Below are 57,671 nucleotides of genomic sequence, written 5' to 3' on the forward strand. Positions count from 1 at the left end.
GTCTATTTGCTACTAAATTAAATGGCATACATAAATATGGGATGATGGCAACTACAGTTAATGGCCGTACGGCAGATCAGGTAAATCCAACTGACATAAGTAATGCAGCTGCATATACATTGCTGCCGGAGAATTTTGGTTATACAGTTACAGAATTAATAACTTCAGGACCTACTACAATGGTGGTACCTGATACTTATTATTTCTTCCCAATTCCTTTAGATTACATTAATCAAAATCCTAATCTAAAGCAGAACATTGCTTGGGGCGGTACATTTAATCCAGAATTATAAAAAGAACACATTTATTAATATTTAGTTGCAAACGAGGTAATTCACATTACCTCGTTTTTTTGGTTTAATAACCATTAGTTAATGGTTAACTAAAAGGCAACTTGAATGATTTTCGAATATTTGCCAAATTCGCTTAATGTTTTGATGAAAATTCTTAATAAGTATGTTCGGGTAATCTATAATTTCGTTTAATAGCTCTCCCATGTTTATGAAATTGCAAAGGTCAAATGATTATATTTATATATGGCATTTAACTATAAATTATTAATTTAATAAAAATCTTTTGGGACAAGTTTTTTACTAAGTAGTAGTCAGATCGAGGGTTAATTATATGAAAGCGTATCCTGATTTTACTGATTCTGAGTTGATCACATTGATTTGTGAGGGCAATGAGAATGCATTTACTGAAATTTATAACCGCTATTGGAAGCAGGTATTGTATTACGCTGTCCAAAAAACGGGTGATATGACAGCGGCAGAAGATATTGTTCAGGATGTATTTGTATCCTTATGGAAAAGAAGAGAACAGTTAGAGATCAAGTCGGAGTTTAAGAATTACTTAATCGTCTCTATAAAATATAGAGTATTGAAGTTTTTAAACAGAGAAAGAATTAAAAGATTAGCGGAAGAGAGTAATGGTTTGACGTATGATTTGCTTGATGATTCCACTCAGCAATATCTTGATTTTGATGAGCTTCGTTCTGCTCTGGAGGACATGATTTGCAAGCTTCCGGAAAAGAGTGCTTTGATCTATCGTATGAATAAGGACGAAGGACGAAGCCATAGGGAAATCGCTTATGAGATGGGGATGTCTGAAAAGGCAGTTAATTCTAATCTGGTCAGAACAAAAAAAATACTTCGTGCAGGACTGCACACCTTCCTATTTGGTTTCCTACTCTAAAATGCATATTTTTTGTATCATTTGGTTGAGTTGGGGTACTTATTAATATATATCTACGTAGAAAGATGACAAAGACAAAGGATAAGATCAGGCTTCAAGAGCTTGCCCATAAGTATCTTCAGGGTAATCTTACCAAAAAAGAAAAGAATGAGGTTGACAAATGGTTTAGCCAAACTAACGAGGAACCTTTAGAAGTCTCTGATTTGTATGCAAGAGATGAAGAAGAACACAAACAGATTATTTTTAATAGGATAAAGGAAGAAATAGGTACTAAACGCTCGCGGGTATTTGCTTTATGGAAAGGTATTGCTGCTGCGGTCTTTGTTATTTTTGCTATTGGTCTGGGGATGTGGTATTTCAAAGGAAATAACGAGCCTGTTATACAGATGGCTAAGGTTAGTGGAAATGATATTGCTCCAGGCAACAATCAGGCTACATTAACACTTGCTAATGGAAAAACAATTCTTCTCTCTTCAGTTGTTAATGAAAAGTTATTGAAAGAAGCGGGGGCTGAGGTACAGAAAAATTCAAAAGGCGAACTGGTCTATAAGCAACTAGTTCCTGCTGAATCCTCAGAGTTGGAATACCATACGCTAACTACTTCTAGAGGGGAACAATATCAGGTGATTTTACCTGACGACTCCCATGTGTGGCTAAATTCGGCTTCTTCTATTAAATTCCCCGTTAATTTTGCTTCATCAAAAGAGCGTAGAGTATTCATTACCGGAGAAGCTTATTTTGAAGTTGCAAAAGATAAAATAAAACCTTTCAGAGTAGTGTCAGATAGTCAATTGGTCACTGTATATGGAACTCATTTTAACATTAACAGCTATAAAGATGAAGCTGGCACAAGAACTACTCTTCTTGAAGGAAGTGTGGATGTGAATGGTACTCTTTTAAAGCCAAAACAACAAGCAATAAATGAAGATGGGGGTATAAAAGTTATACCAGTTAATGTAGAAGATGTTGTAGCTTGGAAGAACGGTTATTTTAGATTTAAGGCCGAAACACTTGAAAGCATTATGCGCAAGGTTTCTAGGTGGTATAATGTAGATGTGGAATTTCAGTCTGAATCACTTAAAAGTATTGAGTTTGGAGGAATCATGACAAAGTATATGAATGTCTCTATGGTATTGAAAAAGCTAGAACTCACGGGCGAGGCATCATTTGAACTTAAGGGGAAAACTATAATTGTTAAGAATAGAAAATAAAAATATCTTGGCTATATGCTTAAATTCCGTTGACGATGAAATTAACCGTTGTTCTTTTGGTTGCTGGTATGTTGCTGGTTTCTGCAGCGGGATTTGCACAACGTGTTACTTATGTAAAGAAAAATGTCTCATTGTCCGAGCTCTTCGACGAAATTAATAAACAAACAGGATATGGCATTATCTGGTCAGAGAAAAAGATAAAGAATAAGACCACTTTTGACGCAGATTTTCAAGATACTCCTCTTGAAACGGTGCTTAAAATCAGTTTAAAAAATCAACCGTTAACATATACGATTCAAGATAAGACGATTGTTATCCGGGAACCAGATCCATTATCAATTAGTCCTGTTATTTTGGCTAGGACTATAGATGTTACAGGAAGGGTTCTCGATGAGAAAGGGAAGCCCTTAGCCGGAGCAACGATTAAGGTAAAAGGCACCTCAAATGAAATCATTACTGATACAATTGGCAGTTTTTTTTTAAAGGGGATTAACGAGCATGCAGAACTTATTGTCTCATTTTTGGGCTATAATGTGAAGCAAGTCACAGCAGTTTCTGAAAATATGGTTATTAGTATGTCCCTTAGGTTAATTGATCTTGAGGCTGTGGTGATCTCCGTTGGCTATGGAAGTTTGAAAAAGACTAGTGTTACTGGTGCCGTGTCAACAGTAAATGCAAAAGATATTCAATCAACTCCAACTTCCAATCTATCCAACTTGCTGGCAGGTCGTTTAGCAGGAGCACAAATTGTAAATAATTCAGGATTTGTAGGGGCAAACTCGAACATATTGGTCCGTGGAGTTGGTTCAGGTACTGGGGGAACATATCCTTTGGTAGTGATTGATAATGTAGTCGCTTCCAGAACCGATTTTGATGTGTTAGATCCAAATGAGGTAGAATCAATTACTTTATTGAAAGATGCGGGAACAGCCGCAATCTATGGTTCAAGAGCCGCAAATGGTGTATTGTTAGTCAAAACAAGATCTGGAGAAACTAACCAAAAGGCTGAATTTGCATTTAAAGCTTATTTATCTACAGATCGTACAACTCAACCTATTCCATCATATACGGCAACAGATGAATTGATATATAAAAATAATCAGTACAAGCATAAGCAAGAAATAGCGGGACAACCAATTGGTACGTTGCCTTATGGACAAGCAGCTTTTGACTATTACAAAGACAGATCGTACGAATTGATGGATTATATATGGCAGAATCCAATCGCTCACCAATATAGTTTAACCGTTTCTGGGGGAAGTAAAGATGTCAAGTATTTTATGCTTGCAGGTTTTAACAAAGCAAATGGTTCCTTTAAAAATACCGATTATAATAGATATAATTTTAGAAGTAAAGTAGAAACAAACATTTCTAAGAATTTAAAAATAGGATTGAATCTGAGCGGTTACAAACGTGCCCTTGATCGCTTTTATTGGCCTTATGATTCTGAAGAAAGTCAAACCGTTCAAGATTTTTATAGAACCACTTTCAATTGGTCGAGACTTTTTCCATTTTATACTAAGCTAGACGGGACCCCCACTGATAGATTGGATTCGGAAGGATTCCCCGCAATCGGGAGCGGTGGTTGGAATCCAGTAGAAACTATCTATAATACCGGCTATCGCAAAATAGTTTACAATACGCTGAATGGCATTTTAAATGTTGATCTAAAAATTCCGTTTATTGAGGGTTTAAGTACAAGTGTTATGGCTAATTATAGTATTAACACTAAAAATAGTAAGTCTTTTATCAAATTTAATACTTCATATCCTATTAAATTTAAAAGCGATGGGGTAAGTACCAGGGGTTATTTGCCTATAGGTCTAGATCTTGCCAATCCCAATATTCATAATTTGAGTCAGGATTTAGAAAAAATTAGCGAAGATGTAAATTTTGTAAATTCATATCAATTAAACTGGTTTTTGAATTACAATAGATCCTTCGGAGAGAATGATATCTCGGCTAATTTGATATACGAGCAAAGCGAGGGTAATTCAAAAGTATTAACTGGTTCAGCGGGGAGGCTCTTGTCAAGTAGTATAGATCAGATATTTAACACTTCGCAGGATGCTTCTGATAGGTATTTTAGTGGCAGTGAAGGCGCTAATGCAAGGCTGGGGTGGATTGGAAGAATACATTATGAATATGATTCAAGGTATATTGCCGAATTTTCTTTTAGAGAAGATGGATCTTACATATTTGAGCCTGGTAATCGTTTCGGTTTTTTTCCATCAGCATCAGCAGCATGGCGCATCTCAAAAGAAAAGTTCTTTAACATAGATTTTATTAATGAACTAAAATTAAGGGGGTCTTACGGTACAACAGGTAATGACGGTACTACCGATGGTAGCATTCCTGCTTATCAATGGCAAAATAATTACGATCCAGCGGGTTCATATATGTTTGGAGACAATTACCAACTTGGGATAACTCCCGGAACATTTCCTAACCCAGACATTACCTGGGAAAAAGCAAGTTCTTATGATTTAGGACTTGACTTTGGTTTGTTTAATGGGAAGTTAAATGGTGAATTTGATTATTTTAAACGTAGAATATCAGATATTTTTCAAAAAAAAACACAAACATTACCAGGTACTTTTGGCGCTATTTTACCACAAGTCAACTATGCTAAAAAAGATGTGAGCGGTTTAGAATTCAGTTTGCAATATCACAATAAGGTTGGAGAGATCTCTTATTCAATGGGTGCAAACATAGGTTATGCTAAGGATAAATGGGTGACTTTTGATGAGCCTGCGGGTATAAAGGGAACATGGCGAAGCTGGATTGGACAGCCAACTAATAGAGTGAAAGGTTATATTTCTGAAGGAATTATTAGAGATCAAAATGTTGTTGATGAACTTAAAGCCAGAGGTTTTAAACAATTTGGCAGAGACCCTATGATTGGTGCATTGTTATTTAAAGACATCCGCGGGGCGAATTATGTTGAAGGACCTGATGGTAAAATTGATGTGAACGATGAAGCCTATCTCTCAACTAATCAAATCCCCCGTATCAATTATGGAATAAATTTATCGGTTGACTGGAAAGCAATTAAAGTTGATATCCTATTGCAGGGTGTGAGCACTTATGATAAAATAGTTTCTACTTTAAATACTGTTGAAGGCGGAGTATTTCAGTTTGATAGGCCATATTTTGGTCTCTGGGTAGATGCTTGGTCAACAGAAAACCCAAATGGTAAATACCCTAAAATTGTTGATTGGGGATATGAAGAATTAGGTTATGCTCCTTCATCTTTTTGGATTAGAAATGGTGCTTATCTGAGGTTGAAAAATGTTAATATTTCTTACGGTCTTCCTGAAAAATGGATCAACAAAATTGGAATTAAGCAGGCCCAAGTATTTTTTACAGGAACGAACCTACTTACATTAAGTGCCTTTAAAGAATATGATCCGGAGCAATTGGCCCTTGACTCATATCCAATTATGAAAACATTTACAGGAGGATTAAATATTGTCTTTTAATACACTGAGCATGAAAAAAATAAGCTATAAAGGGTGTTTTCTAATTTTTCTAATATCCTTGTTGGGATGTAAGAGAATTCTTGATATAGAAAATGTTTCAGCGTTTGATCCAAAAAAAGTATGGAATGATCCACAATTGGCACAGGCCTATTTAACAAATGTATATATCAAAGTATTTGTTGGATGGCCAGTTAACAATGGTAGCAATGCTGATGAATTATTTGGTAATCTTGGCGTTGATGCTGTGACTACGAATAGTGATTTATTTAAAATCTGGCCCTATGTAACAATAAGGAATGTAAATATTTTGCTGAGTGAAATAGATAAGGGGGGCTTAACAGCCCCCGTCAAGGATCCTATTAAAGGCCAAGCGTACTTTATGAGAGCATTTTTGTACTTTAATACAATTATTTATCATGGTGGGGTGCCAATTATAGATAAGCCACAGGAGATAAATGATGATCTTATGGTTAAAAGAAATTCAACCAAAGAGTGTTTTGATTTTATAGAATCAGATCTTCAAAAAGCTGCAGCATTGTTGCCTGATAAATATACTGGAAGTAATAGAGGCAAAATAGATAAAGCTACTGTAATGGCTTACTTAGGTAGGGTTTTACTTTATAAGGCAAGTCCGCAGTTCCATCCGGCTAACCCATATGGCAATACAGATTGGGCAAAAGCCTATGAGGCAAATAAACAGGCAAAGGATCAGTTAGCAGCCCTAGGGTATGACTTAAATCCAGATTATGCAGGGATTTGGAGTAAAAATAACAAAGGAAATAAGGAAGCTATCTTCAGTGTAATATATAAAAAGCCCAATAAAACTAACGGAAGGCAAGAAGATAATTGTAGGCCATTAAGTGAATCTAAAAATTCGACAGGTGGAGATCAGCCGATATGGGAAATGATTGAAGCATATCCAATGAAGGATGGCTTTCCGCCTGGATTTTCCCCAACTTATACTTACAATTTGCAAACTTATTGGGAAAATCGTGATCCAAGATTTTATGCTTCTGTTGTATACAATGGGGCTACATATGAATTAAGTGGTAAGGCTGGCCGCAAACAATACACCGCTGCGGGTATCGCTCATCAGGATGATATATTTGGCCCCGGACAAAATTACCCAAGGACTGGGTTTTATCCTCTAAAAGGAATGGATCCAACTTTATCACAAACTGAGGTAACCAATAATGAAACAGATTGGATAGAACTTCGCTATGCAGAGGTTTTATTAAATTTTGCAGAAGCAGCAAATGAAACAGGAAACACTAATGAAGCATTAGATGTATTGGTTCGTATTCGTAAACGGGCGGGTATTGATTCTGGAGTTGATAACCGTTATGGCCTAGGAGCTAGCTTAAGTAGAGATGATATGAGAAAGGCAATATACAGAGAGCGTAGAATTGAATTTATTTTTGAGGGTAAGCGCTTTAATGATTTGCGGAGGACAAGAAGCTTAAACGAAATAAATGGAATGAGTAAGAATGGTTTACTAGCAACCTTGAAAGAAGGCAAAAACCCAACTGATGGTGGGGTGTATCTGCTTAAACCAGAAGATTTTACTTACAAAGTGTTGCCTCTTTTGGGTAATGGTACCAATATAATGTCAACCCCAAATACCTATTATTTCTTTCCAATTGATAAAGGTGAGATTGATAAGAACCCCAATCTGCTTCAGAATATCGGCTGGGATGGTGGAACTTTCAATCCAACATTAGAATAATCGCTAGTCAAGGATCAAACTTTTATTTAAAGTAAATATCTCTCTATCAGAGCTTAGAAGATAGATGGTCTTGGTGTTGATATAAATTATCAAATTTTTTGAGTCATTGTTATAGGATAGGGTACTTGTTAACAGAGCGCATCATTTAGGTTGTGATAATAAGCGCATTGGTTAGTTGCGGGCGCACGGTATAGTGCGCCTGTTTTTAAAAATTATTTAAGAATAGATGAAACACTTAATTATTGTTGGAATTTTTATTTTAAGTATCTGGTTTCCTGTTTTGGGACAAAACATGCAAAAATCGGACTGGTTGTTGAATTCTGCTGCCTACAAAGCAAAGATTAGTAAATCTAGCGAAGATATTGTGCTTAACAATGGCCTGGTACGTAGGGTATTTAAAATTAAACCGAATGTAGCCTGCATAGACTACGTTAATCTAGCTAATGGCCAGCAATTATTAAGATCAATAAAACCCGAGGCACGATTAACGATTAATGGAAAAGATTATAACGTTGGAGGCTTGTATGGGCAAAAAGAGAATGCATATTTAAGAACTGAATGGCTTAACAAGTTGACAATTGATAAGAATGATTTCCAATTTGAAAAATTTGAATTGGACACTATAAAGCCTCTGATCAAATGGGAAAATAAGTTTTGGACAAGCAATGGGAAGAGTCCGAGTGGGAAAAAACTTTCTTTTTATTACCATGCTGGGGCTACCGAGTTGTCGGGGCTAGAAGTTGTAGTGAACTATGAGCTGTACGATGGCGTTCCATTGATTGTAAAATCGTTAACTATTAAAAATACCGGGAAAAATGTATTTAAGATTGATCGTGTGATAAGCGAGATTTTGGGAATGGTAGAAGAGCAGAGTGCGGTTGTTGGAAAACCTGAACAAATGGCAAAACCGCAAGGAATATATTTTGAAACAAACTATGCTTTTAACAATGCAATGCGCTATGATCTTAGTGATCAAACAACACACTGGAAAGTAGATGCTGCATATACATCTCAAGTTAATTATGATTACCAAACACCCTGTTTATTGGAGATTTATCCCGATAAAGCTCCGGGTATAGAGATAAAGCCAGGTGAAAGCTTCAATTCTGTAAGAACTCATGAACTACTTATGGATAGTTATGATCGTGAAAGAAGGGGATTAACGATCCGCAAAATGTATCAGACAGTTGCACCATGGACTAACAGCAACCCTATTTTTATGCACTTGGTAAGCCGCAACGATGAACAGGTTAAAACGGCAATAGATCAATGTGCAGCAACGGGTTACGAAGCACTTATTCTGAGTTTTGGAAGTCATTGTAATACAGAAGATACCACCAAAGCCAATATCGAAAAATGGAGGAAGATAGCTGATTATGCTCACCAAAAGAAGGTCTCTATTGGTAGCTATACTCTTTTTAGTTCCAGAAAGATTAGCGATGAAGATGATGTAATTGATCCAAAGACTGGAAAACCCGGTGGTGCTTTTTTTGGCAATGCCCCATGTTTTGGAAGTAAATGGGGACTTGGGTTCAGAGATAAAATCAAGACATTTTATGCTAAGACCGGTTTTGATATATGGGAAAACGATGGGCCATATCCAGGTGATGTTTGTGCATCAACAACGCATCCTGGTCATAAAGGATTGGAAGATTCACAATGGAGACAGATGGAGATTCAAAAAGAGCTATATCACTGGCTAAGTGAAAGAGGAGTCTATATTAATGCTCCAGACTGGTATTTTTTGGATGGAACCAATAAGATTGGTATAGGATATAGAGAAGTAAACTTCTCACTGCCAAGAGAAAACCAAATGATCCTTAACCGTCAAAATATTTTTGATGGCACCTGGGAGAAAACGGGTTCTATGAGCTGGGGCTTTGTTCCGTTAACGGTTTATCAAGGCGGAGGCCCAGAAGCTGTGCTTGAGCCACTAAATCAACATTTGAAAGATTATGAACAGTTAATGATGCAGTATTATGGAGCAGGTGTTCAGGCTTGTTATCGCGGGCCGAGATTGTATGATACAGAGGCTACCAGACAAACAGTAATAGGCGTAATAAATTGGTATAAAGAATTCCGTAACATACTGAATTCGGATATGATTCATCTTCGTAGAGCCGATGGAAGAGATTGGGATGGTTTATTGCATGTTAACCCAAAGCTAAAAACAAAAGGTATGCTGATGCTTTATAATCCACTGGAAGAGAAAATTACAAGATCAATTAAAATCCCTTTATACTATACCGGACTTACAAATGTTGCAAGACTAAAGGAGAAATACGGACCAGCAAAAATCTACAAGCTTGATCGGAATTACGAGATCAACTATACAATAACACTAAACCCCAAAAGCTATACATGGGTGCAGGTAGAATAAGTAGGACTTCATAAAAGAAAATATATGATTAAAAAAATCACTTGTATCATCGCAGTATTGATGTGGTGTTGTAGCCTTTCTACTCGAGCAATTTCTGCTTTGCATAAAAAAACGCTAAAGCCAATAGAAGCTACAAGAGCATTGATAAAAAGGGTGTTGCCAAATCATTACAACCAAATCCATATTAGTTTTATTCAAACCGATAAAAGAAATGATGTTTTCGAATTGGAGAGTATACAAGGGAAAATCATATTAAGAGGGAACAATCCGGTGTCCATAGGATCAGCTCTCAATTGGTACATGAAATACTATTGTCATGTACAACAAAGCTGGTGTGGAGATAACATGGATCTACCGATAAAACTACCTTTAATACAAAAGAAGGTAAGGGTTTCATCTCCATATAGAGATAGAGCCTACCTGAACTATTGCACATTTAATTATTCTATGGTTTGGTGGGATTGGAAACGCTGGGAAAAGGAAATCGATTGGATGGCCTTGCATGGAGTGAATATGCCATTGGCAATTACTGGTCAGGAGGCCGTATGGCAGCAGACTTTGAGACAGTACGGAATGAATGATGATGAAATTCGCTCTTTTTTAGTTGGACCTGCTTATCAGGCCTGGCAGTGGATGACAAATATAGAAGGAATTTATGGCCCGTTGCCTCAGAAATGGATTGAGCGTAGTATTGTATTGGGCAAGAAGATCTTACAACGGGAACGCGAACTTGGAATGAAACCAATTTTACAAGGCTTCACAGGTTACGTTCCTATTAAACTAATAGAAAAACAGCCAACTGCAAAAATTCTTAAAAAACCGGTATGGTTTTTTGTTGGAGAAGAAACAGCACAACTAGATCCTCTAGATCCTTTATTTGCCCGGATGTCCAAAACTTTTCTTGAAGAACAAACTAAGCTTTTTGGTACCGACCATATTTATGCTGCGGATCCCTTTCATGAGGGAGAGCCACCTGTAAAAGGTGATGATTATCTTTCTTCAGTAGGTCAGGCTATTTACAAGGCTACAGCTTCAGTAGATCCAAAAGCTGTTATTGCTATGCAAACCTGGAGTATGCGTAAGCCAATAGTTGAGGCAATACCTCAAGACAAAATTTTGATGTTGGATCTTAATACACAAAGATGGAAAGGAAGTGATGCATTTTGGGGTAGACCATGGGTTGCAGGAATTATCCACAACTTTGGAGGTAATACAGCCATGGGAGGAGATCTTGATGCCGTATTGGCCCGTTATCCTGCATTACTTAATAAACCTGAACAAAGTAAATCTTTTAAAGGGATTGGTATGTTCCCTGAAGCTATAGAACATAACCCTGTGATCTATGAAGCAGTAAGTGAAATGGCTTGGCATAGAGAGAAGCCCAATACAAAAGTCTGGCTATATGATTACCTGAAATCCAGATATGGAAAACTAGATCAGGCTACAATAGTGGTATGGGATACCTTATTAAATACCGTATATGGCAAACATGGAGTCGAAACTTTTATGGAATCGGCAATATGTGCAAGGCCGGCTTTAAAAATCAATGGAGCATCTCCGAATGGGGCACTTAATAGTGAAAAGAATTATCGTTTTGCAAGTCTGTGGCAGGCTTCTGCTATGTTGTTGAAGGCATCTCCCGATATTCAACAAAAAGAGACCTATAAGTATGACCTTGTAGATTTGATGCGCCAATGTTTGGCTGACCTTGCAATTCCACTTCAAAAAAGGATGGCTAGGGCTTATGAGATAAGTAATGTTAATGATTTTAATCAATCGAGTGCATTATTCCTGAATTTAATGCAAGATTTTGATAAGCTGTTGGGAACCCGAAAGGAATTTTTATTAGGTAAATGGATTGCCGACGCCAGGGCAATTGGGAGTAACAATGAAGAAAAGAATCTATATGAGAAAAATGCCAGAGGCCTTGTTACCATTTGGGGACCGTATGATCCTAACGCTATCCAATATGATTACTCTGCTCGCCAATGGAATGGATTGGTAAGCGGTTTCTATCAACCCAGATGGGAAATGTTTATTGATTTTTTGGGTAAAGAAATAAAAAAAGATTCAGCATCCAGATATAAGGAAGTCAATATTAATCATCGATTTAATAGACCTGCAAACGAAGTAAATGAATTTTATAAAATGATTTCTAAATGGGAAGCTGATTGGGCAAATACCCCGGGGGAGCTATCTGCGGTTAAGCCGTTTGGGAGCGAACTAATAATAGTTAAGTCCCTATATCAGAAATGGCAACCTATTGCGGAGGGGTTCTATGGAGAAAAATAGGGCCTGATTCGATTGTGCAATTTATACCACACATATAGAATAAGGAAATTATTACATTTATCTATAGCTCTAATGCTTCTTGAGGCATGTTATTTAACTCTTTAAGTTTCGCCATATTTTTACCGGTAGTTTTTCTACTGTATTGGTTTGCAACAAAAGGCAACCTCAAACTTCAAAATAGATTATTGTTAGCTTCCAGCTATTTCTTTTATGGCTGTTGGGACTACAGGTTCTTATTTCTATTGATTTTCTCAACCTTATTAGACTATTATTCTGGAATAAAAATAAGTGAAGCCAGCAGCAAAAAGGTGAGGCTTTTTTGGCTCTGGTTAAGTATAAGTATAAACCTAGGCTTTTTGGCGGTCTTTAAATATTTCAATTTTTTTGTAGCTTCTTTCGCTGATGGCATTTCCTTATTGGGTTTTAAGCCAAGTTTTCTCACTTTAAATGTATTGCTGCCAGTCGGAATTTCCTTCTATACTTTTCACGGCCTATCTTACATCATAGATATTTATAAAAATAGGATAAAGGAAGAACGCAACTTTATAGATTATTCACTCTTTGTAAGTTTCTTTCCATTACTTGTTGCCGGGCCGATAGAAAGGGCTACACATCTTTTGCCGCAAATAAAAAGAGAAAGGACTTTTGATGTTTCAAAAGCGGTAGATGGATTAAGGCAAATTTTATGGGGGCTGTTTAAAAAGATTGTTATTGCAGATAGTTGTGCAGAATATGCCAATATGATATTTAACAATTCATCTGAATACAATGGAAGCACTTTAATATTGGGTGCTTTATTTTTTACCTTCCAGATTTATTGCGACTTTTCCGGTTACTCTGATATTGCATTAGGAACAGCTCGTCTTTTTGGTATTGATCTGCTGAAAAACTTTGCTTTCCCTTATTTTTCAAGAGACATTGCGGAGTTCTGGCGTCGATGGCATATCTCTCTATCGAGCTGGTTCAGGGATTACTTATACATTCCTTTGGGTGGAAGTACGGGGAGTATCTTGAAAAAGGTAAGAAATACATTTATCATATTTTTGGTTAGTGGTTTCTGGCATGGAGCTAACTGGACTTTTATTGTCTGGGGACTTTTAAATGCCTTATACATAATGCCCTCGATTTTCTTTGAAACAAATAGGAGAAACCTTGACGTTGTAGCTCAGGGAAGGGTTTTTCCGAATTTAAGGGAGATTATATCTATGGGTGTAACCTTTAGCCTAACTGTGATTGCCTGGGTGTTTTTTAGAGCAAAAGACCTTCATCATGCCTTTGAATATCTTGGAGGTATGTTTTCTACTTCGGCCTTCAGCAAACCTCAAATATTTCCCAGAACTATCATATTGCTGATTGCAGTATTTATACTGATAGAATGGAGGGGTAGGACACAGGAGTATGCTATTGCTAATTTAGGGTTTAACTTTCCTAAACCGGTTAGGTGGGCCTTTTATTATACTTTGGTGCTGGCAATTGTTTGGTTTGCCGGCGAAAAACAACAATTCATTTATTTCCAGTTTTAATATGAAACAGTTCCTGAAATCCACCTTTCTATTTCTGCTTCCAATACTGGTTCTTGGAATCTCTGCAGAACTTCTCCTTCGTCATATTCCAAATGATTATGAACTTAAGAGTAACTATTTAAAAGTGCACACAAGTGAGATAGCTGTTTTATTTCTAGGGAGTTCTCATGCTTTTTATGGAATTAACCCAGCCGTTGTTAAAGAGAAATCTTTCAATGCAGCTTATGTTTCGCAATCACTTGATATAGATGATGACATCCTCGAAAAATACGATACAAACTGGAAGAATTTAAAATTCATTGTTGTACCTATTTCTTATTTTAGTTTATACAGCTCCTTGAGGCATAATGATGAAAGCTGGAGATTAAAAAATTATGAAATCTATTGCGGAATTAAGGCAACAGATGATGTTTTTAGTCACTTTGAAATATTCAGCCGGTTTGAGCAGAATATGGACAAATTGTATTTGTACTATATTAAGAGAAATAGCCTCCTTACTTCTTCTTATTTGGGATGGGGAGAACACAAAACGGTGATGGCTAAAACTGATTTCCTTAATAGCGGAACTATTGCTGCCAAAAGACATACAGGAATAAATGAAGAATATTTTACAAAGAATAAAGCTGTTTTAGAACGCATTATTAGTTTCGCCAAACAAAGAAAGATACAAGTGCTGTTTTATACTCCGCCCGCTTATAAAACATATTTTGAACACCTTGATGCAAAGCAACTGAACCAAACAACCCATCTGATGGCAGATTTAGCTGCCCATCGTAATAACGTGACTTATGTAAACTTATTAAAAGATAACTCGTTTGGTATTTCAGATTTCCATGATGCTGATCATTTAAATAGGTTTGGTGCTAAAAAGCTATCCGTTATGCTTGATGGAGTAATTCAACACATAAATCCCCCAAAATAAATCCCATTTTTTGGAGATTACCATATTAAAATAGATAATTTTACTACTGGTATTAAGCATAGTAGAAATGGTAATAACTATCGATCAAAATCTCAGACTGGAGCTAACAGCTGAAAAACATGCAGAAGGTTTATTTCAAGCTTTAAATAGTAGTAGACAGCAACTGTCTGAGTTTTTGCCCTGGGTGCCTAATATGCAGTCTGTACAGGATTTTATAGCTTATATCAAAAACTGCGAGCTGTTTTATCAACAGCGAATGGAGGTGAGTTTCGTTGTCATATTTAATGAACAAGCCGTTGGCAGGATTGGGCTGCACTATTTGAATTTTTTTAATGAAAATGCTGCAATAGGTTACTGGCTTACAGAAAGCGCCCAGGGTAATGGGATTATGATACGCTCTTGTAAAGCATTGATTAATTATGGTTTTAAGGAGTTGGGATTGCATCGCATCGAAATCAAAGCAGCAACTCTGAATTTGAAAAGCCAGGCAATACCCAAAAAACTAGGGTTCCAAGTCGAAGGTGTTCTAAGGCAAGCTGAGAAAGTGAATGGAAAATTCTTAGATCTGGTTTTATATTCGATGATCGACGGGGAATGGGAGTCTGGTACAAGAGATTAAATATGTTTATGACCTAGTTTATTGACTTTATTTAGCCATGATGATCTTTTTATCGGACTAGCTGTTTTGATGATGCCTATTGTGATAACTTTTACTGGTTTTATTCCGCAGAATTCCAGTGTGCTTTTTTTTAGTTGATTGATACTTGGGTTCCCGTAAATCCATCTGTAATACCAGGCGGGCTGGTCAATAGTGGTAATAATTCTCGCTGTTTTTCCAGTCAATAGCTTATCCCACCACAGTGAATTCTCTTTGTATTTATAGGTTAGCCCAGGAAGGAATAATCGGTCAATGAAACCTTTCATAATAGCAGGATAGCCTCCCCACCAAACAGGATGTACCCATACCAGGTGGTCAGCCTGCTTTATTTTTCCCAGACTATACAGCAGATCCGGTTCCAATTCCATACGATTCGAATATCCATATTGTAGGTTAGGGTTAAAATTTAGATCGACAATATTAATTTCTGTTACCAATGCGCCGGATTTTATGGCGGCTTCTTTGTAAGCATTAGCCAGGGCATAATTAAAGCTATCCTTGTTAGGATGCCCATTAATAATTAATATATTTTTCTTGTTTATAAGAGTCTCCATAATTGTCCTGATTTGCTTATCAGCGCAAAGGTATAATCAGCTTATCACTGACTACAGGACATTTGTCTATAAATGGATTTCTCTTCTTAAGCGACTTAGGTGACGAGGAGTAATGCCGAGGTAGGAGGCAAGGAACTGTAGAGGGATTTGTTGGATGTAATTAGGCTGATTTTCCAGCAAGTCTATGTATCTCTTTTTTGCTTTCTCTTTTTGGAACAAGAAGAGCCTTTTTTCCAGCTCAAGATACTGTTGTTCTGCTATGATTTTAAAGAAATGAACCCAATTATGGCTGGTTTCCTGCAGTCTATCTATATCGTGTTTCTGAATGATGAGTAACTCTACGTCTGCTACAACCTGTATGTTCTCCATTGTTGGCATTCCGGTAATTAATGCAGAATAAGCTGCCATCAGCGCTTTAGGAAAGGTGATGCAGTAGGTGATTTCTTCTCCAGATTCAGGAGTGAAAAATGATCTTAGTATTCCTGAATTAATGAAGGCTACTTCTTTACTGTACTTTCCTTCGCTGATGAAAAAGCTCCCTTTTTTAAGATGCCTAATGGTCAGGAGTTTTTCAAACTGCTCGATCTCCGCAGGTGTTAATATCTGAAAGGAGTTTAGGAATGCTTTGATCATTGGTTAAGGGCTATTCTTTTTACGCTATAAACGCTGTCGAAAGTAAGACATTCTTCTGTTTTTATTCTATTTTTGGAAAGCATATTAATTAATTAACCTTTTTAAGTAGATAATCACCTAACTCAATTTATATTGAAAACGCTAGTATTAGGAGCATCCGGCCAACTGGGACAATGTTTAAAAGCAGTTGCCTCAAAGAGAAATATCAATACATTAGACTTTCCCGACGAAAGCACCGCAAACATCCTTGATGTTGACAAACTAAGGGCTTTATTCGCTGCGAAAAAACCTGCATATGTAATTAATTGTGCTGCTTATACTGCTGTCGACAAAGCTGAAGATGATGTTGATCTTTGCAGATTGATTAACAAGCAAGGGGCTTTAAATATCGCTTTACTATGCAAAGAATTTGACGCTAAACTAGTTCATGTTTCTACAGACTTTGTTTTTGAAGGAGCTATTCCTGAATTATTAAAAGAAGATGATGTAGCTAAACCAATAAATATATATGGTTTAACTAAGCTCGAAGGTGAAATGGATATTATTGAGAACCTTAATGAGCATTACATCATTCGCACAAGTTGGTTGTATTCAGAATACGCTAATAACTTCGTAAAAACCATGTTGAAACTTGGAGCAGATCGTGATGAATTGAGCATCATAGCTGATCAGATTGGTTCACCAACTTATGCTATCGATTTGGCAGGTGCAATTCTTGATGTTATTGCTTCGGGTAAAACAGAATATGGGGCATATCATTACAGCAATGAAGGATCTATCTCGTGGTTTGATTTTGCAAAAGGTATCTTCGATATCAGTAATACACAGGTAAAAGTTAATCCAATTCCTACTTCTGCATATCCAACAAAAGCTACCCGACCTAAGTTCTCCGTAATGGATAAAACTAAAATCAAAACAACTTTCGGAATTGAAGTTCCTTACTGGAGAGACAGTTTAGTGAAGTGTATTGAGCAATTATCTGTAGTAGATAAAGTATAAAACACATTGTAACTAAATCATGATATAAAAAAAGAACGGAATTATATAAATGTTTTTCCGTTCTTTTTTCAATCTTTGACCCATAATGAAAAGAACACTGCTTACCATACTTGCCATTTTCTATCTGGGTGTATCCAGTGGGGCAGCTGTGCACTTTCATTATTGCATGGACAAGCTGGTAAGCTGGAGCATGGCAAAAAAATCTGGCAAGCTATGTGACTTCTGTAAAATGCCTATGGCAGAATCTAAAAAGAAATCATGCTGTAAAGATGTTAAGCAACAAGTAAAGGTCGAGAGTTCTCAGAAAGTAAACCAAACGGTTTATAAATTCGATCAGCCATCTACGGCAATTATATTACCAGAATTATTCGTTAATTATCAGGCGCCAGTGCCTGTAAAAATAGTAAGGGAAGCATTAAGCAATGCTCCACCCGATGGACAAGCATTGCCTGTCTACCTAAAAAACTGTACCTACAGAATATAATACCCTCTTTCTTTTCCAATGCCTGGCACATTCGTGCCCTGGTTACAACATTGCTGTAACCCCAAATTTTATTTATTCCATTTTCTTTAAAACTTATTAAGATGAACTCATTAAGATCTCTTTTGGTAGTCGGCTTGACTTTCCTTGGTAGTGCTGTATTTGCACAATCTAAAACTGAAAAAATCAACGTATCAGGAAACTGTGGAATGTGTAAAAAACGCATCGAAACTGCTCTAAAAGTTGAAGGTGTTAAAACTGCTGTATGGGATGTGAAATCGAAAGTATTAACAGTAAACTATGATAGTAAAAAGATCTCAAACGAAACTATTCAACAAAAAATTGCCGCTGTAGGGCACGATACCCAAAAGGTAAAAGCCAAAGACGAAAACTATAGCAAACTACCTTCATGCTGCCAATACGATAAAAGCAGTATAGACAAAAAATAACTAAAAGAAAGAGGGTTATTATAAATGGTACATAAAATTATAGAATGGTCGATGCGCAATAGATTTATTGTGCTGGTACTTTCTGCCGGGTTATTTATATGGGGAGTTTTCTCCGTACAAAAGAATCCCATAGATGCAATCCCTGATCTTTCAGAAAATCAGGTGATTGTATTTACAGAATGGATGGGCAGATCGCCACAATTGATAGAAGATCAGGTAACTTATCCGCTGGTAACCAACCTGCAAGGTATCCCTAAAATTAAGTATGTAAGAGGTTCTTCCATGTTTGGGATGAGTTTTATTTACGTAATTTTTGAAGATGATGTAGATGTATATTGGGCCAGAGAACGTGTTTTGGAGCGCATAAGTACCATATCCAGAACCCTGCCTGAAGGGGTATCTCCGCAACTAGGTCCAGATGGAACAGGAGTAGGCCACGTATTGTGGTATACACTAGATGCTCCTGAAATGGACTTGGGAGAGCAACGGGCAATACAGGATTGGTATGTAAAGTTTGCCTTGCAAACAGTTCCCGGAGTGAGTGAGATCGCTTCATTTGGCGGATTTCAGAAACAATACCAAATCTCAATAGATCCAAACAAGTTGTTGTATTATAAACTTAGTGTGCCACAGGTGATTGCTGCGGTTAGGAGTAACAATAACGAATCGGGCGGGCGAAAGTTCGAGATGAGCGACATGGGGTATATCATTAAAACCTCAGGCTATCTAAAATCAATAGAAGAAATTTCTAACATCCCTGTAAAGAATCAGAATGGTACACCGATAAAGGTATCCGATCTGGCCACTGTTCAAATGACAGGAGAAACCAGGCTGGGCATATTCGATCAGGATGGTAAGGGAGAACGCGCTGGTGGTATCGTGGTTATGCGCTACGGAGAAAACGCGGCAGAAGTAATCGATCGTGTAAAAGAAAAGATGAAGGAAGTATCAAAAGGACTGCCTAAAGGTGTAAAATTTGATATTGTTTACGATAGAGGAGAACTGATTAAAGAATCTGTCGACTCTATAAAAAACACCCTGATTGAGGAGATGATCGTAGTCTCCCTAATTGTATTCGTGTTCCTATTTCACTGGCGCAGCGCATTAAGTATCATTATACAAATCCCTATTACCATTGCAGCAAGTTTTATCCTGCTCAATGCCTTCGATATTTCATCAAACATTATGTCGCTAACCGGTATTGCGCTGGCCATCGGGGTAATTGTAGACAATGGAATTATCATGAGTGAGAATGCTTACAAGCATTTGGCAGAGCGATATGAGGAATGGGAAAAGGATCAAAATAAAACGACAACATCATGATGAACTGGTTTAAAAATATATTTCGCAAATCTCCGGATTGGATTAGCGAAGAAGATCGCCTAGCGGTGATCACTAAATCCAGCAAACAGGTATCAAGAGGCGTGTTCTTTGCAACGGTAATTATCATTACCTCTTTTTTACCGGTATTTATGTTAACCGGGCAAGAGGGTAAATTGTTTCACCCACTGGCTTACACCAAAACATTCATTATGATTGTTGATGCTTTGTTGGTGATTACACTAGCCCCGGTACTTATCTCTTTCTTTATGAAAGGGAAATTCAGACCTGATAATGCAAATCCTGTAAACAGGATACTAGAAAAGGTGTATGAACCAATCATAAGAACGGTATTGAAATGGAGAAAAACAACAATCGCCATTAACATCATCGCGTTGTTAATAACCATACCCTTGCTTAAAAACCTAGGTACAGAGTTTATACCTCCATTAGATGAGCAGAGCATTCTGTTTATGCCTGTAACCTTGCCCGATGTTTCTAATGCAGAAGCAAAAAGGATATTACAGGTGCAGGACAAGATTATTAAATCGGTACCCGAGGTAGATAAGGTGTTAGGAAAAGCAGGTAGAGCAAATACCGCTACAGATAACTCGCCGATCAGTATGATCGAAACCATCATTACCCTGAAGCCGAAAAGCGAATGGAGAAAAGGGATCACCAAAAAAGACATTGTAACAGAGCTTGATGCCAAGCTTCAAATTCCGGGTGTAGTAAACGGGTGGACACAACCGATCATCAACAGAATTAACATGTTGGCCACAGGTATTCGTACCGATGTAGGGATAAAAGTTTTCGGACAAAACCTGGATACCATTGCCTCAGTATCAGAAAAAGTAAAAGCAGCACTAGAAGGCACACCTGGCGTAAGTGATCTATTTGTAGAGCCTATTACAGGTGGTAAATACCTATCTATTGATGTAAAAAGAGAAGAATTAGCCAGGTATGGTTTAAATGTAGACGATGTTAATCAGGTTGTAGAAAGCGCCTTAGGCGGTGCAACCATTGGCAATACCATTGAGGGTAGACAGCGCTTTTCTATAAGCGTACGTTTGGCTCAGGAATACCGCAACAGTGTAGAGCGTATTCAAAGAATCCCTATTCAATCGGCTTCATTTGGTGAGGTTCCTTTATCAGTAGTTGCTGATGTAAAGTTTGAAGACGGACCGCCAATGATTAGCTCTGACAATGCGATTCTACGTGGCGCTGTAATGTTTAACGTGCGCGATAGAGATTTGGGAAGCACGGTTAAGGATGCAATGGAGAAATTGAATAAAGAGAAAGGCGTACTTCCTGAAGGGTATTTCCTGGAATGGAGTGGTCAGTACGAAAACCTGATTAGAGGTAAGCAAACCCTAATGTGGATTGCTCCGGTGGTTTTAGTAATCATATTTTTCTCATTATACTTTGCATTTCGCTCTATCAGAGAGGCTTTTTTAAGTCTCATCACTGTTCCTTTTGCCTTAATAGGTGGAGCTTACATGATTTATTTCTGGGGAGTTAACCTCTCAGTCGGAGTAGCCGTAGGTTTCATTGCCTTGTTCGGGATTGCTGTAGAAACCGGAATTGTGATGGTCATCTACCTCAATGATGGTATGCAGCAACTGATCAAACTAAAAGGGAATTCAAGCGAAACAATTACTAAAGAAGACCTTAGGGAGTATGTAATTCACGGAGCAGCAAAAAGGTTAAGACCAAAACTGATGACAGTTTGTGTGTCGCTATTCGGACTGGTGCCGGTACTATGGGCCAGTGGAGTAGGAGTTGATGTAATGCAGCCAATAGTGTTGCCTATGATAGGCGGGGTATTAACCTCATCTACACACATCTTGCTGGTTACGCCACTCATCTTTTTAATGTCCAAAGAATATGAATTGAGGAAATATGGAAAATTGGAGGTTCACGATGTACATCATTAAGAAATTAACATGGATATTGTTGTTGCTGCCATTTTATGCAACAGCACAACAAAAAGAGGTGCTATCGTTAGATACGATTTTGCACCGTATAGATAAAAACAACCTGCTATTGCAATCGTATGGTTTAAAGGCCGAGAGCTATAAACATACTGCAAAAGCAGCAACAGCATGGATGGCACCAATGGTTGGTGTGGGTACGTTTATGACCCCATATCCGGGACAGATGCTTATGGACGATAGGGATAAAGGATCTGTAATGATCCAGTTGGAGCAGGATATTCCAAACATGGCTAAGCTAAATGCCAACAAACGCTATATCGAATCGAAAGGTAAGGCCGAGAACGAAACTCGCGGTGTTACCTTAAACGAATACAAAACACAAGCAAAGCGCCTGTATTTTGGCTGGTTGGTTGCAACGCAAAAAATAGAGGTATTGCAGAAGAACGAGAAGATTATGGAAACCATGAAAAAGATCGAAGAGATCAGGTATCCATTCAATCAATCCAAATTGGGTAGCGTATACAAAACCACTGCAAAACTGGAAGAAAACAAAAATATGATCCGTATGCAGGAAGGCGATATCGCTAAATCCAGAGCCTGGCTAAACAGTTTAATGAATCAACCCGGTAATGCCGACATCACCATTGATACCACGTATCAGCCAAAATTTGTACAAGCCACCGCTATTGATACCGGTAGTTTGGCAATGGCCAGAAACGACATCAAGAAAATGGATTACAACATCCAGTCGATGCAACTGAACATTGAGGCGATGAAAAAACAAAGCAGACCTGATTTTAAGTTGCGGTTCGATCACATGTCGCCTTTAACTAAGATGATGCCGAAGGCCTTCAGTGTAATGGGCATGATAAGTATTCCAATTGCTCCCTGGTCTTCAAAAATGTACAAATCAGAAGTAAAAGGGATGGAGTACGAAGTGCAGGCCATGGGCAAAGAGAAAGCGGCAATGTTGCAGGAAACTCAAGGAATGCTTTACGGTATGCAATTCGAAATTCAATCGATGCAAAAGCGTATAGATGCCATGGAAAGCAAGATTATTCCAACACTTCAAAAAACGCTTGACGTTAACTTTCTGAATTACCGTGAAAATAAAATGGAACTCCCAGAAGTAATTGATTCATGGGAAGCATTGACCATGATGCAAACCAGTGTTCTGGACGAGAAATTGAAACTTTATTTAATGATAGCTGATTATGAGAAAGAACTATATCGCTAAGCTGCAGACCTACGCATTGGTAGCTCTGGTACTGATCGGCGTATTGGTATTTAGCTCTTGTAACAGAGAAAAGGACAATAAACACACCAATCACGATGATCCGGGTGTTGTAAATATTGACAGCAATCTTTCGCATTTGTTAAAGCCCTCAAATGAGCAGGTGGTATCTACATTGCCTGTAATTAAGGCAGAATATGGCACAAAAATATTCACAGAAGAGGCGCAAGGGATCATCAATTACGATACAAGGAATCAGAATAGTGTGGCCAGCAGAGTAAGTGGAAGAATAGAGCGCTTGCTCATCAAATACAATTATCAACCTGTTAAAAAAGGACAGCTGATCATGGAGGTTTATTCTCCAGATCTGGCCGCTGCACAACAGGAATTACTATTCCTTAAAGGCACCGGAACAGACCAAAATATGCTTCAGGGAGCTAAGCAACGACTAATGTTGTTGGGAATGAGCGCTTCAGATGTCAGCAAGCTATTAAGAACCGGAAAAATAAACTACCGCATTCCGGTATATAGCAATGCCGATGGGTATATCCTCGAGAAATCTGCTGTCGCCGCACCTGTTGCCACAGCAACACCTGCACCATCATCTGGTGGAGATGGAATGAGTAGTATGGGAGGTGGCGGAAGCTCGTCTTCAGCCGCACCGGTGAGTGCTGTACCTGTTAATTCACCAGTATTGCTAAGGCCAGGACAATACGTAAGCGCCGGACAATCGCTTTTCACCATCTACAATGCAAGCCAGCTAATTGCCGAGTTCTCTTTAAAACCCGCTTTGGCCTCGCTTATAGCGCAGGGCGATAAGTTTGCATTCTATAAAACTGCCGATAAAACCACCATTCAATCGGCCAGTATTGGTATGATACAGCCTGTTTTTAAAGATGGAGTAAACTTTACCATTGCGCGTATTTACCTGAACAAACCGAATTTTAGAGTAGGTGAGCTGCTTACTGCCAGAATTCCGGTATTGCTATCCGCTTCATGGTGGTTGCCAGAATCGGCTGCGGTATCTCTGGGTAATAAAACGGTGGTTTTTAAAAAAGAAGGCAATGTTGTGATCCCTAAAATAGTAAAATCGGGTATTACCATTGCCGGAATGATCCAGATTAAAGAAGACATCAGCAGCTGGGAGGTAAGTAAAAATGCAGCCTATCTGGTGGATAGCGAAAGCTTCATAAAAATGACTGAAAACAAAGGAAATTAAGTTATGGAACGGAAATTATTTATAAAGAAGATGGCCTTACTGGCTTTGGTTCCGTCGGTATTTATTGCTGCCTGCAGTAATCAAGAAAAATCAAATAGCGATGCTGCAAAAGGAAAACCACAAACCTATACTTGCCCTATGCACCCTCAGGTGATAAAAAATGAGATGGGTACTTGCCCTATCTGCGGAATGGACCTGGTTCCATTTGAAAAAAACAGCAATGATAAGGCATTAAAAATAGACGAGAAACGTCAGGCACTGGCAAATATTACTACCGTAATGATTGGTACAGGTAACCTCTCGGGAGCTAAACAGCTTAACGGCCGACTAGTAGTTAACCCCGAGCAAAGCAGTTACATCTCTAGCAGAATTGCCGGTAGAATAGAGGAATTGTACATCAGAGAAACAGGTGTAAAAGTGGCCAAAGGGCAACCTTTATACAAACTGTATTCTGAACAATTGGCTACACTACAACAAGAATACCTGATGGCAGTGGCTCAAGAAAAACAATTTCAGGGTGATAAAATAGAGCAACAGATTGTAGCTTCTGCAAAACAAAAACTGTTGTTATATGGACAATCTGAAAATCAGATAAAGCAGATCGTTAAAACTCAAAAGAAAGACCCTTATGTGGTTTTTTATGCACCTGAAGGTGGGGTAGTGGCTGAGTTATCCGTAACTCAGGGCCAGTACGTAACAGAGGGTAACCCGATTTTAAGATTAGAGGGGTACGGACAGCTATGGGTTGAGGCAGATGTTTATCCAAATGAGGCAAAAAACATTAAGATGGGTCAGGAAGTTAAGGTAGTTATTGCCGGCTGGGAAGATCAGCCTCAGGAAATGACCATTAGCTTTATCACTCCGGCGCTTCAATCGGGCACGCAGCTTACTCAAATCAGAGGCAGTATTCCTAACCCTCAACAACAGTGGCAGCCGGGTTTACAGGCAAACGTTTTTCTTCCATCAGAAAGTAAAAGCAATGTATTAACCCTTCCGGTTGATGCCGTAGTAAGAGACGGGAAAGGTATGCATGTATGGATTAAAGCTGGTAAAGACAGCTTTGAACCTAGATTGGTAAAAACTGGTCAGGAGAATAACAATGAGGTAGAGATTTCCGAAGGATTAAAAAATGGAGATCAGGTGGTAGTAACCGGAGCTTACCTTTTATACAGCGAGTACATCCTTAAAAAGGGCAAAAACCCTGTCGAAGGACTTAAAATAAAATAACAATAAACACACAACCATTAAAAAAAGAAAAGATGAAAACAGTAATTAATTTCGTTATTACTTTGGCCGCAGTAACCTTATTTGCTGCATGTGGTAACCCACAAAAAACAGAGAGTGCTGATGCTCACGAAGGTCACAATCATGCCGCAGGCGAAGGACATGGTGCAGCTACAGAAGCGAGTGCTTCTACAGTAAGTTTAAAGGACGATAAGTTGAACGCGGTTTATCAACATTATGTTCACTTAACCAATGCACTTGTTAAAGGTGATGTTGCTGAAGCAAAGGTTGCAGCCAATGCAATTGAGTTAGGATCAAAAGAGTTAACTAATGGCGCATCTTTAGCAACATTGGTAACTAAAATAGGATCAGCAGCTGATATTGATGCGCAGAGAGTTGTATTTGCAGATTTAAGCACAGACTTTATTGAACGCGTAAAAGCCTCTGGTTTAAACTCAGGCGAGGTATATGTAGAGTATTGCCCAATGGCTTTAAATGATAAAGGAGCATCGTGGTTAAGTAACCAAAAAGAAATAAAGAATCCTTATTTTGGTGAAAGTATGCTTACCTGTGGTGATATAAAAGAAACCATAAGTAAGTAGCTTTTAGTAAACAACAAAAAAGAGGGCGTCCAAAAAGGAAGTATCGTCATTCTGGATTTATTTCAGAATCTCTCAAATACTATTCAAAACCTGCTTAAACGAGGTTCTGAAATAAATTCAGAATGACGATGAGCAGAATCAAATTGTAATTAAACCTCTTTGGATACCCTTTTTTTTGTTATTTATTAAGTTCTAAAATTTTCTATATTTATAGGAAACGCATTGAAATGAAAAAAGCCAAAGCCTTATGAAATCATTTCCTTTTATCTCATTAAATCAAAGCCTGACTCTCTTAAGAATATTCACTTCTTTACTATTCCTTGCCCATGCCATTGTTCGCATTACCGGCGGAACTATTGATCGTTTTGGGGGCTTTTTAAAGGGCAAAGGCTTTGTTTATGGAACCGCTTTTGTTTGGGGAATTACGGCTTTTGAAATCGTCGGTGGCTTATTACTCATCGCCGGATATTTCAAGAAATGGATTTCAATAGGATTCATTGTAATGCTGCTAATTGGAATTATAATTATACATGCTGAAAATGGCTGGTTTGTAGGTGAACATGGATCAGGCGGGATTGAATACAGCGCAATATTGATTGTATGCTTTATTGTAATCGCAGCAGATGATTCTAAAAACAAACTAATCTCCTAAAGATTTTTTCCTGAGCATATTTAGCCTTACATAGGCAATGGCACTGTAAAAGCACCAAAGCAACATCAGGTGTATTAATGCGCCGGGGTTAGCCCATAAACTAGCGCCAGACTGTACAATCGAAGTGTAGATTTGTATAAACGGTGTAGTAGGTAGTAGTTTTGAAAGCCATTGAATAGCTACAGGAAGCGATTCAAACGGCCATGAATATCCTGTAATCAGAAAAATGGGATAGGTAGAAAAGGCCATCATTTGCAAACAAAGCAGTTGCGATTTAAACAACGACCCTATAAATTGGGCCATAGGGATAAGGGTAAGAATAAGGAGCACCAATAAAAGACTCAGCTCGAAGCCATTGCCCCGCATTGGTAAATGGAGTAAGCTGTAATTTACATTCAGAAAGAAAAAGGCATAAGCCGAAAACAAGAACAGGTAAAATAAGCCCTTACCCCAAATACCTGTTGATACTCCTCCTTTTAGCCATTCTTTAATGCCTGAGTGTTGTCGCTCTCCTGCAACACTTTCTGATAAGCCTATCAGTAAGGTTTGTTGTAAAATCAAAGCCAACAAACTGGGAAGCAGGAACGCACCATAGCTAGATCTTTCATTAAACAGCGGTCTGTAATCTAAATTTACAGGCATTACATTTTGCATGGCAATTGTTGAGCTCATGCCTTCGCTTTTCTGATAATATTGCAACCGTACGCCAGCTCCAATTGTAAGGCATATTTGCTGTACGCTCATCAGGATATCGCTTGATGGCAAAAAACGAGCGGCATTAACTGCCAGTACCACATTGCTTTGTTTTAGGCTTAACAGGTTCGATTCGGTGCCTTTTGGGATATAAAAATAACCCTGACAATTTCCACGATACATGTGTTCTTTGGCTTCTTCCAGATTTGGAAAGTGTATTAATTCAACCGTAGGTGAGTTGTCGATGTTTTGCTGTAACAAGCGCGATAATCTGGAATGGTCATCATCAACAACGGCAAGTTTTACATTCTGTTCTTCTTTGTTAATGTAAATACTTCCATAGAAAAAAGCATAAAGCAGGGGTGCAATCAGTAGGGTAAGGAGCAAACTATGATCCTTTGCCACCAAAGAGGCTTCTCTTAATAAGAGTTTAGTTATGGACTGCCCTGATTGCTTTTTCATTTGTGCTGGTATTAAACTGACGTTGAAATAAAAGGATCGCTGTAGGGAACATCACTGCGCAAAACAATAAGAGTTTATTGATGTCTGCCTGTGCGTAATGCAAGGGCAGATTCATGTAGTAAACTTTAAAAAAAACATCCAGAAATGGGGTGTAAGGCATAATGGTTGCATAATATTGATCGTACCATGGCATGGCCCATCTGGGGAAGGTAAAACCGCTAAAAACGAAGGCAGGAGAAGTGTAAAACAATGCGGTATCACCAGCAAGCATTACATCCTTAAATAAGGCCGAAATAAACATTCCAATGCCAATACAGGCCAGAGAGAGTAGGGTGTAAACAACAAAGAACTTCCCGGTTGCGGAGGGGACCCCGATGTCGAAAAAGGGGAACACCACAAAAGCAATAAGTATAAAGTTAACCCAGCTAACTACAAGGTGTGCAATGGTTTTTGCTGTAATTACGGTGAGGGCAGATCCATTTGAGAGTTGATGTAGCTCTTGCATCGTCTCAGTTTTCCATTCATAATTTAAGGCCAGCATACTGCTGATGATCAGTATCATTTGCATGCCTACCGTTATTAAGCCCGGCACCAGATATTCCTGATAATTGTAACTGGCATTGTAAAGCTGGTAGGAGTTTAGCTTGATGGGGTTGGCTAGCGCCATTGCCTGATCTGGTTTCATCCCTGTTTTTACCAGTTTCTTTAAAATAACTCCGGCACTACCTGTTATTACCACTTCGGCCACGGCTTTGTATACCATTTTTGCGGCTACTAAGGAGGCGGCATTGGTATAGAGTGTTACATGAACGGGATGTCGGCTGTAAATGTCCTTCTGCATGTTTGCAGGGAAATGTACAGCGCCTAATATTTTGCCTTCCTGTATTAGTTTTTCTACTTCAGCTTCGCTGTTTACCCTTCTGGTGATGTGTAGGGCTTCTCTTTGTTCCAGTAAAAAGATAAGCTGTCGGCTAACCGGACTTTGGTCGTCATCCCAGATGGCAAATGATAAATGTTTGGCTTCTTCCTTTTGGTAAATTACGGCATAAAATGAAAACAGAAGGATGGGCACAACCAGCATAACGAGGTAAAATACCTTTAAGCTGAGAATGCGTTTCCATTCTCTAATGATGATATGACCAAAGTGATTCATTAAGGCAGAATTAATGATGCCGTCATGCCAGAGCGTAATCCTTTTATCTGCGATTGGTTTTCGGGCTTAAGCTCTATGGTAAAGGTTCTTAATTCAAACTGGCCTTTGTCTTTTGAAGGTACCCAATTGGCAAACTCTAAGGTTGGCGATATGGAGGTTACTTTTACGTTAAAGGTTTCAGGATCGCATCCCGGTACTTTTACGGATGCTACTGCGCCTAATTTGAGTAAGTTAGCTTTGTCTTGTCGGATATTGAATCTTAAGAGAGTTGAGTTTTTCTTTTCGATGGTCATCATTGGGTAGCCTATGGAAACAATCTCACCCTGATGGGTAACTAAGCTCGAAATAACGCCGTCTGCAGGCGCATGGACCTTGGTGTTGTCGCCCAGGGATTTGGTTAATTCATAGGCTTGTTCTGCTTGTTTTACAATGGCATTTGCTGTTTTAAGTAATTCTGGTCTTGTGCCATTTTTTAGCATTTTTAAGTTCAGTTCTGCAGTCTCCATTTCTTTTTTTGCCGCCTGATACCTGAAATAGAAAACGTCTTTTTCCTGCCCGGATATTACATCGGCATTGTACAAACGTTCCATACGCTGATAGGTGGTGTTGAAAAGGTTGTACTGCTCCTGACTTATCTGATAAAGTTTTGAAGTAGCTTCAATTAGTTCTGGTCTGGCGCCATTGGTTAATAATTCTTGCTGACCTTTGGCGGCATCTATTGCAGAAAGTGCCTGGTTTTTAATGGCATCTATTTCATTTGAGCGAAGTATTGCTACCAATTGTCCGGCTTTTACGGTGTCGCCTTGCTCAACAAAGAGCGAATCCAATCTGCCGGGGAACTCTGCTGCTACGTCAACGCTAGATGCGTCTACCATTCCAACAAAGTTGTTTTCATCATCCTTATTTCCTGATAAGAAGAAAAACAAAGCAATAATTACTACCAATATTGGAATGAGCAGTGCCCAATAGTTTTTTAGAAGATCTTTCATTACTTAATGTATTGAGTTATTTGCTGTGGTTTACCTAAACTGTTGAAATATTCTGCTGCGGCTAAATAGTAACCAAACACGGCGGTGTGGTAGCCTTTTTCAATCTCTGTTTCTATGACTAAAGCATCATTTACATCTTTTGGTGAGGAGAGCTGGTTTTTCATCCGCTCGGTAATGAGACGGCTTGTGGTATGGGCTTCCTTTCGTGCATTGTCTAATGAGCCTACTTCGTTTTGGAGGGATTTCATCTTGTTTCTGGCAACTGTGGATAAAACTTTTATCCCTAGGCTTGCATTATCCTCCGAAAGTTTAGCTTCTTCTACTAATTGTCGGGCGGCGAGGGTTCTTTTTCTTGTTTGCCCGTTAAAAAGAGTCCATTGTAGTTCTACACCAACAAACCAGTCTGGAATAAGAACAGGTAAGTCGCGTTGGTATAAGTTATAGTTTCCAATGGCAAAAATATTAGGTAAGGCAAATGATTTGCTGATCTTTTCGGCTGTTTTGGCATAGTTGATTTTACTGCCAGCTAGCTTGTACACAGGGTTGGCCTCCCAAAAATCACCTTCTGGTTTAAAAGGCTCAATTGCTGTGTACTTTAAGGTATCTGTGATTACTATGGCAGAATCCAGTGGAACTCCCATTAGTTTGTTAAGCTCCAAGTAGGCGTTTTGCTGTTCTAGTTTGATGTTGTTAAAGTGGCTTTCGGCCTGCATCAGCACTACATTAGTCCAGCTTTTTTGGTAGGGTGCCAGTATTTGGTTTTTCACTAACTCCTGAGCGTAGTTCTTGTTTTTGGTTAAGGCTTCTACCATCACCTGCTGCTTGTTAAATAGGGTGTTTAAGTATAAAATGCGGAGGTATTGGGCGGCAATTAGAAAGTCTATTTCTTTGTTTACCAGCTCTACATTTATACCGGCTGAGGTTACAAGGGATTGTGCCAGATTGCCTGCCGCATCTAGCTTATTTCCAAGAAATATGGGTTGCCTTACACCCAGGCCTGCTACGAAGTAAGATTGTTTGCTCAGTGTAGGATTGTAGTCGGGGTAAATGCCCCCGATAATGTTTTTTGATGCATTGTATATACGATCCTGAGCGGCTTGTGACAAGTCGGTACCTGTAACTTCTTTGAAAGCCTCATTTGCGGCATTTACACTTTGCCTTGATGACCCTTCAACAACGCCATCTTTTACAGTTTGCAGGTTTACAGTTAGTGGACTGCTGAGGTAGGTGTAACTAGATAATAGATCTACTTTGGGCAGATAACTCTTTTTCTCCGCCTGCAAATTATACTGACTGGATAGCAGTGCAGATTTTGCTTGCCTAAGCGTCATGTTATGTTCCCTGGCGAGATTAAAGCATGTTTCAAGAGATGTTGTCTGGCTGTTCGCTTGGAGCGCAGAAATAGACAGTATCCCAAATATTAAAGACAGCTTAAGATGGTTTGTTGGTTTGTTTCTCATCTGTTCAAATTAACCGGCATTATTTTTAAAACTCTAGTCTATACTTTTAGTATTTATATTTATGGTGTAGTCAATTTAAGTTAAGGGTACTCTGGAGCGATAACTGTTTCCGGTTAATCTGAGTATCTAAATACTCAACCTTTTCAGAGTTAATAAAGTTTTGAAAATTTTAATTAATTTTTTAATCAATAAGGCAAGACAAATCAGGGGCTCCTGTTTATCCCAAAAAACTTAAAGAAATATTAAGAAGAGAAGCTTAACCCTGAGGGCAAACTTTTATACGAAAAGCATTAGCCGGATTGGCAACTGTGATCATTTTAAATTCGTCTCGGGTAATGCCCAATGCTGTTAGAGAAGGTTTTAATACTTCGAATATGGTTTTGTAAGGTGTTGTGTTACCATTTTGAAAAGCATTAAAGGCGGCTTTGCCACCTTCTTCGGTAACGGCAAAACCATCATCATGAGAAATTAATAGTTTATGTAGTAACCCTTCACCTTTCATCCTGTAAATATGGTTTCGATATTGAACTAATGAGCTTGGTTGTTCGTTAATGCCGTCTAAGCTAATCCAACAGCCTTTTTTTGCCAGTTCAATATGGGTAAAACCGTTAGGGTCATTTTGAGCATGTACCCATATTAAAGCTTCAGGACTTACACCTGATTTGATAAGAAGCTCAACTTCTTCTCGTGCAGCGGCAGCATTGCCCGTGTGGATAGCTATTTTTAAACCACTTTTTAAATGAACAATTGCTGCGGCTTTAATTAGTGTTATTTCAACGGGCTTTAAAGGAGCATTGTCTACGCCAAGTTTTATAAATCCCGGTCGGATATCGGTTCCATCAATCCCACTTTCCCATTCCTTTAGCCATCTGGCAGCTAACTCTTCGCTGGTTTCGGTAAAGGCATGTTTAGGCAGGTATTTTTGGCCTACGGCGGCATAATAACCGGTATTTGTTATAATGTTAAGGGCACTCGCTTTTGAAAGTAACTGTAGCAATTTTACATTTCTGCCGATATGTGCCGGAGTACATTCAATAATTGTATCAATACCGGATTTCTTAGCTGCCTTTAAATAGGGGAGTAGTAGGCTTGCGGTCGCTTCATTGTCATACTCTGGGCGACTGGAAGGTTCTGCTCCTTTAAAATCGGTAACAATATGTTCATGTGGTAAGGTTAGGCCCATTGCACTGATGTCAATTTTACCATTTACAGTCATGATAAAACCTTTTTCAGCTCCGGATTTTTCTGCCGCAATAGCTAAAATATTAGGGTATAAACCAATAAGTCCTGCAAAACAGGAAAGAGATATAAACTGACGACGCTCCATACACAAAAATAATTTAATTAAGCACAATACAAATTTTATTGCATCTTTATTAAGCTGTTAGGCATCCTTTTTAAATACTAAATATTTGTTTTAATGTATAAACTAATGACGAATTCAGGTTCTCTAGTAAAATCAATAGCTGGTTTTATAGGAATAGCTTTACTTGTTCCTTTGTTAAGTGCAAAAGTACCTTTGAATTCAAAACCGATAGGCAATGAAACGGCAGTTAAAGCAGCTGATTTTCTGAATAGTATTGGTGTAAATTCTGCAATCTCTAAACGTGGTGAATCTTTAGATAAGACTATAGAATTGATGAAATATACTGGGATCAGGTGGATTCGTGCAGGTTATGAGGGGGATATTCCGGATGCAGATTTTATTACGCTTCATAAAGAAACAGGCGTTCGGTTTAGTTACGGATTATTGAGTGGCGGAACCGATATTAAAAGGTTATTAGCAGGGGCAAGAAAACTGGATGCTGTTGGTGCGCTACTGGCATTTGAAGGATCTAATGAACCAAACAACTGGGGATTTAAGTACAAAGGTGTTGAAGGTGGGAAAAACTTAACCTGGCTGCCTATAGCTCAATTGCAAAGGGATTTGTACCACGCTGTTAAAAGTGATGCCACATTAAAAAAGTATCCGGTATGGGATCTTTGTGAAAATGGTGCTCAAACTGATAATGTAGGATTGCAATTTCTTGAGATACCAAAGGGAGCAGGTACATTAATGCCTGATGGAACAAAGTATGCTGATTTTGCAACATGTCATAATTATTTCTCTCATCCTTCTCATCCTGGCTTGTATGATAATCAGACCTGGAATGCTGCCGATCCGGGGCCTCTTTGTAAGGTTGATGGTCTTTATGGTAATTATGGAAAAACCTGGCGAGGGAAACATCAGGGATATACAGAAAAGGAGCTTTTAACATTACCAAGGGTTACAACCGAAACCGGTGTTACGCTTACAGACGAAATAAATGAAGAAAAACAAGCAAGGCTATATTTGAATCTCTACCTTTCTCAATTTAAAAGAAACTGGAGTTATACTGCTGTTTATCTACTGCGAGATAGGGTTGATGAGGCCGGGAATCAAACTTTCGGGTTTTATAAACCGGATTATAGTCCCCGCAAAGCAGCAATATATCTTCATAATTTAACTACAATTCTTGCTGATAAACCATCAAAGTTTAAAACAGAAGAACTAAGTTTCGAAATCGTTGATCAGCCTGAAACCGTGCATCATCTGTTGCTTCAGAAAAGCAATGGGAAATTTGAATTGGTAATTTGGGGTGAGAAGGTAAAAGGAACCGAAGAGATAGAAGTTAAACTAGGCAAAGTACATCCTTTGATAAAAGTTTACGACCCGACTAAAGGTACAGGTGCTAGCCAAACCTTAAGTAAGGTGAGCTCCGTTAAGCTTGCAATCAGTGATCATCCCTTTATAATTGAGATTTAAAGGGACCTTGTCAGTACTTTAGACGTACCTCCTGCACAGCTTCTGCGGAAAAAGTACTCTTTTTACGCACTTGCTGCGCAGGAGCTCCGCAGAAGGTGTGCAGAAACCCGTAGGAAATTGCGATTAATTAGATAATGTTTTTCCTATATTTATAAGGTAAAAAAACTTTCTTTACTACCCTAATTATCCCAATTAATGAAGCGCTTCAAGTTTTTTGTGCCTTTTGTCCGTGAGAATGGAAAGATCATTTCCAGTTATATTTTTACTCTTTTCTTTATCGGCCTTGCCATATGGTTCATTAAGCAGGAACGAGGCGAAATACATCATGTAAAGCATTTAATTGTAACCGCCAAGTGGAGCTGGTTAAGTATTGGTATGCTACTGAGTGTAGTTTATGTATTTATTCATGGAATGATGTACCGGTCTTCGTTTGCAGCCGTTTCCAGTAAAATATCTTTGGTCGATGGTACCGTTCTTTTCTTAAAACGCAATTTTGTGAGCGTCTTTTTGCCAGCTGGTGGCGTATCCTCATTGGCCTTTTTTAGTACACCCATAGAAAGGAAAGGAGTAAGCAGATCGCAAATTAACTTTGCATCTTCCATATATGGTTTTGTTGGTATCTTATCGGTATTGGTAATTGCCATTCCGGTATTTGTGTATGGTGTTTTAGAGGGAACTTTGGGGCAGAGCGAATGGTATGGGTTGTTAGCTGCATTGCTATTAATTGGCTGTATTTATTTGTTATACAGATCGGTTGTTAAAAAAAGAACAGCGTATAAATTCATTGTTAAGTATATTCCTGCAGTTGAGGTGTTTGCTGAAGAATTTAGAGCAAACAAGATTGAGCGTAAACACTTTCTTTCAACTTTTATGTATAGCATGTTGATTGAAATCGTTGGGATTATCCATATATACATTGCTATGGTTGCACTGAACATGAATCCATCCTTGATTTTTGCTACCATTAGCTATATAGTTGCAGTTGTTTTTCTAATCATTTCTCCTTTTTTAAGGGGGTTAGGCGCTGTAGAGGCTTCCATGACATTCATTTTGATTAGGTTAGGTTATTCTAATGCTGCGGCAGTTTCAATTACATTGTTGTACAGGTTTATGGAGTTTTGGATTCCTATGGTTTTGGGTGCTTTCAGCTTTTTATTTAAAATCAATAAGTTGCTAATGAGGATTGTGCCGGCATTGCTCCTACTGTTATTGGGCATCATCAATATTGTTTCGGTACTTACCCCTGCAATCCATTCAAGGCTTGCATTTTTAGAAGATTTTCTTCCAATGGCAGCCATTACGGCTTCCAATTATTTTGTGCTTGTGGCTGGATTGTTTCTTTTGGTTACAGCTGCATTTATGCTTAAGGGTCTGCGAATGGCATGGTATTTTGCAGTTGCCTTGTGTATGCTCTCGTTAGTGGGCCATTTAACTAAGGCTATTGATTATGAGGAGGCTGTGTTCTCTATAGTTGTGCTTGTTATTTTATTAGGATCAAGAAAGGAGTATTACATTAAGCACAATTCCAGATTGAGGTTTATAGGGATTCAGACGACTTTATTGAGTATTATGGGAGTGCTGCTTTATGGGATTATTGGTTTCTATTTTCTTGATGAAAAGCATTTTGATATAGATTTTAGCTGGATTCAATCTATCAGGTATACATTGCAAAATTTTCTATTGATTGGTAGCTCAGATTTGGTACCCCAGGATTCGTTTGCAAGAGGCTTCCTTTTTTCCATTAACATTAGTGGATTTTTATCTATAGCATTTTTGATTTATACCTTGATCAGACCATATATTTTGAAAATGGATACTTCGGATGAAGAGTTTGAATCAGCGAAAACAGAATTAGAAAAATATGGTAACTCGGCTATAGATTATTTTAAAACATATAGCGATAAGCTAATTTATACAACAGATGAGCTTGAAGGTTTTATAGCCTATCGTATAGCCGGTAATTTTGCAGTGGTATTAGAACTTCCGGTTACTTTGCCGGAGAATCGACAGGCATTTATCGAATCTTTTGATAGTTACTGTGTAGAAAGCGGTGTGAAAAGTTTGTACTACAGAGTTCCGGAAGAAAGCTTAGGTGATTTTCTTTCTTTAGGTAAAAAAAGACTTTTTCTTGGACAGGAGGGAGTGGTTGATCTTACGGATTTCTCTTTAGAGGGAGGAAGTAGGAAGTCTATCAGAAATGCATTAAAAAAAGTTGCAGAACAAGGCTTTCATTCAAAAGTTTATACTGCTCCTATTAAGGATGGTTTGCTTCAAAAACTAAAATCTGTTTCTGATGAGTGGCTTGAAGAAACTGAACGGGAGGAAATAGTATTTTCGCAAGGTATGTTTATATGGGATGAATTGAAAAATCAAACCATAATTACAGTCGAGAATTCAGAAGAAAAGATTGTTGCTTTTTTAAATGTAATACCTGATTATGTAGAGGGAGAAGGAACTTATGATTTAATAAGAAAGACTGCTGATGCACCTAATGGTATAATAGATTTTATTATGGTGGCGTTATTTAATCATCTTAAAGAACAAAATTATACTGCGGTTAATCTCGGTTTTGCTCCTTTGTCGGGCCTTATCACTCCACATAATTTTACGGAACGATCAATGAAGTTTGCTTATGAAAAGATCAGGTCGTTTTCTCATTATAAGGGTTTACGGGCTTCAAAAGAGAAGTTTTCGCCGGAATGGCATAATAAATATTTGATATATGATCAGGATTATGATCTCTTGCAGGTTCCAAATGTATTAACCAAAGTAATTAAACCTTAACCATTATGAAAAGATCTGCTGTCTTATGCTTTATACTAATCTGTTTTTTGGTAACAAAAGGCAGAGCGATGGATATTGATTCAATAACTCATGGGAAGTTTGGTACTATAACAGTTTACCATCCTACAGGTACGCCAACTTCGGTTGCTTTATTTGTATCAGGTGATGGAGGGTGGAAAAATGGAGTAATTAATATGGCAAAAAATGTTGCCAACCAGGGTGCTTTGGTCTTAGGTATTGATGGTAAATTTTATGGGAAATACTTGGCCAAAGTAACAGCTCAATGTTTGTATCCGGCAGCAGATTTTGAAGAGTTAAGCCTGTTTATTCAAAAAAAATATAAATTAACTAATTATCATAAGCCAGTACTTATAGGCTATTCGTATGGTGCGGTTTTAGTGTATGGAATATTAGCACAAGCTCCTGCAAATACCTTTAAAGGTGCTATTGCTTTAGGTTTTTGTCCGGATATTGACCTTAAAAAGCCTTTATGTAAGGGTAGTGGGCTTACTCAGCACATTTTAAAGCCGGGAGTTTCTTATTATCTGGAAGCTTCAAAAAGTTTGACTGCCCCCTTTATTGTATTAAATGGAGTAAAAGATCAGACCTGCCCCTTTGAGGCTACAGCAACTTTTTTAAAGGATATGCCAATGACTGAGCTTGTTACTTTGACAAAGGTTGGGCACGGGTTTTCTATTGCGAATAACTGGCTTCCTGATTTTAATGCTGCATATAAGAAGGTATTGGCTGCTCCATCATTTAACGAGCAAAAGTCGACCTATGAATTTTTTAAAGGATCTAAAGCTTATACTGGAGGGATGCCTTTAACACTGATTCCTTCTGGTAAAAAGAACAATTTGCCATTGGTATTTATGATATCCGGTGATGGTGGCTGGACTAGTTTTGACCAATCTCTGGCAGAATCAATGGCTTCAAAAGGATTAACCGTAATTGGTTTAGATGCCCAGAAATACTTTTGGAATGCTAAGACTCCAGAAGCTGTTGCAGCGGATTTGGGTAAAGCCATCTCTTATTATAGAGAAGAGTTAGGGAAAGACAACTTTGTGCTTGCGGGATATTCTTTTGGTGCTTCAGTTGTTCCGTTTCTGGCCAGCAGGTTATCAACTGAGTTTAAAGGTGATTTAAAAGCAGTTTTCTCTCTTTCACCAGACGTAACTGCGGATTTTGAAATCCATATTGCAGATATGCTTAGCTTTGGAAGTTCTAATGATAAGTATGATGTAATTGCTGAAATGAAAAAGATTAAGTCGTTAAAATTGCTTTGCGTTTTTGGAACAGAAGAGGATAGCGATATTAAGGATAAATTTGTACGCAATGGTTTAAAGGTAACTACTATTCCGGGCACTCACCATTTTAATGATGACTACTCGGCCATTTCTTCTGTACTTTTAAAAGAGATAGCTGAGTAAGTTTTTTTCTTATTCTTTTGCCGATTGACTAACTTTAAAAAACACTAACTTATGATTATGAAATATTTTTCGCTGATGTTGCTTTTAACTGCAATATCATTCTCCGGTTTTACACAAAACAAGGACGCAATCCTTGGAAAATGGATTAATTCGACAGGTGAGGCTCATGTAGAAATCACCAAAAAAAGTGATAAATACTTTGGCAAAATAGTTTGGCTTAAAGAGACAAAAGATGATAAAGGTATTGTTAAAACAGATTTAAAAAATCCTGATAGCAACTTAAAAACCAGACCTATTTTAGGATTGGAAATACTTAAGGATTTTGTTTTTACTGGCAGTAAATGGACAGATGGTACTATTTATGATCCAAAATCGGGTAAAACTTATAGCTGTAATATGACACTTAAAGATAGCGGTCAGTTAAATATGAGAGGGTACGTTGGTATCTCTTTAATTGGCAGATCAGAAGTTTGGAAAAGAGTTAAATAATGAAAAAACTAATCTGGTGCTTGTTGTTTTTACCCTTTTTAGGTTTTGGACAAACCTATGATTTGATACCATTAACAGCTGGTACAAATACAAGTTTAAGAGGGATGTCTATCGTATCCGATAATATTGCCTGGGTAAGTGGGAGCAATGGCAGCATAGGTAAAACGATTGATGGGGGAACCACATGGGAATGGATTATGCCTGCCGGATATGAAACACTTGATTTCAGAGATATTGAGGCCTTTGATGCAGATAGGGCTGTAGTAGTAAATGCAGGTTCTCCTGCCTATATTTTGCTCACTAAGGATGGTGGTAAAACCTGGACTCAAACCTACAAGAATGTTGATTCTGCCATTTTTCTGGATGGGATGGATTTTTGGGATGAGCGTACAGGAATGATGTTTGGCGACCCAATTAAGAATAAGATGCAGTTGTTAAGCACAAAAGATGGAGGGGCATCGTGGGCTAATGTTTCAGATAACCTGAAAAAGGATATGGCATCTGGTGAAGCTGGTTTTGCTGCAAGTGGTTCTACTATAAAAACATTGGAAAAAGGAAAGGTGTGGATTGCTACAGGTGGTGCGGCATCTAATATTTACTTTTCGAACAATTATGGGGCTACCTGGAAGGTTTTTAAGTGTCCTATTCTACAAGGTGAGAGTAGTACCGGTCCTTTTTCTATGGCATTTTATGATAAAAATAAGGGTATAGTTGTGGGTGGCAATTATTTAAAAGACAAAGAGAATACCAACAATGTGTTGTTAACATACGATGGGGGACAAACGTGGAAAAAACCTTTAAAGCCTGTTACTGGTTATCGTTCGGGAGTGGCTTATGTAAATTCAAAGACTTTACTGGCAACCGGTACCTCAGGAACTGATGTGTCTAAAGATGGTGGGCTAAATTGGCATAACATATCGTCCTCAAGCTTCAATGTGGTTCAGAAAGCTAAAAAAGGTAAACTCATTCTTTTAGCAGGAAACAAAGGAGAGATCTATAAACTGACTATCGGGGCAAAATAATAAGAAAACGTATGATAAATAAGGTTCATCACATTGCAATAATTTGTAGTGACTATGAGGTTTCGAAAGCATTTTATACAGATGTTTTGGGGCTTACGATTATTAGGGAAGTTTACAGAGCAGAAAGACAATCATATAAGCTGGATTTGGCATTGAATGGAAATTATATTGTAGAACTTTTCTCTTTTCCCAATCCTGCAAAGCGTCCATCGAGACCTGAAGCTATGGGTTTAAGGCACCTGGCTTTTGAGGTTGACGATCTTGACCTTGTTGTTAGTTCGCTTAATGCTAAAGGCGTGGAAGCTGAACCAATCCGTGTGGATGAATTTACAGATAAGCGATTTACTTTCATCTCAGACCCTGATCAACTTCCAATAGAATTTTACGAGAAATAATTTTTTTTATATCGTATACAATAAATCGAATATTTAGGCGTCTATGTATATGAGAGCGTTAATTTAGATAGCGGGGATACGGTGGATTGCTGTATCCCCGTTTCTTTTTGCCCTAATTTTTCTAGTCGCCCATTTTGCTATTAAATAGCAAAGCCAGGTCATCCAACCTGGCTGCTTTTAAACAAAACTTAGATCTAACCAAACATCTAATGAGTCAGACAATATAGAAATTGACCTGGACGTCAAGGGCGGATTCGAACCGCCGTCAAAGGTTTTGCAGACCCTCACCTAACCACTCGGCCACATGACTATTTTTTATTTATCAAAAGCAGTTAAGCGCTTTCGATAGGACAAATATATATAAAGTCTATAAATTTACTAGACTTTTTTGAAAAATATTTTTCTTCTATCCAAAATGGAATAAAACCATACCATATTGGAAGGGTGGTTTAAGTGTGTGAAAATGCGTTTATTGTTTCTTAATGGCTTTTTTTGTATTTAGAGCGGGTTTTGGACTTTTAATTTGGCATGGGCATTTCATTTGATGATGACGGTTATTAATCGTTTAAAAAAAATGGAAAATCAAATGATATTTGTTCGTATCGCTACCATTGCAGATATAAAACATGTTGATGAAATAGTAAAAGAGACTGAATCTTCGGCAATAGCCAGAGGGTCTGGAATTGCTAAAAGGAGTCCGGAATCTATCGTTCAAAAGATAAAAGAGGGTAAAGGAGTTATTGCAGTTACGGGAGGCGGTGAATGGGTTGGGTTCTCTTATTTTGAAGTTTGGGAAAACAATTCGTTTGTCTCCAACTCAGGCTTAATTGTCGCTCCAAAATTTAGACATGCAGGAGTGGCCAAAGCAATTAAGGACAGAATATTTAAAATTTCAAGAAGAATATATCCTGAGGCTAAAATATTCAGCATTACATCAGGAGCTGCCATTATGAAAATGAATGCTCAATTGGGGTTTGAACCGGTAACTTTTGATCAAATCACACATGATGAACACTTTTGGGAAGGCTGTAAAAGCTGTGTTAATTACACTATTCTAGAGGGGAAGAAAAGATGTAATTGCTTATGTACAGCTATGTTGTTTGATCCTCATAAGCAAAATTTCAATACCCATGCCTTAACACCTGCCAGTGAAAAATGTGAGATAGTACTTGATTGTATCTCCTATCCAAGATTGAGCCTCGCAGTTGGTGCAGAAGGAACTAATGCTATTTGTAGTGCTCTAAGTGATATTTTATGGTTTTCTGAATACACCTTTCCTATTGAAAACAATCTGCCGGATCCGGTTAAGATAACAGTTACCCATGTAAATGCAGATGGTAGACAAAATTGCACTTCTAAGGAGTGTCGATTCACGGTAGCAATTGTTTTCGATCATAATTACACGGAAAAGGAGATATTAAATACAATTAAGAATCATACAAGGTGTAAATTTACGGTAAGAGAAGATGTTACCAATGTTTCTATTATCGATGATTCAGTGTATGAACAGCAACTTGTCTTGAATAATTGTTAATATTGTTGAAATTATCAGCGATGCAAAACACGGTTTTAATAATAGACGACGAGAAAAAGATCTGTAGCCTGTTGGCACGCATCATTGAACTGGAAGGCTTTAAGGTTTTTCAGGCAAACACTGGAAAAGAGGGCTTAAAAATTCTGGCCGCTCAGGATGTGTATGTGGTAATTAGTGATGTAAAACTTCCAGATATTAATGGGGTTGAGCTGGTAAAGGAGATCAAGAAGATAAAACCTTATGCCGAAGTGATCAATCTGACTGCTTTTGGAACGATACAAGATGGTGTAATGGCCATGCGTAATGGTGCTTTTGATTACATTACCAAAGGCGATGATAATGATAAAATTATCCCCCTTGTTTATAAAGCAATGGACAAAGCTAAGCTTCAGTTTAGGGTTAGTGAATTGGAAAATAAAGTAGCCAGGAAGTATGATTTTTCTGCCATATTGGGGCAGTCGAAAGCGATTAAGGAAGCCATATCATTATCGGAAAAAGTCTCGGGTACGGATACTACCGTTCTTTTACTTGGTGAAACAGGTACAGGAAAGGAAGTTTTTGCGCAAGCGATCCATTATGAAAGCTTAAGGAAAACGAAACCCTTTGTTGCCGTAAATTGCAGTGGATTTAATCACGAACTTTTAGAAAGTGAATTGTTTGGTCATAAGGTAGGAGCCTTTACAGGTGCAATTAGAGATAAAAAAGGTTTACTTGAAGAAGCAAACGAAGGGACTATCTTTTTAGATGAAATTGGTGAGATGAATCTGGATTTGCAGGCCAAGTTGCTCCGTGTCCTCGAAAATCAAACCTTTATAAAAGTTGGGGATACGCAGACCAGTAAGGTTAATGTGCGTATCATAGCAGCTACCAATAGAGACTTAAAAACTGAAGCGGAGAGTGGTAAATTCAGATTAGATCTTTATTATCGACTTTCTGTATTTTCGATTGAACTGCCTCCATTATCTCAACGAAAATCTGATATTATTTTAATTGCCAAACATTATCTGAAGGAGTTTGCTAATAAAGTAAACAAACCTCTGCTCACAATGGATGATGATTTTTCTGATCTACTCCTTAAGCACAATTGGAAAGGAAATATTAGGGAGCTTAAAAATGTAATTGAGCGTGTGGTTATTCTTGCCGATGGGAACTCAATTACGGCAAATCTGCTACCTTATGAGTTTCATGTTGCGGAGATTGCTTCTGAAGGAGATATGATGAAATTGGAAACAGTAGAGAAGCAGCACATTGATAAAATACTTAAGTATACAGGCGGTAATAAAACGGAAACGGCTCGTTTATTAGGGATTGGCCTGACTACACTATATAGAAAAATTGAGAACAAGGATTAGACTTTAAAATTATGCAAAAAGAGGTTTTGTTTGAGGAAAATCAAAGATTTAAGCAATGGTGGCTTTGGCTTATTTTATTGGGGTCAGCCTCAGTTTTTCTTTATTGGGTTTGTAAGCAGTTACTACTCAAAACACAGGCTGGTGAAAATCCAATGGATGATGTGACATTGCTTATATCGGCCGGAGGGATTATTTTAATTATTGTTCTGTTTTTTTCAACCAGGCTTAGTACTCAAATTAAAACTGATGGCATTTATTTGAAGTTCTTTCCATTTCACTGGTCGTACAAATATTACAGTAAAGATATGATTTCTAAGTGTTATGTAAGAACATATAGTCCATTGGGAGAGTATGGCGGATGGGGACTTCGTTACAGTATCTCCGGTCATGGAATGGCCTATAATGTTTCAGGAAATAAAGGATTGCAATTGGAGCTCAATAATGGCAAGAAGATATTGATTGGTACCAATAAACCTGCTGAACTTGATGAGGCTCTCATAAAGCTGAATAATAGCAATTCCTAATGATCTTATCATAATGATAAAAACCCTTCCAAAATGGAAGGGTTTTTTATTTCTATAACATTCTATTTTAAGCTTTTAGTGTTTTTATTGGCTGATAATCAACTTATTGGTGTTTCGGTTGTTGATGTGGTACATATGTTGGCTATAGATTACTAAAAATATACTTGTTTCAGATTATTATGAGAACCGATATTTTTAACCAATTTTTACATAATATAAAATACAATGAAAATAAAAACCAAATTACGCCTCGGATTCGGATTTCTATTCGTGGTTGTTCTCTTCTTCGGTGCAATTTCTTTGTACTGTATGAACAAGATTTCGGTTAGTTCAAAGGTAATTTTAAAAGATAATTACGAAACATTAAGCTATACCCGCAAAATGCGAGCAATACTTGATGTAAATAATTTGCCGCTTCCGGCTAATGTATCAGCGCAATTTGCTGCATTACTTGAATTGGAAGGTAAAAATATAACTGAGCCTGGTGAAGGCGCAGCTGTGGCTAGTTTAAACTCAGCTTATAAGGATATTGTTAATCCTGAAGCAACAAGTGCTAGTCGACAAGCTGCGGTAAGTAAGGCCAGACTTCAATTGAGTATTATTGATCAATTGAACATGAATGCAATAGTTAGGAAAAACGCTGCGGCACAGGTGGCTGTAGAAAGGGCTAGTATGTATTTAATTTTCGCAGCTTCTATGTGTTTTCTAATTCTGTTCTCTTTCATTGTCAATTTCCCTGGTTTTGTTGCTAACCCCTTACGTGAGTTCTCTGAAGCAATTAAAGAAATCAGTAAAAAGAATTACAAACAGCGCTTGCAGTTTAATGGATCAGATGAGTTTGCTGAACTTGCAATGTCTTTTAATACAATGGTGGCTGAGCTTAATAAATGGGAAAACAGTAACCTGGCTAAAGTTCAATCTGAAAAGCTTAGAATTGAAGCCATAATAGAGCAAATGCAGGATGCTATTATTGGGCTAAATGAAAAAAACGATGTGCTGTTTATGAATAAAGTTGCTGCACAATTGATTGGTATAAATGAGAAAGAAGTTATTGGATTAAATGGCTTGGATCTAATGAAAAAAAATGATCTGCTAAACAGGATTTTGCAAAATGAAGGAGGCGAAAAATTAATGAAAATTTACGCTGATGAGAAGGAGTCTTATTTCCAATTGGAGCGTAGAAAAATTATAGTGCCAAGCTATAATGAAAACAATGAGCAGGCCACTGTGCAGACAGGAAAAGAAGCGGGGGAGGTTTATATTCTAAAAAACATTACCCAGTTTAAAGAGCTTGATGAAGCTAAAACTAACTTTATAGCAACAGTTTCTCATGAATTAAAAACCCCGATATCATCCATAAAAATGAGCTTAAAATTAATGGATGATGAGCGGGTAGGAAGCATGAATCCCGAACAAAAAGAACTGGTTCAGCATATTAAAGAAGACTGTAGTCGCTTGCTAAAAATTACCAGCGAACTGTTAGATTTGGCTCAGGTCGAAACCGGTAATCTGCAACTAAATTTTGTAAAAACTGACCCTCGAAAAATAGCAATTTATGCTATGGATGCAGTAAGATTTCAGGCAGAGCAGAGGTCAATAGAATTGGAGCTGATCAGTAGAAATAATCTCCCTCAAATAAGTGTTGATATTGAAAAAACAGCATGGGTGCTAATCAATTTTCTCTCTAATGCCTTAAGGTACAGTTCAGAAAAATCTAAGGTTACAATTCAGGTTATTGAAACAGGAAAAAACATAGAGTTCTCTGTTCGTGATTTTGGAAAAGGGATAGATGAACAGTATCAAAAGAGATTATTTGATAGATATTTTCAGGTACCAACCGATGGAAATAATAAATCCGGATCAGGTTTGGGACTCGCAATATCAAAAGATTTTATCACTGCCGAAGGTGGCGAAATATGGGTTGAAAGTGCAATTGGAGAGGGTAGTAGGTTCTGTTTCTCTTTGCCGGTAGTTGATTAATAGGTACTTATGTAGAGCCTAATTACAATAGAATTGCATAGAGATTTGGATGGTATTGTTAAATTCATACATTTGAATTAATCAAATATAACCCCTATGCCTAAACATTTACCCGACCTAAATAGTCTGATAAGTCATATTGCTTTATACAATAATGAGAACGCATATGAGAAGCTCTTCAAATCTTTGTTTCCTTCTTTATATCGTTTTTGCTTTTGTTTATTAAAGTCGAGAGAACTTTCGGAAGAGGTTGCGAGTGATGTGATGATTACGCTGTGGCGGAACAGAGAAAAGTTATCGGAAGTAAGAAATATAAAAGTTTATGCTTTTGTAATTGCCCGTAATTTATCGTTAAATGTTCTTAACAAACATTCAAAACAGGAGTGGATTTCTCTTGATGATATTGATTTCGAAATTATTCTAGATAACTTGAATCCGGAGCAATTATTGATTAATGATGAATTGAAAAAGAAATTAGAAGGAGCAACTGAAAAACTACCTTCTCAATGCAAATTAGTTTTTAAACTGATTAAGGAAGATGGGTTAAGTTATAAGGAAACTGCATCCATTTTAAATATTTCTATTAAAACAGTTGATGCCCATTTGGTATCTGCAATAAAAAAAATGAGTACTGTTTTAAAAGCAGAGTTTAACCTTATGTAAACAAAACTTTTATTTTTTTTATAAAAGACTAGGGAGTTTTCTCGAAAACATTGTCCTATACATACAAACCAATATAAACCTATCCGGATTATCTGTATGTATAAAAACAGAATTATAGAACTGTTAGCTCGTAAATTAGCCTGTGAAGCAACGCAAAGTGAACTAGAAGAGCTGAATGACCTAATAACCAAGTATCCGGATTCCGTATATTACGAAGAATTTTTAGCGCAAGTTTGGGAAAATTCGGATGAACCAACTGATGTTCCGGATGTAGAGCAGGCTTATTTACAACATAAATTTAAATTCAGCGAAGAATTCAGCCAAACTGAAGAACAATCTAAATCATTCAGTTTCAAAAAATACAAGAATATCATTGCTATAGCTGCGGTGTTGTTGGTTGTTGTAGCTGGATCTCTTTTTTATTTTAGCAGAGGAGATAAGTTTTCTCCAGATACCCAGATTGTTGCCGGAAAGGGCATCCGTAAAAAAATAAAGCTTCCGGATGGCACCATGGTTTGGCTTAATTCCGACAGTAAACTTTCTTATGAGAGTGATATCAATCAAAAAAAGCGACGGATTGTTTATCTCGTAGGCGAGGCTTTTTTCGATGTAGCACATCGTCAATCTCAGTCCTTTATTGTTCGTACTGATAAAATTTGCGTAAAAGTTTTAGGAACAGCATTCAACATTAAAGCCTATCCCATTGATAAAAAGTCGGAGGCTACACTTATCCGTGGCTCAATTGAACTTTCAGTAAACGACAGATCAGAACAAAAGATATTACTAAGTCCCTCAGAAAAATTTGCATTGGTTGAAGATAAAAAGGTAACACGTACAAAGTCTAATACCTTACCAGACCTGCCTAAAGACATCACCTTAATGATCCAACATGTGGTGCCTGTGCGTATCGGTGATACCGAGTATATAGAAGAAACTTCATGGCGTGATAGCCAGCTCGTATTTCAGAATGAATCTTTAGAAGATCTGAAACCAAAACTAGAACGCTGGTTTAATGTACAGATCAAGTTTGAAATAGAACAATCAAAATCTTATCGCTTTACAGGTGTATTTAAAAACGAAACACTCGAAGAAACCCTGAAAGCAATGCAATTAATCAAACCGTTTAAATTTAAACTTAAAGAACATGACCTGATCATTTACTAAACAAAAAAGGGAGTTAAATGCGGCTAACATTTCTCTCCCCCTAAACCTTCATGAGTAGCTAAGTGCTACTATTACAGATTTTTAACTTTGAAATTCACAAATCTATGAAAAAAAAAGAACTGTGCAATAAAGTTCTATGTGCCAACTTTCCAAAAAAAAAACTATTAATGATGCTAAACTGGATCTTTGTTTCATCGTTCCTCTTATGTTTGCAGGTATCAGCGTCCACCTTCTCTCAGGGTACAAAGGTTGATTTAGAGCTCCATGGGGTCAAATTAAAGGAAGCACTCAACGTGCTGGAAAAGAAAGGAAATATACGTCTGCTGTACAGCGAAGACGACCTTTCAGGTAGTAAAAATGTTACGATTATAAAGAATCAGATCTTTGTTGCTGACGCCCTGTTGTTACTGTTAAAGAACACGAATCTGGAGTTTCAGGAATTGGAAGACAATCTGGTTGTAATAAGATTGAAAAACACTTGGGCTGCCGATATTTTGGTGAAAGGTCTGGTTACGGATGCCAATGGAAGTGGCATCCCCGGAGTAAGTATTAAATTAAAAGGAAGCGAAATTGCTTCAACTACAGATGCAACTGGTAAGTACAATATCAAAGTTCCGGAGAATGGAACGCTGGTATTCTCCTACATGGGGTTTCAAACACAGGAAATAGCTGTTAATAAGCAAAATACAATTGATGTTAAACTGGTAGAAAGTGCAGAAAACCTTTCTGAAATTGTTGTTGTTGGTTATGGCACACAGAAAAAAGCTGTCGTTTCCGGAGCTGTAACTTCAGTTAAAGGGGCTGAGCTGGCAAAAACACCAACTGTAAACCTTTCTAACTCTTTGGCTGGTCGTTTGCCGGGTGTAACCGCTGTTCAAACAGGTGGTGAACCAGGGTATGACGGCTCAACCATTCGCATTAGGGGAGTAAACTCATTAGGAAATAGTGATGCGTTAATTGTTATTGATGGAGTGCCTAACAGAGCAGGTGGCTTAGAACGTTTAAATCCAAATGATGTTGAAAGTGTTTCTGTTCTAAAGGATGCCTCGGCTGCTATTTATGGTTCAAGGGCAGCAAATGGTGTTATCTTAATTACAACCAAACAAGGGAAATCGGGCAAGCCTCAGCTTTCTTATGATTATAGTTATGGTTTACAACAACCTACAAGAGTCCCAAAAATGTCTAATTCTTCTCAGTATGCAGAAATTTTGAACGAATTAAACATATTTGGGTCGGATTTACCTCAGGATCAATGGGGTGCTGCCTGGAAGGCATTTAAAGAAACAGGTTCTTATAAGCGCCCTGATAATGGAAATACCATTACTGCAGCTTACAGCCCAGATGAGATGCAGAAATTACGTGATGGTTCTGATCCTTTGAGATACCCAAATACAGATTGGTTTAATACCTCACTTAAAAATTGGTCGCCGCAACAAAGACATAACCTACAAATAAATGGGGGAGGCGAAAACATAAAATACCTTATCTCATTAGGCTATTTAGATCAGGATGGTTATTATAGAAAATCTGCGACGGGCTATCAGCAGTATGACATGAGGATTAACCTCGAAGCAAATATTAATAAGTATGTTACAGCAACATTAGGTGTTACCGGCAGAGAAGAAATGCGTAATTTCCCAACAGTTAGTGCTGGAGATGTATTTAGGATGATCATGCGCGGAAAGCCTACAGAAATCGAGGTTTGGCCAAATGGTTTACCTGGACCAGATATTGAATACGGATATAATCCTTATGTAACAACTACAGATCTTACAGGCTATGATAGAGATCGCAGAGATTACTTGCAGACTACCGGAAAAGTAGAAATCAGAGTGCCGTGGGTAGATGGTTTAAAATTAACAGGAACAGCCTCTATCGATAAATTTGCAGGCAGACGGAAGAGATGGCAAACACCATGGACACTTTATTACTGGGATAAGAAATCTTTTGAAGCAGATGGCGTAACACCTGTATTAACAGGAAGTGTACGTTCTGAGCGGACCGATGCCAGTTTAACTGAAACAGCCGGTGCGCAGCTGGCAGTAAATCTAACGGGATTGGTTAACTATGATAAAAAAATAGGCGAGCACAGTCTTAGTTTATTGGCTGGTGTAACAAGAGAAAAGGTTGATAATGATGGATTTTCTGCTTTCAGAAGATATTTCCTTTCTACCGCTTTACAGGAATTGTTAGCGGGTAGTGATAAGGAGCAATCTATAAATAACCTTACCGGTGATCCATATGGTTTGTATAAAAGAGCTAGGTTAAGCTATTTTGGAAGGGCTGGTTATAATTACAAAGAAAAATACCTTGCTGAATTCCTTTGGAGGTTTGACGGTTCTTATATTTTTCCTAAAGACAAACGTTTCGGATTCTTCCCGGGAGTTTCACTAGGTTGGAGATTATCAGAGGAGCCTTTCTTTAAAGAGAATGTAAGTTTTGTAAACAACTTAAAAATCAGAGGTTCGTGGGGTCAGATGGGTGCAGAAGCGTACGATGGTACTACTTTGGCCGAATATCAGTACTTGAGTACCATGGGCTTTGGGAATTATGTAATCAACGATCAGTTGAGTCAAACCTTATTCGAAACCAGGGTTCCTAACTTAGATTTCGGATGGGAAGTAGGAAACAACTCTAACGTTGGTTTAGATGCTTCATTCTTAGATAATAAATTGAGTTTCGAGTTTGATGCTTTTTATAACAAGCGTACCAAAATTTTAATTTCAAGAGGTAATTCTATACCGGGTAGTTCTGGTATTACAGACAAGCTACCTCCTGTAAATCTTGGAAAGGTAAACAACAGAGGTTTTGAATTTAAGTTGAGCTACAATGATCATGTTGGTGAGTTTAATTACGGTGTAAGTGTCAATGGCGGGTACGCGAAAAACAAGATCATATTCTGGGATGAAACACCTGGCGCACCTGCATGGCAACGCTCAACAGGGATGCCTACAGGAACTGAATTGGCCTACTTATACGATGGCGTGTTTAAAGATCAGGCAGAAATTAATGCAAATAAGATAAATTATGGTGCCCTAACCAATAATCTATTGCCAGGGGATATGAAATTTAAAGATTACAATGGTGATGGTAAAATTGATGGTGATGACAAGATTAGAATGGACAAAACCAGCACTCCAACCTTTACCGGAGGTTTCAACCTGAATTTATCTTATAAGAATTTCGATCTGTCGGCATTAGTTCAAGGAGCTACCGGTGGTGTACAAATTGTTGGACTAACAGAGTCTGGTGATATAGGTAACTTCCTGGAGTGGTCATATAAAAATCGTTGGACAATCGATAATCCAAGTAGCGAATTCCCACGTCTATCTAATCGTGGTAAAACCTATTATACGGATTTCAACAATGCAGCCCGTAATACTTATTGGGTACGTAGCAACAATTATATCAGGTTAAAAAATGTAGAATTAGGTTACACACTCTCTACTGAATTGTGTAAAAGAGTAGGCTTAAGTGCTGTTCGGGTTTATGTGAATGGGTTAAATCTTGTAACGCTCGATAAGATTAAGATCTGGGATCCGGAATCAACCAATTCAAGTGCCCAGTATTATCCGCAGGCAAGAGTTATCAATACCGGAATTAAGGCTACTTTTTAAATTTAGAGGAATTAAAAACATTTTTATATGAAACCTATTAATAGAAATACATACATATTTTCCATTGCCCTTATGTCCATTTTTGGATCAGGTTGCAAAAAAGACTTTCTGGCAGTAGAACCACCTGATAAAATATCTTCTGCACTGGTATGGAAAGATCCTGTTTTAGCTCAGGCTTTTGTTACTGAAATTTATAACGGATTGAGTGTTGGCGGTTTTTCAGAAGAAATGCTGTCTTCAGTATCTGATGAGTCGCTTTTTACTCACCCAAATAGGGGGATAGATCTTGTTAATGCAGGGACAATTAACCCTACAACATTAGGATGGGTTAATGATACATGGGGTTATAATCCAATGTATAATCGCATTCGTGCTTGTAATATCACCATTGAGAGATTAACAGGAACAGATAATGCAATAAATGATCAATCTGTTAAAGACCAATTGCTTGGTCAGGCATATTTTTTAAGGGGCTATTTCTATCAGCAGCTTCTTCGTTATTATGGAGCAGTGCCACTTATTTCTAAAAGTTATGCGCTATCAGATGACTTTAAAGTGAAAAGAAATACATATGAAGAGTGTGTAAACTTTATCGTTAAAGATTGCGAAGAGTCTATCCGACTATTGACCGGAAAAGGTATGCAAAAAGGTCAAACTACCTCATTGGCAGGAATGGCATTAAAAGCACGCGTGTTACTTTATGCAGCAAGTGATTTGCATGATAAAGCCAAAACAGCAGCAAATGAGGATGTTAATAAACTTCTTAGTACGTACCCACAAGAACAGCAAGCCTATTTTGTTTATCCTTCAGGAGATCAGTTGGAACGTTGGAAATTAGCTCGCGATGCTGCCAAGGCTGTTATGGATGCTGGATCAGGATATAAACTAAACCTTACTGGCAAAGTTTCGGCAGAAGAGGGACGTGTAAACTATAAAAGTATAGCCATGGGTGGTGCAAGTAAAGCTCCCGGAATTGATGCGTCTGCCGCTTCTGAGTTGATTTTTGCAAGGTATTTTATAGATCGTAGTGATATGCGTTTTGGCAGGGCCAATGGACCTAATGGCTATCATAACTGGGCTGGTAATACCCCAATCGGTTTACTGGTTGATGATTACGATATGACTGATGGTACAAAGTTTAGCTGGACAAATCCGGCACAGAAAGCTGATCCTTATAAAAATCGTGATCCACGCTTTTATGCTACTGTTTTGTATGATGGGGCAGGTTGGAAACCGAGGAATAAGATTTCTGGCGATGTAGATCCTGCAAATCAGATTCAAACAGGTGAATATGATTTAGTGGTAGATAATAAAACAATTCGCTTTAAAGGGTTGGATACCCGCGGTAGCTCTATTGAAAACTGGAATGGTAGCTGGACAGGCTATTACATGCAGAAATTTATAGATTCGGATCCAAACATTGTTGATGCTTCAATGCCTCAATTTGTGCCATGGCCATTCTTTAGATATACCGAGGCGGTGTTAAATTATGTTGAAGCAAGTATTGAACTTAATGACCTTGGCCCTGCGGTGGAATGGTTAAATCGTATTCGTTTCAGAGCGGGAATGCCTGCTATAGTTGGCGGTTCAAAAGAAGAATTGAAGCAGATATATCGTCATGAAAGAAGAATTGAAATGGTGTATGAAGAACAACGTTACCATGATACTCGTCGTTGGATGATCGCTAAGGAAACACTAGGCAGAAAAACCAATTACATTAAGGTTTCTGGTACTTTTAAACCAGGTAAAACAATGAGTCAGCCTTATCATTACGATGCATCTGTTTACGATTATACTTATACACCTACAGTTGAAACGGCACAAGAAAACCGTGAATGGGCTAATAAGCTATATTTTAGACCGTTTAGTCGTGATGAAATCAATAGAAATAGTGAGTTAAAACAAAACCCGGGCTATTAAATAAGCGCTCAATACAGTGAGGGCTATCCAAATTTGGATAGCCCTTTTTTATTGTTATGTAGTAATTAAAACACGAAGTTTTCTATATTAGTCTTGAACCAAATATTAGAACTACATGAGAATAATTTCTACTATCCTTTTTATTTTTATCAGCTTGCCTCTCTTCTCTCAAACTTTACCCAAAGACACCGCCTCAAGACTTAATGAGGTTAATATCAATATTAAAAAGCAACGCGATATTTCCAGGCTAGATTCCATACAGGGAACTTTTATCTTCTCCGGAAAAAAGAGCGAAGTAATTAAGCTTTCAAATCGTGATGCTGCATTAACTGAAAAATACGGCCGACAGATTTTTGCCAAAATACCTGGAATATTCGTTTATGATATGGATGGCACAGGCAACCAAATCAATATTTCTACAAGAGGTCTGGATCCGCATCGCGGATGGGAATTTAACATCAGAAAAGATGGAATCATTACCAATTCAGATATGTACGGATATCCTGCAAGCCATTATAATATCCCTCTTGAAGCAGTGGATAGAATTGAATTGGTTAGAGGAACCGGTTCTTTACAATATGGAGCCCAGTTTGGAGGGATGTTAAACTATGTAAGTAAACAACCCGATTCATCAAAAGCCTTTACATTTGAAACAATAAATACTGCTGGGTCTTATGGCTTGCTAAGCACATTTAACGCTATCAGCGGAACCAAAGGAAAGTTTAAATACTACGCATGGTTCAATAAAAAAGCAATTGAAGGCTATCGCAAAAACAGTGATTCAAAATTTGATGCGCAGAACATTTCTTTATTCTATGAGTTTAATCCTGATCTGTTAGTAAAAGCAGAGTGGACCAGATCTAATTACGTAACTCACCTGCCAGGACCACTTACTGATGAAATGTTTAATGCCGATCCTAAAACCTCAACAAGATCCAGAAACTACTATAGCCCTGAAATTAATGTTCCATCTATTACGTTAGATTGGAAAGCAGGCAAACAAACTCAAATAAAATTCATCACCTCTGCCATTATAGGTGCGCGGAACAGTGTGATGTTTGATAAACCGGCTACCACCGTAGATGCGATAGATCCTACAACGCTTAAATATGCCAACAGACAAGTAGATGTTGACCATTTTAACAGTTACACTGCCGAACTTAGATTGCTTCAATCTTATACGCTGTTTAAGCAAACCAGCAATCTTGCAATGGGGGTTCAATACATGAACAATGATTTGCACCGTCAGCAGCTTGGAAAGGGCAGTACAGATAGCGACTATGACCTTTCGCTGGTTACCCCGGGCTGGGGCAGAGATATGCACTTAAAAACTAAAAATGTTGCGGTTTTTGCAGAAAACAGGTGGGTATTGTTCCCTAAGTTTTCAGTTAATACAGGCGTTCGTGTCGAAATCGGAGAAACAAAGATGTCAGGTGTAATTGTGAACTATCCGGATAATGCAATTCCGAATAATATAAAACATCAATTCCCTTTATTTGGAACAAGTGCACAATATGAATTAACTAAGAACATGAATTTGTATGTCGGATGGTCGCAAGCATATCGTCCTGTTATTTTTAAAGACATTATTCCTGGTTCATTGTATGAAATAGCGGATAAGAATTTAAAAGATGCAAAAGGATATAATATTGAAGGAGGTTTCCGCGGTAACTGGAAATTTTTGAATTGGGATCTAAGTTATTTTCAACTTGCCTATAACAATCGTTTAGGCACATTGGCGCAATTAAATGATAAAGGAGAGGAGATCATCTACAGAACTAACATTGGCAATTCAGTTACCAAAGGGCTCGAATTATTTACTCAGGCAGAATTTCAACTAGGTACAGCTACTACGGTTTCTATGTTTACAGCAACTTCTTATATGGATGCAAAGTATAAGAATGCAACATTACGTTCAGGCAATAAAAACGTATCAATAGATGGGAATAAGGTAGAAAGTGTGCCGCAATGGCAAAGTAGAAATGGCGTAACGCTGCGGATTAAAAGATCAAGTATGAGTGTGCTGCATAGTTATACCGCTAAATCTTTTGCTGATGCCTTCAATAGCACAATTCCAACTCCTACAGGCTCTGCCGGGCTTGTTCCTTCATACAATTTGTTCGATTTTAATGCAAATACGGCAATTACTAAGGCGCTGCATTTAGGATTTAATATAAATAATGCTTTTGATAAGCATTACTTTACTAAGAGGCCTCAATTTTACCCTGGACCAGGAGTTTGGCCGTCGGATGGCAGAACTTTTTCTGTAACATTAGCGGCAAGAATATAAAAAAAACTTGACCTTAAATGAAAAAAACATATTTTTATGCGGGAATCAAATAATAAAGTTCTATAACGAATTTTCCATTTACTTAGGACCTCCAGGCCTAAAGCATTTTATGCGTTTAAGCCAAACTCATCATTTTTTTAACATTTAAACCAACCAATGGATTCATCGATCAACACCTTTATGGGTAAAATAGAATTACGGAATGCACATGAACCGGAATTCTTACAGGCAGTATATGAAGTAGCAGAATCAATAATCCCTTTTAGTGAAAAGAATTCAAAGTATAAAGTAAACAAGATTTTAGAAAGAATTGCGGAGCCGGAAAGGGTGATTATTTTTAGAGTGCCTTGGTTAAATGATAAAGGTGAAGTAGAAATTAATCGTGGATTTAGAGTTCAAATGAACAGTGCAATTGGCCCTTATAAAGGTGGCTTGCGTTTCCACCCATCTGTAACCCTAAGTGTTCTTAAATTCCTTGCTTTTGAGCAGGTATTTAAAAATAGCCTTACCGGTTTGCCAATGGGCGGTGGTAAAGGAGGTTCGGATTTTGATCCTAAAGGTAAATCTGATGCTGAAGTAATGAAGTTTTGCCAAAGCTTTATGACAGAGTTGTATCGTCATGTTGGTGCTGATATAGATGTTCCAGCCGGTGATATTGGTGTTGGTGCTAGAGAAATAGGGTTTTTATTTGGTCAGTACAAACGTATCAGAGGTGAATTTACCGGTGTTTTAACCGGAAAAGGTTTCGAGTGGGGAGGAAGTTTAATTCGTCCTGAAGCAACCGGTTACGGAGTAGTTTACTTCGTAGAAGAGATGTTGAAGCTGAAAGGCGATTCATTAAAAGGAAAGAACGTTGTAATTTCAGGTTCAGGAAATGTGGCTCAGTATACCGCAGAAAAGTGTATTGAGGTAGGAGCAAAGGTATTAACCTTGTCAGATTCAGAAGGTTTTGTATACGATCCGGAAGGAATAGATACTGAAAAGCTTAAGTTCATTATGGACTTAAAAAACAACCGCAGAGGAAGAATTAAAGAGTATGCAGATAAATATAACTGTCAATTCTTTGCAGGCGAGAAACCTTGGGGTATTAAATGTGATATCGCTTTCCCCAATGCTACTCAAAATGAAGTAAATGAGAAAGATGCTCAGATTTTGGTAGATAATGGTTGTTTTTGTGTTGCAGAAGGAGCAAATATGCCTTCCACACCAGAAGCTATCCATGTATTCGAAAAAGCGAAGATATTGTACGCTCCAGGTAAAGCAGCCAACGCAGGTGGTGTTGCTGTTTCCGGATTAGAGATGTCGCAAAACTCACTTCGTTATTCATGGGATCGCGAGAAAATTGATGTTAAATTAAAAGTGATTATTGCTCAGATTCATCAGGCTTGCGTTAAGTATGGCAAAGAAGATGATGGCTATGTAAACTATGGCAAGGGAGCAAATATAGCAGGCTTTGTTAAAGTTGCTGATGCAATGATAGCGCAGGGTATTGTGTAATAAAACGTATTGAGCATTTGTCGTAAGTCGGCCGTCATCCTGAATTTATTTCAGGATCTCGCATTAGCCAAGCCTTCCTTTCTCTTGAGAGATGCTGACCTCGAAGAAGCTGCGAAGCAAAATAAATTCAGCATGGCGAGCGCTTTAGCTGAACGTTAAAAGCAATAAATACTGCTAAATATTCAATATAGTGAAGCAAACAAAGGAACCTGTATCACAAAATTGATCAGGTTCTTTTTTTAGTATTTAACCAAATAATAAGTGAAAAGTGTTGCCTGCTAGATGAACCAAATTATAGCCACCTCATTTAGGGTACTTTGTTTCAAATCTTAAATTATGAAACGAAACAAAATTTTAAGCATAGCAGTATTTATGCTGCTTTGGCTACCCCAACTACTGTTTGCTCAGCAGGAAGATTCATTCTCCAAAATGAAACCAGGTGATTGGTTTGAAGTGAGAGTGAACGATTACAATGGTTATTTGTATGAAATGAAATATCATTTAGCCAAGATTCTGGATAATGGCAATAGGGATTATCACCTAACCTTTGAAAGAATAAGAATAAAACTTCTATCTCCGGGAAGTTTGTCACTTGGGTATGATTCTTATTATCCTGCGTACTTGCAGAGCAACAATGAAACTTTAGATAAACCAGGGTTTCAGCTTCAGGTAAATAAAGTTGGGAAAATAATCAGTATAAAAGCTGATAAGGATTTTCCGCCGGTGCTACTCAATGAAATAACCGCTAGAAAAAAAAGCGGAGGGTCTTCCGCTGA

Annotated in this window: 45 protein-coding genes and 1 tRNA gene (2 of these 46 running past the window's edge); 38 read left to right on the forward strand and 8 right to left on the reverse strand. The window is 37.9% G+C overall.

Features of this window, described 5'->3' with window-relative positions; translation table 11 throughout:
• The 10 genes from HQN83_RS19320 to HQN83_RS19365 form a co-directional block, all read left to right on the forward strand.
• Nucleotides 1-293, forward strand: the 3' portion of a protein-coding gene (locus HQN83_RS19320) for a RagB/SusD family nutrient uptake outer membrane protein (RefSeq protein ID WP_173092449.1). It extends 1,462 nt beyond the left edge of the window; the window shows 293 of its 1,755 coding nt (coding positions 1,463-1,755); the start codon falls outside the window, past its left edge; the stop codon is at nucleotides 291-293.
• 331 nt (nucleotides 294-624) lie between these two features.
• Complete coding sequence (locus HQN83_RS19325) at nucleotides 625-1,194, forward strand: RNA polymerase sigma factor (RefSeq protein ID WP_173092451.1); 570 nt, start codon at nucleotides 625-627, stop codon at nucleotides 1,192-1,194.
• Nucleotides 1,195-1,259: 65 nt separating this feature from the next.
• The gene (locus HQN83_RS19330; protein WP_173092453.1) at nucleotides 1,260-2,405 is read left to right on the forward strand and encodes a FecR family protein; all 1,146 of its coding nucleotides are present in this window, start codon (nucleotides 1,260-1,262) and stop codon (nucleotides 2,403-2,405) included.
• 35 nt (nucleotides 2,406-2,440) lie between these two features.
• The gene (locus HQN83_RS19335) at nucleotides 2,441-5,887 is read left to right on the forward strand and encodes a TonB-dependent receptor (RefSeq protein WP_173092455.1); all 3,447 of its coding nucleotides are present in this window, start codon (nucleotides 2,441-2,443) and stop codon (nucleotides 5,885-5,887) included.
• A gap of 10 nt (nucleotides 5,888-5,897) precedes the next feature.
• The gene (locus HQN83_RS19340) at nucleotides 5,898-7,613 is read left to right on the forward strand and encodes a RagB/SusD family nutrient uptake outer membrane protein (protein WP_173092457.1); all 1,716 of its coding nucleotides are present in this window, start codon (nucleotides 5,898-5,900) and stop codon (nucleotides 7,611-7,613) included.
• Between the two features lie 226 nt (nucleotides 7,614-7,839).
• Entirely contained in the window at nucleotides 7,840-9,993 is a 2,154-nt protein-coding gene (locus HQN83_RS19345; protein WP_173092459.1) for an alpha-galactosidase, read from the forward strand.
• Between the two features lie 24 nt (nucleotides 9,994-10,017).
• Entirely contained in the window at nucleotides 10,018-12,285 is a 2,268-nt protein-coding gene (locus HQN83_RS19350; protein ID WP_217277431.1) for an alpha-N-acetylglucosaminidase, read from the forward strand.
• A gap of 86 nt (nucleotides 12,286-12,371) precedes the next feature.
• On the forward strand, nucleotides 12,372-13,808 hold the full coding sequence (locus HQN83_RS19355) for an MBOAT family O-acyltransferase (protein WP_173092460.1): 1,437 nt from the start codon (nucleotides 12,372-12,374) through the stop codon (nucleotides 13,806-13,808).
• Nucleotide 13,809: 1 nt separating this feature from the next.
• The gene (locus HQN83_RS19360) at nucleotides 13,810-14,730 is read left to right on the forward strand and encodes a hypothetical protein (protein ID WP_173092461.1); all 921 of its coding nucleotides are present in this window, start codon (nucleotides 13,810-13,812) and stop codon (nucleotides 14,728-14,730) included.
• 67 nt (nucleotides 14,731-14,797) lie between these two features.
• The gene (locus HQN83_RS19365; RefSeq protein ID WP_173092462.1) at nucleotides 14,798-15,349 is read left to right on the forward strand and encodes a GNAT family N-acetyltransferase; all 552 of its coding nucleotides are present in this window, start codon (nucleotides 14,798-14,800) and stop codon (nucleotides 15,347-15,349) included.
• On the opposite strand, the gene HQN83_RS19370 is transcribed toward HQN83_RS19365, so the two are convergent.
• Together HQN83_RS19370 and HQN83_RS19375 are read right to left on the reverse strand one after the other, a co-directional pair.
• Nucleotides 15,346-15,942, reverse strand: a complete 597-nt coding sequence (locus HQN83_RS19370) for an NAD(P)H-dependent oxidoreductase (RefSeq protein ID WP_173092463.1) — start codon at nucleotides 15,940-15,942, stop codon at nucleotides 15,346-15,348. The two genes, HQN83_RS19365 and HQN83_RS19370, sit on opposite strands and share 4 nt — an antisense overlap.
• A 66-nt stretch (nucleotides 15,943-16,008) precedes the next feature.
• Complete coding sequence (locus tag HQN83_RS19375; protein WP_173092464.1) at nucleotides 16,009-16,575, reverse strand: Crp/Fnr family transcriptional regulator; 567 nt, start codon at nucleotides 16,573-16,575, stop codon at nucleotides 16,009-16,011.
• A gap of 132 nt (nucleotides 16,576-16,707) precedes the next feature.
• Here HQN83_RS19375 and rfbD point away from each other — a divergent pair, with 132 nt between their 5' ends.
• The 10 genes from rfbD to HQN83_RS19425 all read left to right on the forward strand — a co-directional run bounded on the left by rfbD (nucleotide 16,708) and on the right by HQN83_RS19425 (nucleotide 26,692).
• Nucleotides 16,708-17,574, forward strand: coding sequence for a dTDP-4-dehydrorhamnose reductase (gene rfbD, locus HQN83_RS19380; protein WP_173092465.1), 867 nt, complete (start codon nucleotides 16,708-16,710; stop codon nucleotides 17,572-17,574).
• An 85-nt stretch (nucleotides 17,575-17,659) separates the two neighbouring features.
• Nucleotides 17,660-18,058 carry an HYC_CC_PP family protein gene (locus HQN83_RS19385; protein WP_173092467.1) on the forward strand — a complete coding sequence of 133 codons (399 nt, stop codon included), beginning with the start codon at nucleotides 17,660-17,662 and terminating at the stop codon, nucleotides 18,056-18,058.
• A gap of 101 nt (nucleotides 18,059-18,159) precedes the next feature.
• On the forward strand, nucleotides 18,160-18,504 hold the full coding sequence (locus HQN83_RS19390) for a heavy-metal-associated domain-containing protein (protein ID WP_173092469.1): 345 nt from the start codon (nucleotides 18,160-18,162) through the stop codon (nucleotides 18,502-18,504).
• 24 nt (nucleotides 18,505-18,528) lie between these two features.
• Nucleotides 18,529-19,827 (forward strand): efflux RND transporter permease subunit, encoded by a 1,299-nt coding sequence (locus HQN83_RS25395; RefSeq protein ID WP_173092471.1) that lies wholly within the window; start codon nucleotides 18,529-18,531, stop codon nucleotides 19,825-19,827.
• On the forward strand, nucleotides 19,824-21,761 hold the full coding sequence (locus HQN83_RS25400; RefSeq protein ID WP_173092473.1) for an efflux RND transporter permease subunit: 1,938 nt from the start codon (nucleotides 19,824-19,826) through the stop codon (nucleotides 21,759-21,761). Before HQN83_RS25395 ends, HQN83_RS25400 begins: the two co-directional genes overlap by 4 nt.
• A complete protein-coding gene (locus HQN83_RS25550; RefSeq protein WP_246254550.1) occupies nucleotides 21,727-22,998 on the forward strand; it encodes a TolC family protein in 1,272 nt (423 codons plus the stop codon). The genes HQN83_RS25400 and HQN83_RS25550 overlap by 35 nt, the downstream gene beginning before the upstream one ends.
• Complete coding sequence (locus tag HQN83_RS19410; protein WP_173092475.1) at nucleotides 22,976-24,214, forward strand: efflux RND transporter periplasmic adaptor subunit; 1,239 nt, start codon at nucleotides 22,976-22,978, stop codon at nucleotides 24,212-24,214. The genes HQN83_RS25550 and HQN83_RS19410 overlap by 23 nt, the downstream gene beginning before the upstream one ends.
• Nucleotides 24,215-24,217: 3 nt before the next feature.
• Complete coding sequence (locus HQN83_RS19415) at nucleotides 24,218-25,441, forward strand: efflux RND transporter periplasmic adaptor subunit (protein WP_173092477.1); 1,224 nt, start codon at nucleotides 24,218-24,220, stop codon at nucleotides 25,439-25,441.
• Between the two features lie 32 nt (nucleotides 25,442-25,473).
• On the forward strand, nucleotides 25,474-26,040 hold the full coding sequence (locus HQN83_RS19420; protein WP_173092479.1) for a DUF3347 domain-containing protein: 567 nt from the start codon (nucleotides 25,474-25,476) through the stop codon (nucleotides 26,038-26,040).
• Between the two features lie 247 nt (nucleotides 26,041-26,287).
• Nucleotides 26,288-26,692 carry a DoxX family protein gene (locus tag HQN83_RS19425; protein WP_173092481.1) on the forward strand — a complete coding sequence of 135 codons (405 nt, stop codon included), beginning with the start codon at nucleotides 26,288-26,290 and terminating at the stop codon, nucleotides 26,690-26,692.
• Here the strand turns inward: HQN83_RS19425 and HQN83_RS19430 are convergent.
• The 5 genes from HQN83_RS19430 to HQN83_RS19450 form a co-directional block, all read right to left on the reverse strand.
• Nucleotides 26,681-27,847 carry an ABC transporter permease gene (locus tag HQN83_RS19430; RefSeq protein ID WP_173092483.1) on the reverse strand — a complete coding sequence of 389 codons (1,167 nt, stop codon included), beginning with the start codon at nucleotides 27,845-27,847 and terminating at the stop codon, nucleotides 26,681-26,683. The two genes, HQN83_RS19425 and HQN83_RS19430, sit on opposite strands and share 12 nt — an antisense overlap.
• Nucleotides 27,816-29,000, reverse strand: a complete 1,185-nt coding sequence (locus tag HQN83_RS19435; protein WP_173092485.1) for an ABC transporter permease — start codon at nucleotides 28,998-29,000, stop codon at nucleotides 27,816-27,818. Before HQN83_RS19435 ends, HQN83_RS19430 begins: the two co-directional genes overlap by 32 nt.
• Complete coding sequence (locus HQN83_RS19440; RefSeq protein ID WP_173092487.1) at nucleotides 29,000-29,989, reverse strand: HlyD family secretion protein; 990 nt, start codon at nucleotides 29,987-29,989, stop codon at nucleotides 29,000-29,002. The genes HQN83_RS19435 and HQN83_RS19440 overlap by 1 nt, the downstream gene beginning before the upstream one ends.
• A complete protein-coding gene (locus HQN83_RS19445) occupies nucleotides 29,989-31,449 on the reverse strand; it encodes a TolC family protein (RefSeq protein ID WP_173092489.1) in 1,461 nt (486 codons plus the stop codon). The genes HQN83_RS19440 and HQN83_RS19445 overlap by 1 nt, the downstream gene beginning before the upstream one ends.
• Nucleotides 31,450-31,705: 256 nt before the next feature.
• A complete protein-coding gene (locus HQN83_RS19450; RefSeq protein ID WP_173092491.1) occupies nucleotides 31,706-32,776 on the reverse strand; it encodes a phosphotriesterase family protein in 1,071 nt (356 codons plus the stop codon).
• 93 nt (nucleotides 32,777-32,869) lie between these two features.
• On the opposite strand from HQN83_RS19450, the gene HQN83_RS19455 reads away from it, so the two are divergent.
• The 6 genes from HQN83_RS19455 (at nucleotide 32,870) to gloA2 (ending at nucleotide 40,354) form a co-directional block, all read left to right on the forward strand.
• Nucleotides 32,870-34,234: a glycosyl hydrolase gene (locus HQN83_RS19455; protein WP_173092493.1), complete on the forward strand. Its 1,365-nt coding sequence runs from the start codon at nucleotides 32,870-32,872 to the stop codon at nucleotides 34,232-34,234.
• 195 nt (nucleotides 34,235-34,429) lie between these two features.
• Nucleotides 34,430-37,018, forward strand: a complete 2,589-nt coding sequence (locus tag HQN83_RS19460) for a flippase-like domain-containing protein (protein ID WP_173092495.1) — start codon at nucleotides 34,430-34,432, stop codon at nucleotides 37,016-37,018.
• Between the two features lie 5 nt (nucleotides 37,019-37,023).
• On the forward strand, nucleotides 37,024-38,448 hold the full coding sequence (locus HQN83_RS19465) for an AcvB/VirJ family lysyl-phosphatidylglycerol hydrolase (RefSeq protein ID WP_173092497.1): 1,425 nt from the start codon (nucleotides 37,024-37,026) through the stop codon (nucleotides 38,446-38,448).
• Between the two features lie 57 nt (nucleotides 38,449-38,505).
• Nucleotides 38,506-38,937 carry a DUF2147 domain-containing protein gene (locus tag HQN83_RS19470; RefSeq protein ID WP_173092498.1) on the forward strand — a complete coding sequence of 144 codons (432 nt, stop codon included), beginning with the start codon at nucleotides 38,506-38,508 and terminating at the stop codon, nucleotides 38,935-38,937.
• The gene (locus tag HQN83_RS19475; protein ID WP_173092500.1) at nucleotides 38,937-39,959 is read left to right on the forward strand and encodes a WD40/YVTN/BNR-like repeat-containing protein; all 1,023 of its coding nucleotides are present in this window, start codon (nucleotides 38,937-38,939) and stop codon (nucleotides 39,957-39,959) included. Before HQN83_RS19470 ends, HQN83_RS19475 begins: the two co-directional genes overlap by 1 nt.
• A gap of 11 nt (nucleotides 39,960-39,970) precedes the next feature.
• A complete protein-coding gene (gene gloA2, locus HQN83_RS19480) occupies nucleotides 39,971-40,354 on the forward strand; it encodes an SMU1112c/YaeR family gloxylase I-like metalloprotein (protein ID WP_173092502.1) in 384 nt (127 codons plus the stop codon).
• A gap of 236 nt (nucleotides 40,355-40,590) precedes the next feature.
• On the opposite strand, the gene HQN83_RS19485 is transcribed toward gloA2, so the two are convergent.
• Nucleotides 40,591-40,664 (reverse strand) — tRNA-Cys (locus HQN83_RS19485).
• Between the two features lie 264 nt (nucleotides 40,665-40,928).
• Between HQN83_RS19485 and HQN83_RS19490 the strand changes: the two genes are divergently transcribed.
• From HQN83_RS19490 to HQN83_RS19540, 12 genes are all read left to right on the forward strand, one after another.
• A complete protein-coding gene (locus HQN83_RS19490) occupies nucleotides 40,929-41,888 on the forward strand; it encodes a zinc-binding metallopeptidase family protein (RefSeq protein ID WP_173092504.1) in 960 nt (319 codons plus the stop codon).
• 20 nt (nucleotides 41,889-41,908) lie between these two features.
• The gene (locus HQN83_RS19495) at nucleotides 41,909-43,240 is read left to right on the forward strand and encodes a sigma-54-dependent transcriptional regulator (protein WP_173092506.1); all 1,332 of its coding nucleotides are present in this window, start codon (nucleotides 41,909-41,911) and stop codon (nucleotides 43,238-43,240) included.
• Nucleotides 43,241-43,251: 11 nt separating this feature from the next.
• Nucleotides 43,252-43,764: a DUF6141 family protein gene (locus HQN83_RS19500; protein WP_173092508.1), complete on the forward strand. Its 513-nt coding sequence runs from the start codon at nucleotides 43,252-43,254 to the stop codon at nucleotides 43,762-43,764.
• 33 nt (nucleotides 43,765-43,797) lie between these two features.
• Nucleotides 43,798-43,920: a hypothetical protein gene (locus HQN83_RS25405; protein WP_262890073.1), complete on the forward strand. Its 123-nt coding sequence runs from the start codon at nucleotides 43,798-43,800 to the stop codon at nucleotides 43,918-43,920.
• Between the two features lie 69 nt (nucleotides 43,921-43,989).
• Nucleotides 43,990-45,744, forward strand: a complete 1,755-nt coding sequence (locus tag HQN83_RS19505; protein WP_173092510.1) for an ATP-binding protein — start codon at nucleotides 43,990-43,992, stop codon at nucleotides 45,742-45,744.
• Nucleotides 45,745-45,840: 96 nt separating this feature from the next.
• Complete coding sequence (locus HQN83_RS19510; RefSeq protein ID WP_173092512.1) at nucleotides 45,841-46,407, forward strand: RNA polymerase sigma factor; 567 nt, start codon at nucleotides 45,841-45,843, stop codon at nucleotides 46,405-46,407.
• Nucleotides 46,408-46,503: 96 nt separating this feature from the next.
• Nucleotides 46,504-47,571 (forward strand): FecR family protein, encoded by a 1,068-nt coding sequence (locus tag HQN83_RS19515; RefSeq protein WP_173092514.1) that lies wholly within the window; start codon nucleotides 46,504-46,506, stop codon nucleotides 47,569-47,571.
• Nucleotides 47,572-47,675: 104 nt separating this feature from the next.
• Entirely contained in the window at nucleotides 47,676-51,188 is a 3,513-nt protein-coding gene (locus HQN83_RS19520) for a SusC/RagA family TonB-linked outer membrane protein (RefSeq protein WP_217277432.1), read from the forward strand.
• 27 nt (nucleotides 51,189-51,215) lie between these two features.
• Nucleotides 51,216-53,108 carry a RagB/SusD family nutrient uptake outer membrane protein gene (locus tag HQN83_RS19525; RefSeq protein ID WP_173092516.1) on the forward strand — a complete coding sequence of 631 codons (1,893 nt, stop codon included), beginning with the start codon at nucleotides 51,216-51,218 and terminating at the stop codon, nucleotides 53,106-53,108.
• A 115-nt stretch (nucleotides 53,109-53,223) separates the two neighbouring features.
• The gene (locus HQN83_RS19530) at nucleotides 53,224-55,398 is read left to right on the forward strand and encodes a TonB-dependent receptor family protein (RefSeq protein WP_173092518.1); all 2,175 of its coding nucleotides are present in this window, start codon (nucleotides 53,224-53,226) and stop codon (nucleotides 55,396-55,398) included.
• A gap of 156 nt (nucleotides 55,399-55,554) precedes the next feature.
• On the forward strand, nucleotides 55,555-56,895 hold the full coding sequence (gdhA, locus tag HQN83_RS19535; protein WP_173092520.1) for an NADP-specific glutamate dehydrogenase: 1,341 nt from the start codon (nucleotides 55,555-55,557) through the stop codon (nucleotides 56,893-56,895).
• Between the two features lie 336 nt (nucleotides 56,896-57,231).
• A protein-coding gene (locus HQN83_RS19540) for a sensor histidine kinase (protein WP_173092522.1) crosses the window boundary here: on the forward strand, nucleotides 57,232-57,671 show its 5' portion. 2,254 nt of this gene lie beyond the right edge of the window; 440 of the gene's 2,694 nt are visible here — the first part of the coding sequence; the start codon lies at nucleotides 57,232-57,234; its stop codon lies beyond the right edge, outside the window.

It is taken from the genome of Pedobacter foliorum (assembly GCF_013266735.1).
Classification (GTDB): domain Bacteria; phylum Bacteroidota; class Bacteroidia; order Sphingobacteriales; family Sphingobacteriaceae; genus Pedobacter; species Pedobacter foliorum.

Bases quoted from the DNA above. Each gene is read 5' to 3' on its own strand.
- HQN83_RS19325 (WP_173092451.1), top strand. From the start codon at position 625: ATGAAAGCGTATCCTGATTTTACTGATTCTGAGTTGATCACATTGATT.
- HQN83_RS19330 (WP_173092453.1), top strand. From the start codon at position 1,260: ATGACAAAGACAAAGGATAAGATCAGGCTTCAAGAGCTTGCCCATAAG.
- HQN83_RS19335 (WP_173092455.1), top strand. From the start codon at position 2,441: ATGAAATTAACCGTTGTTCTTTTGGTTGCTGGTATGTTGCTGGTTTCT.
- HQN83_RS19340 (WP_173092457.1), top strand. From the start codon at position 5,898: ATGAAAAAAATAAGCTATAAAGGGTGTTTTCTAATTTTTCTAATATCC.
- HQN83_RS19345 (WP_173092459.1), top strand. From the start codon at position 7,840: ATGAAACACTTAATTATTGTTGGAATTTTTATTTTAAGTATCTGGTTT.
- HQN83_RS19350 (WP_217277431.1), top strand. From the start codon at position 10,018: ATGATTAAAAAAATCACTTGTATCATCGCAGTATTGATGTGGTGTTGT.
- HQN83_RS19355 (WP_173092460.1), top strand. From the start codon at position 12,372: ATGTTATTTAACTCTTTAAGTTTCGCCATATTTTTACCGGTAGTTTTT.
- HQN83_RS19360 (WP_173092461.1), top strand. From the start codon at position 13,810: ATGAAACAGTTCCTGAAATCCACCTTTCTATTTCTGCTTCCAATACTG.
- HQN83_RS19365 (WP_173092462.1), top strand. From the start codon at position 14,798: ATGGTAATAACTATCGATCAAAATCTCAGACTGGAGCTAACAGCTGAA.
- HQN83_RS19370 (WP_173092463.1), bottom strand. From the start codon at position 15,942: ATGGAGACTCTTATAAACAAGAAAAATATATTAATTATTAATGGGCAT.
- HQN83_RS19375 (WP_173092464.1), bottom strand. From the start codon at position 16,575: ATGATCAAAGCATTCCTAAACTCCTTTCAGATATTAACACCTGCGGAG.
- HQN83_RS19385 (WP_173092467.1), top strand. From the start codon at position 17,660: ATGAAAAGAACACTGCTTACCATACTTGCCATTTTCTATCTGGGTGTA.
- HQN83_RS19390 (WP_173092469.1), top strand. From the start codon at position 18,160: ATGAACTCATTAAGATCTCTTTTGGTAGTCGGCTTGACTTTCCTTGGT.
- HQN83_RS25395 (WP_173092471.1), top strand. From the start codon at position 18,529: ATGGTACATAAAATTATAGAATGGTCGATGCGCAATAGATTTATTGTG.
- HQN83_RS25400 (WP_173092473.1), top strand. From the start codon at position 19,824: ATGATGAACTGGTTTAAAAATATATTTCGCAAATCTCCGGATTGGATT.
- HQN83_RS25550 (WP_246254550.1), top strand. From the start codon at position 21,727: ATGGAAAATTGGAGGTTCACGATGTACATCATTAAGAAATTAACATGG.
- HQN83_RS19410 (WP_173092475.1), top strand. From the start codon at position 22,976: ATGAGAAAGAACTATATCGCTAAGCTGCAGACCTACGCATTGGTAGCT.
- HQN83_RS19415 (WP_173092477.1), top strand. From the start codon at position 24,218: ATGGAACGGAAATTATTTATAAAGAAGATGGCCTTACTGGCTTTGGTT.
- HQN83_RS19420 (WP_173092479.1), top strand. From the start codon at position 25,474: ATGAAAACAGTAATTAATTTCGTTATTACTTTGGCCGCAGTAACCTTA.
- HQN83_RS19425 (WP_173092481.1), top strand. From the start codon at position 26,288: ATGAAATCATTTCCTTTTATCTCATTAAATCAAAGCCTGACTCTCTTA.
- HQN83_RS19430 (WP_173092483.1), bottom strand. From the start codon at position 27,847: ATGAAAAAGCAATCAGGGCAGTCCATAACTAAACTCTTATTAAGAGAA.
- HQN83_RS19435 (WP_173092485.1), bottom strand. From the start codon at position 29,000: ATGAATCACTTTGGTCATATCATCATTAGAGAATGGAAACGCATTCTC.
- HQN83_RS19440 (WP_173092487.1), bottom strand. From the start codon at position 29,989: ATGAAAGATCTTCTAAAAAACTATTGGGCACTGCTCATTCCAATATTG.
- HQN83_RS19445 (WP_173092489.1), bottom strand. From the start codon at position 31,449: ATGAGAAACAAACCAACAAACCATCTTAAGCTGTCTTTAATATTTGGG.
- HQN83_RS19450 (WP_173092491.1), bottom strand. From the start codon at position 32,776: ATGGAGCGTCGTCAGTTTATATCTCTTTCCTGTTTTGCAGGACTTATT.
- HQN83_RS19455 (WP_173092493.1), top strand. From the start codon at position 32,870: ATGTATAAACTAATGACGAATTCAGGTTCTCTAGTAAAATCAATAGCT.
- HQN83_RS19460 (WP_173092495.1), top strand. From the start codon at position 34,430: ATGAAGCGCTTCAAGTTTTTTGTGCCTTTTGTCCGTGAGAATGGAAAG.
- HQN83_RS19465 (WP_173092497.1), top strand. From the start codon at position 37,024: ATGAAAAGATCTGCTGTCTTATGCTTTATACTAATCTGTTTTTTGGTA.
- HQN83_RS19470 (WP_173092498.1), top strand. From the start codon at position 38,506: ATGAAATATTTTTCGCTGATGTTGCTTTTAACTGCAATATCATTCTCC.
- HQN83_RS19475 (WP_173092500.1), top strand. From the start codon at position 38,937: ATGAAAAAACTAATCTGGTGCTTGTTGTTTTTACCCTTTTTAGGTTTT.
- gloA2 (WP_173092502.1), top strand. From the start codon at position 39,971: ATGATAAATAAGGTTCATCACATTGCAATAATTTGTAGTGACTATGAG.
- HQN83_RS19490 (WP_173092504.1), top strand. From the start codon at position 40,929: ATGGAAAATCAAATGATATTTGTTCGTATCGCTACCATTGCAGATATA.
- HQN83_RS19495 (WP_173092506.1), top strand. From the start codon at position 41,909: ATGCAAAACACGGTTTTAATAATAGACGACGAGAAAAAGATCTGTAGC.
- HQN83_RS19500 (WP_173092508.1), top strand. From the start codon at position 43,252: ATGCAAAAAGAGGTTTTGTTTGAGGAAAATCAAAGATTTAAGCAATGG.
- HQN83_RS25405 (WP_262890073.1), top strand. From the start codon at position 43,798: ATGGAAGGGTTTTTTATTTCTATAACATTCTATTTTAAGCTTTTAGTG.
- HQN83_RS19505 (WP_173092510.1), top strand. From the start codon at position 43,990: ATGAAAATAAAAACCAAATTACGCCTCGGATTCGGATTTCTATTCGTG.
- HQN83_RS19510 (WP_173092512.1), top strand. From the start codon at position 45,841: ATGCCTAAACATTTACCCGACCTAAATAGTCTGATAAGTCATATTGCT.
- HQN83_RS19515 (WP_173092514.1), top strand. From the start codon at position 46,504: ATGTATAAAAACAGAATTATAGAACTGTTAGCTCGTAAATTAGCCTGT.
- HQN83_RS19520 (WP_217277432.1), top strand. From the start codon at position 47,676: ATGAAAAAAAAAGAACTGTGCAATAAAGTTCTATGTGCCAACTTTCCA.
- HQN83_RS19525 (WP_173092516.1), top strand. From the start codon at position 51,216: ATGAAACCTATTAATAGAAATACATACATATTTTCCATTGCCCTTATG.
- HQN83_RS19530 (WP_173092518.1), top strand. From the start codon at position 53,224: ATGAGAATAATTTCTACTATCCTTTTTATTTTTATCAGCTTGCCTCTC.
- gdhA (WP_173092520.1), top strand. From the start codon at position 55,555: ATGGATTCATCGATCAACACCTTTATGGGTAAAATAGAATTACGGAAT.